Annotated in this window: 50 protein-coding genes; 30 read left to right on the top strand and 20 right to left on the bottom strand. The window is 70.9% G+C overall.

The features are described from left to right. Positions 1 to 109 precede the first annotated feature (109 nt). Positions 110 to 844 carry a methyltransferase domain-containing protein gene (locus ABZT74_RS12470; RefSeq protein ID WP_356434430.1) on the bottom strand — a complete coding sequence of 245 codons (735 nt, stop codon included), beginning with the start codon at positions 842 to 844 and terminating at the stop codon, positions 110 to 112. A 149-nt stretch (positions 845 to 993) separates the two neighbouring features. Here ABZT74_RS12470 and ABZT74_RS12465 point away from each other — a divergent pair, with 149 nt between their 5' ends. Then, the gene (locus ABZT74_RS12465; RefSeq protein WP_355865593.1) at positions 994 to 1,386 is read left to right on the top strand and encodes a VOC family protein; all 393 of its coding nucleotides are present in this window, start codon (positions 994 to 996) and stop codon (positions 1,384 to 1,386) included. On the opposite strand, the gene ABZT74_RS12460 is transcribed toward ABZT74_RS12465, so the two are convergent. Beyond that, positions 1,376 to 2,416 (bottom strand): amidohydrolase family protein, encoded by a 1,041-nt coding sequence (locus tag ABZT74_RS12460; protein WP_356434427.1) that lies wholly within the window; start codon positions 2,414 to 2,416, stop codon positions 1,376 to 1,378. The genes ABZT74_RS12465 and ABZT74_RS12460 overlap by 11 nt on opposite strands. Before the next feature lie 104 nt (positions 2,417 to 2,520). On the opposite strand from ABZT74_RS12460, the gene ABZT74_RS12455 reads away from it, so the two are divergent. Together ABZT74_RS12455 and ABZT74_RS12450 are read left to right on the top strand one after the other, a co-directional pair. Next, the gene (locus ABZT74_RS12455; RefSeq protein ID WP_355865127.1) at positions 2,521 to 3,039 is read left to right on the top strand and encodes a DinB family protein; all 519 of its coding nucleotides are present in this window, start codon (positions 2,521 to 2,523) and stop codon (positions 3,037 to 3,039) included. 3 nt (positions 3,040 to 3,042) lie between these two features. Continuing rightward, positions 3,043 to 3,435: a VOC family protein gene (locus tag ABZT74_RS12450; RefSeq protein WP_355865124.1), complete on the top strand. Its 393-nt coding sequence runs from the start codon at positions 3,043 to 3,045 to the stop codon at positions 3,433 to 3,435. Between the two features lie 168 nt (positions 3,436 to 3,603). On the opposite strand, the gene ABZT74_RS12445 is transcribed toward ABZT74_RS12450, so the two are convergent. The 5 genes from ABZT74_RS12445 to ABZT74_RS12425 form a co-directional block, all read right to left on the bottom strand. Beyond that, entirely contained in the window at positions 3,604 to 4,650 is a 1,047-nt protein-coding gene (locus tag ABZT74_RS12445; protein ID WP_356166200.1) for a dipeptide ABC transporter ATP-binding protein, read from the bottom strand. Positions 4,651 to 4,676: 26 nt separating this feature from the next. Beyond that, on the bottom strand, positions 4,677 to 5,714 hold the full coding sequence (locus ABZT74_RS12440; protein WP_356166197.1) for an ABC transporter ATP-binding protein: 1,038 nt from the start codon (positions 5,712 to 5,714) through the stop codon (positions 4,677 to 4,679). A gap of 58 nt (positions 5,715 to 5,772) precedes the next feature. After that, the gene (locus ABZT74_RS12435) at positions 5,773 to 6,753 is read right to left on the bottom strand and encodes an ABC transporter permease (RefSeq protein WP_267048449.1); all 981 of its coding nucleotides are present in this window, start codon (positions 6,751 to 6,753) and stop codon (positions 5,773 to 5,775) included. A 102-nt stretch (positions 6,754 to 6,855) separates the two neighbouring features. Beyond that, positions 6,856 to 8,613 (bottom strand): ABC transporter substrate-binding protein, encoded by a 1,758-nt coding sequence (locus ABZT74_RS12430; RefSeq protein WP_356166194.1) that lies wholly within the window; start codon positions 8,611 to 8,613, stop codon positions 6,856 to 6,858. 81 nt (positions 8,614 to 8,694) lie between these two features. Continuing rightward, positions 8,695 to 9,723, bottom strand: coding sequence for an ABC transporter permease (locus ABZT74_RS12425; protein ID WP_267048451.1), 1,029 nt, complete (start codon positions 9,721 to 9,723; stop codon positions 8,695 to 8,697). Positions 9,724 to 10,282: 559 nt separating this feature from the next. Between ABZT74_RS12425 and ABZT74_RS12420 the strand changes: the two genes are divergently transcribed. From ABZT74_RS12420 to ABZT74_RS12400, 5 genes are all read left to right on the top strand, one after another. Continuing rightward, positions 10,283 to 11,914 (top strand): ABC transporter substrate-binding protein, encoded by a 1,632-nt coding sequence (locus tag ABZT74_RS12420; protein ID WP_356166192.1) that lies wholly within the window; start codon positions 10,283 to 10,285, stop codon positions 11,912 to 11,914. A 54-nt stretch (positions 11,915 to 11,968) separates the two neighbouring features. Then, positions 11,969 to 12,892, top strand: a complete 924-nt coding sequence (locus ABZT74_RS12415; RefSeq protein WP_081219218.1) for an ABC transporter permease — start codon at positions 11,969 to 11,971, stop codon at positions 12,890 to 12,892. Positions 12,893 to 12,983: 91 nt separating this feature from the next. Next, positions 12,984 to 13,904, top strand: coding sequence for an ABC transporter permease (locus ABZT74_RS12410; protein WP_355865590.1), 921 nt, complete (start codon positions 12,984 to 12,986; stop codon positions 13,902 to 13,904). 5 nt (positions 13,905 to 13,909) lie between these two features. Then, entirely contained in the window at positions 13,910 to 14,896 is a 987-nt protein-coding gene (locus ABZT74_RS12405; RefSeq protein ID WP_356177548.1) for an ABC transporter ATP-binding protein, read from the top strand. Beyond that, positions 14,877 to 15,938, top strand: a complete 1,062-nt coding sequence (locus tag ABZT74_RS12400) for a dipeptide ABC transporter ATP-binding protein (RefSeq protein ID WP_355865102.1) — start codon at positions 14,877 to 14,879, stop codon at positions 15,936 to 15,938. Before ABZT74_RS12405 ends, ABZT74_RS12400 begins: the two co-directional genes overlap by 20 nt. Positions 15,939 to 16,102: 164 nt before the next feature. Here ABZT74_RS12400 and ABZT74_RS12395 read toward each other — a convergent pair whose 3' ends face one another. Next, positions 16,103 to 18,232, bottom strand: a complete 2,130-nt coding sequence (locus ABZT74_RS12395) for a prolyl oligopeptidase family serine peptidase (RefSeq protein WP_356434422.1) — start codon at positions 18,230 to 18,232, stop codon at positions 16,103 to 16,105. Positions 18,233 to 18,440: 208 nt separating this feature from the next. Between ABZT74_RS12395 and ABZT74_RS12390 the strand changes: the two genes are divergently transcribed. Continuing rightward, a complete protein-coding gene (locus ABZT74_RS12390; RefSeq protein WP_081219228.1) occupies positions 18,441 to 18,635 on the top strand; it encodes a hypothetical protein in 195 nt (64 codons plus the stop codon). Between the two features lie 4 nt (positions 18,636 to 18,639). Here ABZT74_RS12390 and ABZT74_RS12385 read toward each other — a convergent pair whose 3' ends face one another. Beyond that, positions 18,640 to 18,849, bottom strand: a complete 210-nt coding sequence (locus ABZT74_RS12385; RefSeq protein ID WP_356434419.1) for a DUF397 domain-containing protein — start codon at positions 18,847 to 18,849, stop codon at positions 18,640 to 18,642. Next, positions 18,846 to 19,721 carry a helix-turn-helix transcriptional regulator gene (locus ABZT74_RS12380; RefSeq protein ID WP_356434416.1) on the bottom strand — a complete coding sequence of 292 codons (876 nt, stop codon included), beginning with the start codon at positions 19,719 to 19,721 and terminating at the stop codon, positions 18,846 to 18,848. Before ABZT74_RS12380 ends, ABZT74_RS12385 begins: the two co-directional genes overlap by 4 nt. Positions 19,722 to 19,877: 156 nt before the next feature. Between ABZT74_RS12380 and ABZT74_RS12375 the strand changes: the two genes are divergently transcribed. The 9 genes from ABZT74_RS12375 (at position 19,878) to ABZT74_RS12335 (ending at position 29,122) form a co-directional block, all read left to right on the top strand. After that, a complete protein-coding gene (locus tag ABZT74_RS12375) occupies positions 19,878 to 20,363 on the top strand; it encodes an ATP-binding protein (protein WP_356434414.1) in 486 nt (161 codons plus the stop codon). A 200-nt stretch (positions 20,364 to 20,563) separates the two neighbouring features. Beyond that, positions 20,564 to 21,523 (top strand): helix-turn-helix domain-containing protein, encoded by a 960-nt coding sequence (locus tag ABZT74_RS12370; protein WP_356434410.1) that lies wholly within the window; start codon positions 20,564 to 20,566, stop codon positions 21,521 to 21,523. Between the two features lie 149 nt (positions 21,524 to 21,672). After that, positions 21,673 to 22,563 (top strand): N-acetyl-1-D-myo-inositol-2-amino-2-deoxy-alpha-D-glucopyranoside deacetylase, encoded by an 891-nt coding sequence (gene mshB / locus ABZT74_RS12365; RefSeq protein WP_356434408.1) that lies wholly within the window; start codon positions 21,673 to 21,675, stop codon positions 22,561 to 22,563. 46 nt (positions 22,564 to 22,609) lie between these two features. Further along, the gene (locus ABZT74_RS12360) at positions 22,610 to 23,035 is read left to right on the top strand and encodes a DUF6113 family protein (protein WP_356434405.1); all 426 of its coding nucleotides are present in this window, start codon (positions 22,610 to 22,612) and stop codon (positions 23,033 to 23,035) included. Between the two features lie 160 nt (positions 23,036 to 23,195). Next, the gene (locus tag ABZT74_RS12355; protein ID WP_356434403.1) at positions 23,196 to 25,442 is read left to right on the top strand and encodes a hypothetical protein; all 2,247 of its coding nucleotides are present in this window, start codon (positions 23,196 to 23,198) and stop codon (positions 25,440 to 25,442) included. Between the two features lie 149 nt (positions 25,443 to 25,591). Beyond that, positions 25,592 to 26,545 carry an ABC transporter ATP-binding protein gene (locus ABZT74_RS12350; protein ID WP_356434401.1) on the top strand — a complete coding sequence of 318 codons (954 nt, stop codon included), beginning with the start codon at positions 25,592 to 25,594 and terminating at the stop codon, positions 26,543 to 26,545. Then, positions 26,542 to 27,282: an ABC transporter permease gene (locus tag ABZT74_RS12345; RefSeq protein ID WP_355865071.1), complete on the top strand. Its 741-nt coding sequence runs from the start codon at positions 26,542 to 26,544 to the stop codon at positions 27,280 to 27,282. Before ABZT74_RS12350 ends, ABZT74_RS12345 begins: the two co-directional genes overlap by 4 nt. Positions 27,283 to 27,287: 5 nt before the next feature. Continuing rightward, positions 27,288 to 28,511 (top strand): sensor histidine kinase, encoded by a 1,224-nt coding sequence (locus ABZT74_RS12340; RefSeq protein WP_355865588.1) that lies wholly within the window; start codon positions 27,288 to 27,290, stop codon positions 28,509 to 28,511. Next, positions 28,508 to 29,122, top strand: a complete 615-nt coding sequence (locus ABZT74_RS12335; RefSeq protein WP_356177557.1) for a response regulator transcription factor — start codon at positions 28,508 to 28,510, stop codon at positions 29,120 to 29,122. Before ABZT74_RS12340 ends, ABZT74_RS12335 begins: the two co-directional genes overlap by 4 nt. A gap of 24 nt (positions 29,123 to 29,146) precedes the next feature. Here the strand turns inward: ABZT74_RS12335 and ABZT74_RS12330 are convergent, their stop codons facing one another. From ABZT74_RS12330 to ABZT74_RS12310, 5 genes are all read right to left on the bottom strand, one after another. Beyond that, positions 29,147 to 31,429, bottom strand: coding sequence for an ABC transporter permease (locus ABZT74_RS12330; RefSeq protein ID WP_356434399.1), 2,283 nt, complete (start codon positions 31,427 to 31,429; stop codon positions 29,147 to 29,149). After that, complete coding sequence (locus ABZT74_RS12325; RefSeq protein ID WP_356177559.1) at positions 31,426 to 32,133, bottom strand: ABC transporter ATP-binding protein; 708 nt, start codon at positions 32,131 to 32,133, stop codon at positions 31,426 to 31,428. The genes ABZT74_RS12330 and ABZT74_RS12325 overlap by 4 nt, the downstream gene beginning before the upstream one ends. A gap of 55 nt (positions 32,134 to 32,188) precedes the next feature. Beyond that, positions 32,189 to 32,599 carry a hypothetical protein gene (locus ABZT74_RS12320; protein ID WP_356177560.1) on the bottom strand — a complete coding sequence of 137 codons (411 nt, stop codon included), beginning with the start codon at positions 32,597 to 32,599 and terminating at the stop codon, positions 32,189 to 32,191. 236 nt (positions 32,600 to 32,835) lie between these two features. Further along, positions 32,836 to 33,687, bottom strand: coding sequence for a transglutaminase-like domain-containing protein (locus ABZT74_RS12315; protein ID WP_356177561.1), 852 nt, complete (start codon positions 33,685 to 33,687; stop codon positions 32,836 to 32,838). 17 nt (positions 33,688 to 33,704) lie between these two features. Continuing rightward, positions 33,705 to 34,820, bottom strand: a complete 1,116-nt coding sequence (locus ABZT74_RS12310; RefSeq protein WP_356177562.1) for a GNAT family N-acetyltransferase — start codon at positions 34,818 to 34,820, stop codon at positions 33,705 to 33,707. A 140-nt stretch (positions 34,821 to 34,960) separates the two neighbouring features. On the opposite strand from ABZT74_RS12310, the gene fdxA reads away from it, so the two are divergent. After that, positions 34,961 to 35,281, top strand: a complete 321-nt coding sequence (gene fdxA / locus ABZT74_RS12305) for a ferredoxin (protein WP_030573070.1) — start codon at positions 34,961 to 34,963, stop codon at positions 35,279 to 35,281. A gap of 213 nt (positions 35,282 to 35,494) precedes the next feature. Continuing rightward, on the top strand, positions 35,495 to 36,592 hold the full coding sequence (locus ABZT74_RS12300) for a bifunctional succinyldiaminopimelate transaminase/glutamate-prephenate aminotransferase (protein ID WP_356177563.1): 1,098 nt from the start codon (positions 35,495 to 35,497) through the stop codon (positions 36,590 to 36,592). Positions 36,593 to 36,698: 106 nt separating this feature from the next. Here ABZT74_RS12300 and ABZT74_RS12295 read toward each other — a convergent pair whose 3' ends face one another. Next, positions 36,699 to 37,142 (bottom strand): ATP-binding protein, encoded by a 444-nt coding sequence (locus ABZT74_RS12295; RefSeq protein WP_356177564.1) that lies wholly within the window; start codon positions 37,140 to 37,142, stop codon positions 36,699 to 36,701. Between the two features lie 332 nt (positions 37,143 to 37,474). Further along, positions 37,475 to 38,485 carry a heavy metal transporter gene (locus tag ABZT74_RS12290; RefSeq protein ID WP_356434396.1) on the bottom strand — a complete coding sequence of 337 codons (1,011 nt, stop codon included), beginning with the start codon at positions 38,483 to 38,485 and terminating at the stop codon, positions 37,475 to 37,477. Positions 38,486 to 38,623: 138 nt separating this feature from the next. Between ABZT74_RS12290 and dapE the strand changes: the two genes are divergently transcribed. Both dapE and ABZT74_RS12280 read left to right on the top strand, forming a co-directional pair. Beyond that, positions 38,624 to 39,703 (top strand): succinyl-diaminopimelate desuccinylase, encoded by a 1,080-nt coding sequence (gene dapE, locus ABZT74_RS12285; RefSeq protein ID WP_356434393.1) that lies wholly within the window; start codon positions 38,624 to 38,626, stop codon positions 39,701 to 39,703. A gap of 141 nt (positions 39,704 to 39,844) precedes the next feature. Further along, positions 39,845 to 40,603, top strand: a complete 759-nt coding sequence (locus tag ABZT74_RS12280; RefSeq protein ID WP_355865048.1) for a TIGR00730 family Rossman fold protein — start codon at positions 39,845 to 39,847, stop codon at positions 40,601 to 40,603. Between the two features lie 65 nt (positions 40,604 to 40,668). Here the strand turns inward: ABZT74_RS12280 and folP are convergent, their stop codons facing one another. Continuing rightward, on the bottom strand, positions 40,669 to 41,529 hold the full coding sequence (gene folP, locus ABZT74_RS12275) for a dihydropteroate synthase (RefSeq protein ID WP_355865046.1): 861 nt from the start codon (positions 41,527 to 41,529) through the stop codon (positions 40,669 to 40,671). Positions 41,530 to 41,735: 206 nt separating this feature from the next. Between folP and ABZT74_RS12270 the strand changes: the two genes are divergently transcribed. Continuing rightward, positions 41,736 to 42,086, top strand: a complete 351-nt coding sequence (locus ABZT74_RS12270; protein ID WP_356434391.1) for a DivIVA domain-containing protein — start codon at positions 41,736 to 41,738, stop codon at positions 42,084 to 42,086. Continuing rightward, entirely contained in the window at positions 42,083 to 42,664 is a 582-nt protein-coding gene (locus tag ABZT74_RS12265) for a DNA-3-methyladenine glycosylase I (protein ID WP_355865040.1), read from the top strand. Before ABZT74_RS12270 ends, ABZT74_RS12265 begins: the two co-directional genes overlap by 4 nt. A 106-nt stretch (positions 42,665 to 42,770) precedes the next feature. On the opposite strand, the gene ABZT74_RS12260 is transcribed toward ABZT74_RS12265, so the two are convergent. Next, positions 42,771 to 43,574 (bottom strand): enoyl-CoA hydratase-related protein, encoded by an 804-nt coding sequence (locus ABZT74_RS12260; RefSeq protein WP_356434388.1) that lies wholly within the window; start codon positions 43,572 to 43,574, stop codon positions 42,771 to 42,773. Between the two features lie 362 nt (positions 43,575 to 43,936). Here ABZT74_RS12260 and ABZT74_RS12255 point away from each other — a divergent pair, with 362 nt between their 5' ends. Further along, positions 43,937 to 44,104, top strand: a complete 168-nt coding sequence (locus ABZT74_RS12255) for a DUF3117 domain-containing protein (protein ID WP_003966491.1) — start codon at positions 43,937 to 43,939, stop codon at positions 44,102 to 44,104. A 178-nt stretch (positions 44,105 to 44,282) separates the two neighbouring features. On the opposite strand, the gene ABZT74_RS12250 is transcribed toward ABZT74_RS12255, so the two are convergent. After that, the gene (locus tag ABZT74_RS12250; protein WP_355865034.1) at positions 44,283 to 44,816 is read right to left on the bottom strand and encodes an O-methyltransferase; all 534 of its coding nucleotides are present in this window, start codon (positions 44,814 to 44,816) and stop codon (positions 44,283 to 44,285) included. 392 nt (positions 44,817 to 45,208) lie between these two features. Between ABZT74_RS12250 and sigE the strand changes: the two genes are divergently transcribed. From sigE to ABZT74_RS12225, 5 genes are all read left to right on the top strand, one after another. Further along, positions 45,209 to 45,907, top strand: coding sequence for an RNA polymerase sigma factor SigE (sigE, locus tag ABZT74_RS12245; RefSeq protein ID WP_266762435.1), 699 nt, complete (start codon positions 45,209 to 45,211; stop codon positions 45,905 to 45,907). Continuing rightward, positions 45,904 to 46,884 (top strand): anti-sigma factor, encoded by a 981-nt coding sequence (locus tag ABZT74_RS12240; RefSeq protein WP_356177567.1) that lies wholly within the window; start codon positions 45,904 to 45,906, stop codon positions 46,882 to 46,884. The genes sigE and ABZT74_RS12240 overlap by 4 nt, the downstream gene beginning before the upstream one ends. A 999-nt stretch (positions 46,885 to 47,883) precedes the next feature. Beyond that, positions 47,884 to 49,569 (top strand): trypsin-like peptidase domain-containing protein, encoded by a 1,686-nt coding sequence (locus ABZT74_RS12235; protein WP_356434470.1) that lies wholly within the window; start codon positions 47,884 to 47,886, stop codon positions 49,567 to 49,569. Positions 49,570 to 49,787: 218 nt separating this feature from the next. Continuing rightward, complete coding sequence (locus ABZT74_RS12230) at positions 49,788 to 50,225, top strand: sec-independent translocase (RefSeq protein ID WP_355865026.1); 438 nt, start codon at positions 49,788 to 49,790, stop codon at positions 50,223 to 50,225. 271 nt (positions 50,226 to 50,496) lie between these two features. Next, positions 50,497 to 51,153 carry a hypothetical protein gene (locus ABZT74_RS12225; protein WP_355865023.1) on the top strand — a complete coding sequence of 219 codons (657 nt, stop codon included), beginning with the start codon at positions 50,497 to 50,499 and terminating at the stop codon, positions 51,151 to 51,153. The last annotated feature ends 99 nt before the right edge of the window (positions 51,154 to 51,252 follow it).

Below are 51,252 nucleotides of genomic sequence, written 5' to 3'. Positions count from 1 at the left end.
GCCCGGCGCCGGTGCCATCTCGGCCGCGGCGAAGGCGGAGACGGCGGCGATCACCGAACGGGCCGCGAGCCGTCTGCTGCCGGGCGTGACCCTGCCCCCTTCCCTTGTCTCAGCCGGCGACGGCGACGGTGATGATCTCGGGGGAGTGGGGGGACAGCGGCTCCCGGCCCCAGTCCCCGTACTGCTCCCGCACGACGAACCCGGCGTCCCCGAGTAACCCGCGCAGCGCGTCCGCCCCGAGGAACCGCAGAGTGCTGCGACTGACCTGGGGCCGCTCCCAGTCCGGGTGCTCGAACGTCTCGCTGAACGTCACCCGGTCCCCGAGCACGGGCCCCTCCACCCGGTGGCTGACCCGTACGACGCCCCCGCGCGCGTCACTCACCTCGCGCGCCCGGTCGGGCGTCCACGTCTCCCACGCCCGCGCGGCCGGATTGCGCGTCTCGAACACGAACCGGCCCCCTTCACCGAGAGCCTGCCGCACGGCGGCCAGGGCGGTGCCCACCTCGTCGTCGCCGAGGAGCACCTGGAACGCGTGCCCCGTCATCACGACGAGGTCGAACTCCCGCTCCCAGCGCACCGATCCGAGATCCCCGAGCACCCACTCGGCGGCGGCCCGCCGGCGCGCCTGCACCAGCATCGCCGCGGCGGGGTCGAGCCCGCACAACCGCCCCCCGTGCCCGGCCTCCCGGGCTCTCGCCAACAGCCGCCCCGTCCCGCACCCGACATCGAGCACGGACCGCGCGGACAACATCAGGTCCAGATAGAAGTCGTCGCCGGCCCCCCATGGGTTGAGCTGGTCGTACAGGGCGGCGAGCGACACGTCACTGAACGAACGATCAGCCATCGCAGCAGTCTCTCAGCCAACGGGTCCGTCCGAAACAGTGATCACCAAGGAATCCAGCGATCAAGCAGGTGAAGATTTGGCAAGGCCGGAGGGGTGGCCGACGGCAGCACCGCAGAGACTCCGGCGCCGCACATGACGATCGGGAATTGATGCTGCATCACATCGAGTTGTGGGTACCCGACCTCGGGCGGGCGGTCCGCTCCTGGGGTTGGCTGCTGGAGCGGCTCGGGTACACCCCGTACCAGGACTGGCCGGACGGCCGCAGTTGGCGGTCGGGGGAGACGTACCTGGTGTTCGAGCAGTCGCCCGCGCTGACGGGGGACCGCCACGACCGGACGCGTCCGGGACTCAACCACCTTGCCCTGTGCGTAGCCGGCCGTGCGGAGCTCGACGTTCTGGTCGATGAGGCACCCGGCTTCGGATGGGTGGTGCTCTTTCCGGAGCGGTACCCGTATGCGGGCGGGGGCGGCCACTGTGCCGCGTACCTGGAGGACACCGACGGCTTCGAGGTCGAGCTGGTGGTGCGGGGGGTCAGCGGATGATCCGGCCGCGGAGCACGATGCGGGCGGGGTGGTGGAGCGTCAGCGGCGTCGTGCGGGGGTCCGCCGGGTAGACCGTGATGTCCGCCGGGGCGTTCTCGGCCAGGCCCGGGAGGCCGAGGAAGGCACGGGCGGTCCAACTGGCCGCGCCGACCGCGGTATCGGCCGGAAGGCCCGCCTCGATGAGATGCCCGACCTCGGAGGCGACGTTGCCGTGGGGCGCCGAGTCCGTGCCCGCGAGGACGGTGACGCCGGCGTCGTGCGCCTCACGGACCCGGCGGATCATCTTGCGGTGCCCCTCGTGCCAGAGCCGGCCCCGGGCGTTGTCCTTGATCCCGGTGGCACTGCGCGCGAAGGCGGTGAGCGTCGGGACGTAGGCGCTGCCGTGCCCGGCCATCAGCTCCACGCACTCCTCCGGCATCCCCATGCCGTGCTCGATCGAGTCGACCCCCGCGCGGGCCGCGCCCAGCACGCCCGCGGCGGACTGACAGTGCGCCGCGACCCGGCCACCGGCAGCGTGCACGCCCTCCACCACCGCCCGCAGCAGCTCGTACGGCACGGGCGGGGCCTCGAAGTCCCAGTCGCCCATCAGCTTGCACCAGCCGTCGTGCGCCTTCGCCTCGGCCACCGCCGCGGCGACCAGGTCGTCCGTCACCGTGTGGAACGCGGCGCTGCGGGAGAGCCCGGCCCAGGCCAGCCAGCGCCCCGCTGTGATCATCCGGGGTGAGCCGGGGTCCTCGCGCAGTCCGGCGGGGATCTCGCCCAGCAGGCCGGGGAAGCGCAGAGCCGTGACCCCCGCGTCCCGGTGCGCGGCGATCTGCTCGGCGAACACCTCGGGGTCGAAGCGCGTCTCGTCGGCGACGGAACCGCCGGGATGTGTGTGGACGTCGACGAGGCCCGGCAGCAGGAACCCCCCGTCGGCGACGGTCTCCGCGGGAACGGAGGGGCGCTGGAAGGTGATCCGGTCGCCGAGCGTCCAGAGGTCGCGTACGGCGCCCTCGGGCAGGACCGTTCCGCGCAGGTGGTAGGCCATGGCGCGACAGTCTGACCGGGGACGCCGGAGCCCGGCAAGTCCGCTTGTCCCGCGCCCGGTTAATCGGTCGACATCGTCCGGTCCGACCGGGATGCTTCACCCCGATGACTTCGACTTCGCAGACACGTACGGACACGCCCGCGGCCTGGGACGAGCGCACCCAGCTGACCACCTTCCTCGACTACGCCCGCGCCACCGCCCGCGCCAAGTGCGAGGGGCTCTCCGAGGAGGACGCCCGCAAGGCGCCGCTGCCCGGGTCCCCGCTGATGACCCTCAGCGGGGTCGTGAACCACCTGCGCTGGGTGGAGTACTCCTGGTTCCAGGTCGTCTTCCTCGGCGAGGAGGACAAGGGGCCCTGGACGGACGAGGACCCCGACCGCGAGATGAGCATGGCCGTCGGTATCCCGCTGGCCGAGATCCTCGACGCGTACGAGGAACAGAGCACGCGCTACCGCGAGTTGGTCGCCGCACACGACCTCGACGCGAAGGCCGAGCGGACGATCCGCGACGGCCGGCACGTCGACCTCCGCTGGATCCTGCTGCACCTCGTGGAGGAGACGTCCCGGCACAACGGCCACCTCGACATCCTGCGGGAACTGGCCGACGGCCGGACGGGGCACTAGATCATGGGAGAGACAGGGGCGTTGAACCCGACCATCCGGACCATCACCTTCGACTGCACCGGCGACCCGTACGATCTCGGGCTGTTCTGGAGCGAGTTGCTCGGCCGGCCGCTCGCCGACGACGACAAGCCGGGTGATCCCGAGGCGGTCATCACCGACGCGTCCGGCGGCCCGACCCTGCTGTTCGTCCACGTCGAGGAGGGCAAGACGGCCAAGAACCGCGTCCACCTGGATCTGGAGCCGCACGGCCGGACCCGTGCCGCGGAGGTCGAGCGCGCCGTCGCCCTCGGCGCCCTGCGGATCGCCGACCACACCCGCCCGGACGGCGGCGGCTGGGTCGTCCTCGCGGACCCGGAGGGGAACGAGTTCTGCGTGGAGCGGGGGGAGCTGGGCTGAGGTCCGCTCCCCGGCGCCGGGACACCCGCGGGGTCCCGGGCTGCGAAGAAGGCCCGCACCCTGGTGGGCGCGGGCCTTCGTTCCCCTGGAACTTGACGTTCGTGGGCTCGGGTCAATGGGCCGGTGAAGGTCGGTTCCGAAAGGGGGCGGCTGACGAATTGGGGTGTGTCAGACCGCCGCCTCGGGGTCCTTGGAGAAACGCGGGGCCGGAACGGACTCCGTCGTCTCCGGGTAGTGGCAGGCCGTCAGGTGATCGGCGTTGCTGCCCGAGATCTGCACCAGCGGCGGAGCCTCCGACGCGCACTTGTCCGTCGCCTTCCAGCAGCGGGTGCGGAACCGGCAGCCCGACGGCGGGTTGAGCGGCGAGGGCACGTCACCCTTGAGCAGGATGCGCTCGCGGGCCGGGACGTCGTCGGCGCTCGCCTCGGGCACGGCCGACATCAGCGCGCGGGTGTACGGGTGACGCGGGTTGTCGTACAGGTCCGCGCGGTTGGCGATCTCGACGATCTTGCCGAGGTACATGACCGCGACACGCTGCGAGAAGTGCCGCACGATCGCGAGGTCGTGGGCGATGAACAGGAACGCGATCCCCAGGTCCTTCTGCAGATCCTGCAGGAGGTTGACGACCTGCGCCTGGATGGAGACGTCGAGCGCGGAGACCGGCTCGTCCGCGACGATCAGCTTCGGCTCCAGGGCGAGCGCGCGGGCTACCCCGATGCGCTGGCGCTGGCCGCCGGAGAACTCGTGCGGGAAGCGGTTGTAGTGCTCGGGGTTGAGTCCGACCGTCTCCAGGAGTTCGCGGACGCGCTTCTCCTGGCCGCCCTTCGGGTTGATCCCGTTGATCTCCATCGGGCCCGAGATGATCTTGCCGACCGTCTGGCGCGGGTTCAGCGAGGCGTACGGGTCCTGGAAGATCATCTGGATCTCGGAGCGGACCGGCGCCAGCTGCTTGCGGTTGGCGTGCGTGATGTCCTGGCCGCGGTAGTTGATCCGGCCGGCGGTGGGTTCGAGGAGCCTGGTGATGAGCCGGCCGGTCGTCGACTTGCCGCAGCCGGACTCGCCGACGAGGCCGAGGCTCTCGCCCTCGGCCACCTGGAAGTCGAGACCGTCGACGGCCTGCACCGCGCCGATCTTCCGCTTGAAGGGGAAGCCTCCCATCACCGGGAAGTGCTTCGTCAGCCCGGTGACGTCCAGGAGGGGGTTCGTGTTGCTCATGATCGTGAAGTCCCGTCTCAGTTACGTCAGTGCGACCGGGTCGCGGCGAGGTCGGCGAAGTATTCCTGGCGCTGGTCCGCCGTGAGGTGGCAGGCGGCACCGCGCCCGTCCGTGACCTGGAGCAGCGGCTGCTCGGTGGAGCAGAGCGCGCCCTCGACCTTCTCCTTGAAGGTGCACCGCGGGTGGAAGCGGCAGCCGGACGGCGGGTTGAGCAGCGACGGCGGCGAACCGGGGATCGGCGACAGCGGTACGTCGACCGGTCCGTCCAGGCTCGGCATCGAGCCCAGCAGACCCCAGGTGTACGGGTGCTGCGGCGCCCGCAGCACCTCCTTCTTGGTCCCGCGCTCCACGCACCGGCCGCCGTACATCACGAGCACGTCGTCCGCGATGTCGGCGATGACACCGAGGTCGTGCGTGATGAAGATGATCGCGGTGCCGAACTCCTGCTGGAGGTCCTTCAGCAGGTCCATGATCTGCGCCTGCACGGTCACGTCGAGCGCGGTGGTCGGCTCGTCCGCGATGAGCAGCTCGGGGTCGCAGACCAGCGCCATGGCGATCATCGCGCGCTGGCGCATACCGCCGGAGAACTGGTGCGGGTAGTCGTCCACACGCATGTCCGGCTGCGGGATGCCCACGCGGCGCAGCATCTCGATCGCGCGGTCCCGGGCCTCCTTCTTGGAGGCACCGGTGTGCTTGCGGTACGTCTCGGCGATCTGCCTGCCGATGGTGTGGTACGGCGACAGCGAGGCCAGCGCGTCCTGGAAGATCATCGACATCTTGTTGCCGCGGAGCCGCTCCATCTCCCGCTCGGAGGCGGTCAGCAGCTCCTTGCCGTCGAGCAGGATCTCGCCGTCGATGGCGGTGCGGTCGCGGTCGTGCAGGCCGAGGATCGTCAGGTTCGTGACGGACTTGCCGGAGCCCGACTCGCCCACGATGCCGAGCGTCTTGCCCTTGGCCAGGTCGAAGGTGAGACCGTCGACGGCCTTGACGACGCCGTCTTCGGTGGAGAAGTGAACCTTCAGATCCCTGACGGACAGGAAGGGCTGCTGATCGGTGCTCGTCACGGGGACGCTCCTGAGGGGGGTGATGCCGGGGTTGCTGTCGGGGGCGGGGTGCCCGGGGTCAGGCGAGCCGGATCCGCGGGTCGATGAGGGCGTACACGGCGTCGACGATGATGTTGAAGAACACGATCGCGCCGGCGGACAGGACGGTGACACCGAGCAGCATGGGCAGGTCGCTCTTGCTCACGGAGTCCACCGCGAGGCGGCCGATTCCCTGGATGCTGAAGACCGACTCGGTGATGATCGCGCCACCGATCAGGGTGCCCAGGTCGATGCCGAAGACCGTGACGATGGGACCCATCGCACCGCGCCAGGCGAACCGGAAGAAGACGTTCGCACGGGAGAGGCCCTTGGCGCGGGCGGTGCGGACGTAGTCCTCACTGAGCTGCTCGACGAGCTGCGAGCGGGTCATACGGGTGTAGTTGGCGGTGAAGATGATCGCCAGGGTCAGCCACGGGAGCAGCATCCCGGAGAACCAGTCGACCGGGTTCTCGGTGAGCGGCGTGTACGAGGGCTGCGAGAACAGGTGCACCTTGGAGACCAGGAAGAACATCGCGACGTAGCCGACGAAGTAGATCTGGAGCGAGGAGCCGAAGAGCGAGGCGGAGCTGGCGAACTTGTCCAGGAACTTGCCCTGCTTGACGGCGGCCAGCATGCCCGCGCCGATACCGAAGATCAGGAAGACCACGGCCGCGCCGAACGCCAGGGAGAGGGTCGTCGGCAGGCGGTCCAGGATCGTGCCGAGGACCGGCTCGCGGTTGGCGAACGAGTAGCCGAGGCACGGGGCGTTGCAGTTGCCGAAGCTGCCGTAATCGCGACCCACGAACACGCCCTTGAGCCAGTCCCAGTACTGCACCGGGATCGGGTGGTCGATGCCCAGGTTGTGCCGGATCTGCGCGAGCATGTCGGGCGTGCAGTTCTTGCCGCAGGACATCATCGCCGGGTCACGCGGGATGGCGTAGAAGAGGCCGAAGGTGATGGCACTGATGATCAGCAGGATGACCAGTGCGCCGAGGACTCGGCGGATGAGAAAGCGGGACATGGGGGCGTGACTTTCCGGACGGGGCGCCGTCGCCGGGGGCATGAAGGGGGGTGGGCCTGAGGGGGCGGCCGGGCGAACGGCCGCCCCCCTGGGTCGTACGGCTTACTTCATCGCGTAGAGCTTGGTGAGCGCGATGCAGGTGTTGCCGCTGTCGTAGATGACGTTTCCGACCTTGGATCCGTACATCCAGTTGCGGATCGAGTGGTAGTCCGGGACCACGGCGGACGTCTCCATGATCTGGCGGTCCACGGCGCCCCAGGCCTTGTTCGCGGCCTCGGTGTCCGTGATCTTGGCGGCGGCGTCGATCGCCTTGTTGATGCTCGGGTCGTTCAGCTGCGCGTAGTTGCTGCGGCCGTCGCCGATGTTCTTGCCGCTCCAGCAGGGGTAGAAGACGGAGTAGCCGTTCGGCCAGTCCGGGCTCCAGCCGGCGGCGAACAGGTCGAAGTCGTTGTCGATCTTGCCGATCTGGGTGTAGAAGGTCGACTTGTCGATCTGCTTGTTGACGACCTGGAAGCCGGCGGCCTCCAGAGCGTTCTTGATCGCGACGGCCTGCTTCTGGGCGTTGTCCGACTGCTGGTAGGCGATGACCAGCTTCTGGCCGACCTTGCCGGCCTCCTTCAGGAGCGCCTTGGCCTTGGCCGGGTCGCCACCGGGCTTCTTGGTCACGCCGTACAGGTCGAACTTCGCGTAACCCGGGGTCACGGGCGAGAGGACCGTGGTGGCCAGCTCGCTGGTGGAGGCGCCACCGCGGATCGTCTGCAGCTGCTGGTGCGGCCAGGCCCAGTTGATGGCCTGACGGACCTTGACGTCCTTGACGCGGGTCATGTTGATCGGCCAGTAGTACGTGACCGTGTCGACCTCGGTGAGGACGCGCTTCTTCAGCTTGGCGTTGGTGAGCACCTGGGCGATGCGCTCGGCCGCGACCTCGTTGAAGATGGCCATCGCGTGCTGGTCCTTGCCGGAGTCCGCGATGAAGCGGTCCGTGGCGGCCAGCGGCTGGAAGCCGAACTGGAAGACGAACTCGTTCGGGTAGTTGTTGCGGATCGAGTCCGTCGCCGGGTCCCAGTGCTCGTTGCGCACGTAGGTGAGCGACTTGCCGATGCTGCGGCTGCCGATCTTGTACGGGCCGGAGGAGAAGGGACGCTTGTCGTACTTCTCCTTCGTGTCGTTCTTCTTGCTCACCAGGCCGTAGCCGGGCATGGCGAGCGTGAAGTTGAAGTCGGCACGGGCCTCGTTCAGGTGGAACGTGATCGTCTTGCCGTCGACCTCGATGGAGGCGAGCTTCTTGCCGCTGTAGGGGCCCTTGTACTTGTCGCCGCCGACCAGCCACTGCTGGACGTAGCGGGGACCCTCGGTGACGAAGGAGGCGAAGAGGCGCTCGAAGGTGTGGCGGAGGTCATCGCCCGTGATGTCCGAGCCGTCCTCCCACTTCAGGCCGTCCTTCAGCGTGAAGGTCCAGGTCTTGCCGCCGTCCTTCGTGGTGCCGGCGTCCGTGGCCGCGTCACCGACGAGGGTGGCGCCGCCCTTGTTGTCGATCTTGTAGCCGGTGAGGCCGCGCAGGATCGGCCGGGTGATGGCGCCCTCGGTCGACACGTATATCTGGGCCGGGTCCATGTGGTCCATGTCGAACTGGTCGAGCGAGTAGATCGTCCCGCCCTTGACCGCTCCCGGGACCTCCGGCGCGGGGCCGGTGGAGTCGGCCTTCGTGCCGACCAGGATCGCCTTGGTCTTGGAGCCGCTGACCGTGGGGACCTTGCGGCTCGACTTGTTGTCGCTGCCGCCGCCACAGGCGGTCAGCACGGACGACGAGGCCGCGACCACGCCGGTGGCGATCAGGAAGTTTCTACGGGAGAAAGACATGGAGAATCCTGCCTTATAGGGACGATCGAGACGGATGATCCGGCCGCACGACACTGAACCGGCCGGGTGGAGCTGTGGTGGCTACCGCTTGGACTTCGGGTCGAGCGCGTCGCGCACCGAATCGCCGAGCAGGTTGAAGGCGAGGACGAAGATCACCATGGACACGCCCGGGAAGAGCATGAAGGTGAGGTCCTCGGTGTAGAACTGGGCGCCGCGCTGGATCATGACGCCCCAGTCCGGGGTCGGGTCGATGATGCCGACGCCGAGGAAGGCCAGGCCCGCCTCCGCGGTCACGTACGCCGGGAGCATCAGGGTGGACTGGATGATGATCGGAGTCCACAGGTTGGGCAGCAGTTCCTTGAACACGATCCGCCGCGAGGAGGCGCCGGTGACCTTGGCGGCCTCGATGTACTCGCGCTCACGGAGGCCGAGGACCTGACCGCGCAGCAGACGCGCGATGGAGGCCCAGCCGAAGCCGGAGAGGACCACGATCAGGGAGATGGCCCGCAGCGAGGTGGGGATGTTGTCGTCGGGGGCGACGAACAGTCCGTAGACCACCGGCATGAAGGCGATGAAGAACAGGGTCGAGGGGAACGACAGCAGGATGTCGATGACCCGGCCGACGAAGTAGTCGGTGCGGCCGCCGAGGTAGCCCGCGGTGACACCGACGATCACGCCGACGATCGTGGTCACCAGCGTCGCCGCGACGGCGATGCCCAGGGAGGTGCGGATGCCGTAGAGCAGGAAGGTGAAGACGTCCCGGCCGAGCTGCGGCTCGATGCCGAACCAGAACTCCGAGCTCATCCCGCCGTTGGCACCGGCCGGGTAGGAGAAGGCGTCGAGGAGTTCAGGGCGCTCGCTCGCGTAGGTCGTGTACGGGTTCTTCCCGTACAGCTTGGCTATGAGCGGGGCCAGAATCGCGATCGCAAAGAAAAAGATCACGATGTACGCGGATATGACACCGGTGCGGTCACGCTTGAACCGCTTCCAGGCGAGTCGCCCGGGGGAGCGACTCTCCGAGCCCTTGGGGTTCAGCGACGTATCCGGGATCGATCCGATCTCGTCGGTCACCTCAAGCGATGCGGCCGCGGAAGGAGTGGGGAGTGTCATGGTGCTCCATGCCCGATGGGGTCAACGGCATCCGCAGGGCGCTCCCTACGGGCTACGCCGGACTTTTTCAACGCAATTCATGCAAGGTCAATAAAATCTCGGTCGCCTTGGGTTTCTCTTTACTTTCTTTACCTCCGCATGACCCAAGCGTAACTACGCGTGTAGCGCACTGTGGCCGTACTGTGTCCAGATTCGGACCAACTGCGCGAAACGGTCAATGAGTTCGATAACCGGACGGTGGAGTCTCGGAATGCGTACATGTGGTGCGCGCAAATGAACGGTTCCGCATCGAACCGTGCAGATCCATTGCGTGGATCGTCAAGATCCTTTGGTCAGATCTTCAAGATCCTTTACGAGATCCTCTGACGCGCCGTCCGGTGCGCCCCCTCCCGGATCGACGCCCTGCGATCCATCTGGACGACTTCGCCACCCGGAAGGGTGGAGTGAATGTGCGATACGGCTCATATGGACAGATATTGGGCCGTAAAGGCACGACGCACCGGAGCCGAACGCCCGACCCCGGCGCCGGCGGCACAGCGCACTCTTGAGGAGGCACTCCATGCGTGGAGCCACGCACGCCAGATGGGCCGCATGTGCGGTGGCGGTAGCCCTCGCGGCGACCGCCTGCGGGGGCGGAGGGAGTGACAGCGGCGGCGGCGACGGCTCCGGCACGGTCAGTGCCTCCTGGGGCGACCCGCAGAACCCGCTGGAACCCGCCAACACCAACGAGGTGCAGGGCGGCAAGGTCCTCGACATGATCTTCCGCGGGCTGAAGCGGTACAACGCCAAGACCGGCGCCGCCGAGGACATGCTCGCCGACAAGATCGACACCTCGGATTCGCAGAACTTCACGATCACGATCAAGGACGGCTGGAAGTTCAGCAACGGAGAGGCCGTCACCGCGCAGTCCTTCGTGGACGCCTGGAACTACGGCGCCAGCCTGAAGAACAACCAGAAGAACGCGTACTTCTTCGGGTACATCGACGGCTACGACAAGGTCCACCCCGACTCGGGCAGCCAGAGCGCCGACACCCTCTCCGGGCTGAAGGTCACCGGCACGAACACCTTCACCGTCAAGCTCAACCAGAAGTTCTCGACCTTCCCGGACACCCTCGGCTACGCGGCCTTCTCGCCGCTGCCCAAGTCGTTCTTCGACGACCACGCGGCCTGGGTGCAGAAGCCGGTCGGAAACGGCCCGTACACCATCAACTCGTACACCAAGGGCTCGCAGATGTCCCTGGTGAAGTGGGACGACTACTCCGGTGACGACAAGGCGAAGAACGGCGGCGTGACCCTCAAGGTCTACACCGACAACAACACCGCCTACAACGACCTGCTGGCCGGCAACCTCGACCTGGTCGACGACGTGCCCGCCGCCCAGCTCAAGAACGCCAAGAACGACCTCGGCGGCCGGTACATCAACACCCCGGCAGGCATCATCCAGACGCTCGCCTTCCCCTTCTACGACGCGAAGTGGAACACCAGCGGCGCGAAGAAGGTCCGTCAGGGACTGTCCATGGCGATCAACCGCCAGCAGATCACCGACACGATCTTCCAGAAGACCCGCACCCCCGCCAGCGACTGGACCTCGCCGGTGCTCGGCGAGAAGGGCGGCTTCCAGAAGGGCCTGTGCGGCGACTCCTGCGACTACAACCCGACCCAGGCCAAGAAGCTGGTCCAGGAGGGCGGCGGCCTGCCCGGCGGCCAGGTCAAGATCAGCTACAACGCGGACACCGGCTCCCACAAGGAGTGGGTCGACGCCGTCTGCAACTCCATCAACAACGCCCTCGGCAACAACAAGGCGTGCGTCGGCAACCCGATCGGCACCTTCGCCGACTTCCGCAACCAGATCGGGCAGCACAAGATGCCCGGTCCGTTCCGGGCCGGCTGGCAGATGGACTACCCGCTGATCCAGAACTTCCTGCAGCCGCTGTACTACACGAACGCCTCGTCCAACGACGGCCAGTGGACCAACAAGGACTTCGACAAGCTCGTCAACCAGGCGAACGCGGAGACCGACACCGGCAAGGCCATCAAGCTCTTCCAGCAGGCCGAGGGCGTCGTGCGGGACAACATGGCCGCCATCCCGCTCTGGTACCAGAACGGCAGCGCCGGCTACTCGGACAAGGTCTCGAACGTGGCGCTCAACCAGTTCAGCGTCCCGGTCTACAACGAGATCACCGTCAACTGAGCCGCCCGGGGCGGGCCCGCCGCGCGGGCCCGCCCCACTACCTCCGGAGCACTCATGGGACGGTATGTCATCCGGCGTCTGCTGCAGATGATCCCGGTCTTCATCGGCGCCACACTGCTCATCTTCCTGATGGTCAACGTGATGGGCGACCCCATCGCGGGCCTGTGCGGCGACCGGCAGTGCGACCCCGCCACGGCCGCCCAGCTGCGCACGGAGTTCGGCCTCGACAAGCCCCTGTGGCAGCAGTACCTGACCTACCTGGGCAACATCTTCACCGGCGACTTCGGCACCGCGTTCAACGGACAGCCGGTCACCGAGCTGATGAAGTCGGCCTTCCCGGTCACCATCCGGCTGACGATCGTCGCGATCCTCTTCGAGATCATCATCGGCATCACGCTCGGCGTCATCACCGGCCTGCGCCGCGGCCGGCCCGTCGACACCGGCGTCCTGCTGCTGACCCTCGTCGTCATCTCCGTGCCGACCTTCGTCACCGGCCTGCTGCTCCAGCTGCTCCTCGGCGTCGAATGGGGCTGGATCAAACCGTCGGTCTCCCCGGAGGCCACCTTCGGCGAGCTGATCGTGCCGGGCCTGGTGCTCGCGTCGGTGTCCCTCGCCTACGTGACCCGGCTGACGCGGACCTCCATCGCGGAGAACAGACGGTCCGACTACGTCCGCACGGCGGTCGCCAAGGGCCTGCCCCGGCGCCGGGTCACCATCCGGCACCTGCTGCGCAACTCGCTTATCCCCGTGGTCACCTTCATCGGCACCGACATCGGCGCGCTGATGGGCGGCGCGATCGTCACCGAGCGCATCTTCAACATCCACGGTGTCGGCTACCAGCTCTACCAGGGGATCGTCCGTCAGAGCACCCAGACCGTCGTCGGCTTCGTGACCGTCCTCGTCCTCGTCTTCCTGGTCGCCAACCTCCTCGTCGACCTCCTGTACGCCGTACTCGACCCGAGGATCCGCTATGCCTGAGCAGCCGCCGTACGAGGAACAGCCGCACCACGGCCCCGAGGGCCCTCCGAAGGAGGACCTCGCCATCGCCGGGACGGGCTTCGGCGGCCCGATGGATCTGGGGTCGAGCGAGGCCGAGACGCTGGAGCGGACCCCCGGCGGCCCCGAGGGGACCGGGCCGGCGGAGAAGCCGCGCTCCCTGTGGTCGGACGCCTGGCGGGACCTGCGCCGCAACCCCGTCTTCATCGTCTCCGGGCTCGTCATCCTCTTCCTGGTCGTCATCTCCATCTGGCCCGGACTGATCACCTCCCAGAGCCCGCTCCAGTGCGACCTCGCCAAGGCCCAGGAGGGCTCCCAGCCCGGACACCCCTTCGGCTTCGACGGCCAGGGCTGCGACGTCTACACCCGGACGGTCTACGGCACCCGGATCTCCATCAGCGTCGGTGTGCTCGCCACGCTCGGGGTCGCGCTCCTCGGCTCGCTGCTCGGCGGACTCGCCGGCTTCTACGGCGGGGTCAGCGACTCGCTGCTCTCCCGGCTCACCGACATCTTCTTCGCCATCCCCGTCGTCCTCGGCGGCCTGGTCCTGCTGTCGGTGGTGACCAGCAACACGATCTGGCCGGTCGTCGGGTTCATGGTGCTGCTCGGCTGGCCGCAGATCTCCCGTATCGCCCGCGGCTCCGTCATCACCACCAAGCAGAACGACTACGTCCAGGCGGCCCGCGCCCTCGGCGCCTCCAACTCCCGGCTGATGCTGCGGCACATCACCCCGAACGCGGTCGCCCCCGTCATCGTCGTGGCGACCATCGCGCTCGGTACGTACATCTCCCTGGAGGCGACCCTGTCCTACCTGGGCGTCGGTCTGAAGCCCCCCACGGTCAGCTGGGGGATCGACATCTCCTCCGCCTCCGCGTACATCCGCCAGGCCCCGCACATGCTGCTGTGGCCGGCCGGCGCGCTCGCGATCACCGTGCTCGCGTTCATCATGCTCGGCGACGCGGTGCGCGACGCCCTCGACCCGAAGCTGAGGTGACCGACGTGCTGCTCGAAGTGCGCGACCTGCACGTGGAGTTCCGGACCCGGGACGGAGTCGCCAAGGCCGTCAACGGGGTCGACTACAGCGTCGACGAGGGCGAGACGCTCGCCGTCCTCGGCGAGTCCGGCTCCGGCAAGTCGGTGACCGCCCAGGCCATCATGGGCATCCTCGACACACCGCCCGGGAAGATCACCGGCGGCGAGATCCTCTTCCAGGGCCGCGACCTGCTGAAGCTCAAGGAGGAGGAGCGGCGCAAGGTGCGGGGCGCCGAGATGGCGATGATCTTCCAGGACGCGCTGTCGTCCCTGAACCCCGTGCTCAGCGTCGGTGAACAGCTCGGCGAGATGTTCACCGTGCACCGCGGGATGTCCCGCAAGCAGGCCCGCTCCAAGGCGATCGAGCTGATGGAGCGGGTGCGCATCCCGGCCGCCGCCGAGCGCGTGCGCGACTATCCGCACCAGTTCTCCGGCGGTATGCGCCAGCGCATCATGATCGCCATGGCGCTGGCCCTGGAGCCCGCCCTGATCATCGCGGACGAGCCGACCACCGCGCTCGACGTCACCGTGCAGGCCCAGGTGATGGACCTGCTCGCGGAGCTCCAGCGCGAACTCGGCATGGGACTCATCCTCATCACCCACGACCTCGGGGTGGTCGCGGACGTCGCCGACCGGATCGCGGTGATGTACGCCGGACGGATCGTCGAGACCGCACCGGTCCACGACATCTACAAGGCGCCCGCCCACCCCTACACGAAGGGGCTGCTGGACTCGATCCCGCGCCTCGACCAGAAGGGGTCCGAGCTCTACGCGATCAAGGGGCTGCCGCCCAACCTGATGCACATCCCGCCGGGCTGCGCCTTCAACCCGCGCTGTCCGATGGCCCAGGACATCTGCCGCACCGAGGTGCCGCCGCTCGCGGAGGTCGACGCGGACCGCGGGAGCGCCTGCTTCTTCTGGAGGGAATGCCTCGATGGCACAGACAGCCACTGAACCCCTGCTGGAGGTCAGCGGGCTGGTCAAGCACTACCCGCTCACCCAGGGAATCCTGTTCAGGAAGCAGGTCGGCGCGGTCAAGGCCGTGGACGGGGTGGACTTCGCCCTCGGACGCGGCGAGACCCTCGGCATCGTCGGCGAGTCCGGCTGCGGCAAGTCGACGGTCGCCAAGATGCTGGTCAACCTGGAGAAGCCGACCGACGGGACGATCAAGTACAAGGGCGAGGACATCACCCGGCTGTCCGGCCGGGCGCTCAAGGCCGTACGCCGCAACATCCAGATGGTCTTCCAGGACCCGTACACCTCGCTCAACCCCCGGATGACCGTCGGCGACATCATCGGGGAGCCCTACGAGATCCATCCCGAGGTGGCTCCGAAGGGCGACCGCAGGAAGCGGGTCCAGGACCTGCTGGACGTGGTCGGGCTCAACCCCGAGTACATCAACCGCTATCCGCACCAGTTCTCCGGCGGCCAGCGCCAGCGCATCGGCATCGCCCGCGGCCTCGCGCTGCGGCCCGAGATCATCGTCGCCGACGAACCCGTCTCCGCGCTCGACGTCTCCGTGCAGGCCCAGGTCATCAACCTGCTGGAGAAACTCCAGGACGAGTTCGACCTCAGCTACGTCTTCATCGCGCACGACCTGTCGATCGTGCGGCACATCTCCGACCGGGTCGGGGTGATGTACCTCGGGCGCATCGTCGAGACCGGCAGGGACGCCGAGATCTACGACCACCCGACGCACCCCTACACCCAGGCGCTGCTCTCCGCCGTGCCGCTGCCGGACCCCGAGGCCCGGGAGCACCGGGAGCGGATCATCCTCTCCGGGGACGTGCCCTCGCCCGCGAACATCCCCTCGGGCTGCCGGTTCCGCACCCGCTGCTGGAAGGCGCAGGAGCGCTGCTCGCTGGAGGTGCCGCTGCTCGCGGTGCCGGCCGTGTTCCGGATCGGCGACAGTCCGGCCGCCCACGACTCCGCCTGTCACTTCGCCGAGGAGAAGCAGGTCGTCCCGCCGGAAGAGCCTCCGGGCGGGGTGGCATAACCGCACAAATGTGAGCGAACGTCGTTAACACACAGGCAACTTGACGGAAGCGGTACCGATATACGGACACGCCAAGGTGAACACCGTACGGCCGTGCGGGTGCCGTAAACGAGCCGGGGTGCGCCATGTCACCCCGGCTCGTTGCCGTTCTCGGCGCGTTCGGCTCAGGTCAGGGCGAGGGCGCGCTTCAGGAAGTCCACCTGGAGAAGGAGCAGGTTCTCCGCCACCGTCTCCTGCGGGGTCATGTGGGTGACGCCCGACAGGGGCAGCACCTCGTGCGGGCGGCCGGCGGCCAGCAGGGCGGAGGACAGCCGCAGGGTGTGCGCCGCCACCACGTTGTCGTCCGCGAGCCCGTGCACGATCATCAGCGGCCGGTGCGGCTCGGCGGGCGCGGACAGCCCCTCGTCGGTCACGAGTGAACTCCCCGCGTAGGCGGCGGCGTTCGTGGCCGGATCGCCGAGGTACCGCTCGGTGTAGTGGGTGTCGTACAGCCGCCAGTCCGTGACGGGCGCGCCCGCGATGCCCGCGTGGAAGACGTCCGGGCGGCGCAGCACGGCGAGCCCCGCGAGCCAGCCGCCGTACGACCAGCCGCGGATCGCGACCCGCGACAGGTCCAGCGGGAACCGCTCCGCGAGCGAGTGCAGCGCCTCGACCTGGTCGTCGAGCGTGACCGTGAAGTCGTCGCGGATCGCCTTCTCCCAGGCGGGGGAGCGGCCCGGGGTGCCGCGGCCGTCCGCGACGACCACCGCGAACCCCTGGTCGGCGAACCACTGCGAGGTGAGGTACGCGTTGTGCGCGGCCAGCACCCGGGGGCCGTGCGGACCGCCGTACGGATCCAGCAGAACGGGCAGGGGATTGTCGCCGTCGTAGTCGGTCGGCATAAGCACGGCGCATGAGATTTTCTGTGCGCCCCCCTGAGTGAGGGTCACGCGCGGGGACAAACCGGGATGTTCGGCGTACGAGGTGACGGTCGTCGCCTTCTTGCCGCCGCGCAGCACCTGTACCTGGGCGCCCGGCCGGTCGAGCACCGACGACACGAGCACGGTCACGCCCCCGGCGCGAACGGCCGAGTGCACGCCGGGCTCCTGCGACAGGCGCTCCACGCCCAGCTCGTTCACCCGGTACACGTGCACCTCGCCGGTTTCCGGCAGGGCCGCCGCCTCGCCCGCCGACGCCGCGACCAGCACGTCGTCGGCCGACACGTCGAGCACCGCGCGGACGTGCAACTGCGCGCCCGTCAGCGGCCGTTCGCCGAACGCCAGGACCCGTGCGCCTCCCTCGTCGACGATCCGGACGAGCTGTCCGCCGGGGCTCCAGCACGGCACCCCGGGGAAAAGATCAAGCCAAGTTGGATCTTCGTCGGCGTGCACCATCCGGGTCGAACCGGAGTCCGGATCCACGGCCAGGAACAGCTGGCTGCGCTGGTCCCGCGCCTGGACGAGGATCAACGGCGCACCTGCCGCTGACCAGTGCGCATGCGCCAGATACGGGTACCGGGCCCGGTCCCAGGAGACCTCCGTGCGGGCCCCGTCCAGGCCGGCCACGAACAGCCGCACCTCCGCGTTGGCGCTGCCCGCCGACGGGTACGCGACCCGCTGCGGTTCGCTCTCCGGACGCGCCGGATCGGAGATCCACCAGCGCTGCACGGGCGAGTCGTCGACCCGCGCGACCAGCAGCCGATCGCTTTCGGGCGACCACCAGAAACCGCGCGAACGCCCCATCTCCTCGGCCGCGATGAACTCCGCCAGACCGTAGGAAACCGACCCCGATCCCTCCCCGGGATCCGGCTCCGCGAGCGCCCGGTCGTCCTCGCCCCCGGCCCCGACGACCCGCAGGGCGCCCCCGGCGACGTAGGCCACGAGCCGCCCGTCGGGTGACGGCCGCGGGTCGATCACCGGCCCCGGGACCCGGAGTTCCCGTGCCGTCCCGGCCCGCAGTTCGGCGGTGAACAGCCGCCCCGAAAGGGTGAAAGAGGCCAGCTCGACGGCCATGTCCGTGGCATATCCGACGATGCCCGCACCGCCCTCGCGGCTGCGTTCCCGGCGCGCCCGCTCCGCCGCGGAGAGCCGCTCCGTGGCACCCCGGAGGAGCACCGCGGGGTCGGCGGCCGGCCGCTCCCGGCCCTCCGCCACGTCGAGAACCCACAGTTGGTTCGCCCGGTCCGTACCGGACGAGGACCGCAGGAACACCACACGGGAACCGTCCGGCGCCACGGTGAACGCCCGTGGTGCTCCGGAGGTGAACCGCTGCGTCCGGGCGGACCGGCGCGGGAAGGACAGAGGCTCGTTCGTCATCCCCCGACCATATTGGCCATGCGCCCCCTTGTGCGGCCGTGCGCCGATCGATGCGCGCGTACGGATAGTTATGATCACTAGCGCTGCGTGGGTAAGAACCTGCTGGCTGCTGGAACGACGTACCCGACCCCGTACGAGCCTCGTACGGGGATCTGTATGTCACCCGTACAACCCCCCTGGTCCCTGGGAACTTTGGAGGTGAGCCGCCGTGGCACTTTCGATTTCGGCGGTGGTGCTGCTGGCGATCATCGTCTTCATCCTGGTGAAGAAGTCAGGACTGAAGGCCGTTCACGCCTTGGTGTGTGTCCTGCTCGGGTTCTACCTCGCCTCGTCGACGATCGCTCCGACGATCAACGACCTGACGACCAACATCGCGGGGATGATCGGAAGCATCAAGTTCTGACCCGTCAGTCCTCGGACGCGTACGAGACGAAGTCGGCCCAGGCTCCCGGCGTCAGGGTGAGCCGGGGGCCGGCGGCGTCCTTGGAGTCACGAACGTGGACGACGCGGGGGGTGGTGGCCACCTCGACGCAGGACTCGCCGCTGGTGCCGCCGCTGTAGCTGCTTTTGAACCACGCCGGTTCAGAGCCGTCCGGGGCCGAGTTGGTGCGGATCATGTTTCTCCCAGCAGTTGTTCGATGAAGGCCAGAGATTCCCGTGGCGGGAGAGCTTGAGCCCGGATGGTGCTGAACCACAGGTCAAGGATCCGGAGTTGCTTCAGTTCGGAGACCGGCCTGCCACTGAACACGCCATCGGCACGCCCCACAGCGGCTCCGTCCCCGAACTTCAGCAGTTCGATCCTGCCGTCCAGCCCGGGATGGGCGTCGCTCTTCGTCGGCATCACCTGAAGCGTGACGTGACGCACTCGCCCCACCTTCCGGAGACGTTCGAGCTGCTGCTTCCACGCCATTGTGCCCCCGACTTCCCGGCGAAGTGCGGCCTCTTCCAGCACGAAGTTGATCGACGGTGACGGCTCTCGCTCGAAAACCGACTGCCGGGCCAGGCGAGCCGCCACCATGCGCTCCACATCGTCCGGGGAGTACGGCGGCTGCGCAGCTTCGATCAACGCCCGTGCGTGGTCGGGGGTCTGCAACAGGCCGGGGAGGGTGTTGCACTCGTACACCCCGATCTCAACGGCTTTGGCCTCCATCGCCGCCAGGTCCCGCACCTTTTTGGGGTAGCTGACCTTCTTCACGTCCTCCTGCATGGCCGAGAGCAACCCGCCTGCCGACAGCACCTCGTCGGCCCTGTCCAGGTATTCGGGGCGGGGGATCCGCTTGCCCGCCTCGATCTTGTACACCATGTCCTCGCCGTACCCCACGGCCTCACCGAACTCCGCTGCCCGCATCCCCACCGCCTCGCGTCGCAGCTTCAGCTGGCGTCCGACGGTCGCGACCACCGCGATGCCCCAGTCGTCGTCCGGGTCCACCTCCCACCCCGGCTCGTCCGCCTCGCTCTTGAGCCGCCTCACGCTGTCGTCCACCGACATCCCGCACCCCTCCGCCGTACCGCCGAACCCGCAACGCGACCTACCCGTACGACGGTTCCGGACAGCCCGGACACCACCGGACAACCTCCGGACAGTCACCGTACGTACCGGCGTCGTCACTGTTCACGGTAGGTGCGCACCGCCACGCTGAGTGACGTGAATCAAGAAATCGCCGACCCCGAGGCCCGGCTCACGGCGCCCATCAGGAACTCCAGCGTCCTTCTGTCGCCGACACCGCGGGGAGCCCGCCTCGCCCGGCTGCTGGCCACGGAGCAACTCCGGTCCTGGGGAATCCCCTTGGACAGGGCGCCGCACGTCGTCGCCGAGCTGGCGGCCAACGCGGCGACGCACGGCAGGGTCCCGGGCCGCGACTTCCGGCTCACCCTGTACGTCGTCGGCGGCACCCTGCGGATCGAGGTCGCCGACACCCGGGGCGACCGTGTCCCGCGCATCCAGGATCCGGTGGGCGAGGCGGAGTCCGGCCGTGGGCTGGTCCTCGTCGACGCCCTGGCCGACCGCTGGGGTGCCGTGACGGGGCCGCCCCCGCGCAAGACGGTGTGGGCGGAGATCGACCTGCCACCGGGACCCGGCCGCCTGTGCTGCGGTGCCGGGGACGGTCTTTCCCAAGGAACTCACGAGTGAAAGGACCCGGCCAAGCCCCACCCCTCCCGCCCCCGGCGCAAACTCACTCGCGCGAGTGAACATCACCGACTCGGCTGGATCCGGGGCCCGTTGGCTGCCCTACGCTCGGCGCGACACCACCGCAGACATGCGACGGCCCTCGCCGGGGAGTGCAATCCCGAGGCGAGGGCCTGACCACCGAGGAAGTTAGGCCCTTCCTGATGGACACCAAAAACCTTAGCGCGCCCCCGCACGCCCAGTCCCGTGTTGCCGCCAACAAGCACACGAACCGACGTCCCGAGCGGGCCGGTGGCGTCATCCACGACAACACCCGCCACACCGACCGTTTCACGGTGATCGGCAACCACCTCACACAGCACCCGAACCTGTCCGGGCTCGCGATCGGACTGGGCGCCCACATCCAGTCGCTCCCGGCCGGTCACCCCGTCGACATCAGGTCCCTCACCCGCCGCTTCCCCGAGGGCGCGACGCGTATCGCGGCCGCGCTGCGCGAACTCGAAGCCCACGGCTACCTCCGACGCACCCGCGAACGCGTCCCCGGCGGCCGGATCGTCACCCGCACGGTCTCCTGCAACCAGCCGGGACGAGGGGGTGCGGCCGGGGCCGTGACCCGGAGCGAGGCGGGGGCCGTGCACGAGGGTGACGGTGAGCCCGGACAACGCCCCGCCCCTCCGGGCCCGGCGGCGACCGCGGGCCCGCCCGAGCGGCGAGAACGGCCGGAGCCGACCGAACAGCGCCCGCCCGGCAAGGCGCTCCCCGAGGTGCCCCGGCCGGCCTGGCCCGCCCCCGCGCTCCTCCGGGCGGCCACCGACCTGCTCGCCGGCCTCCACCGCCACGAACCCCGCCTCCTGCTCTCCGCCCGTGACACGGCGCACCTCGCCCCGGGCGTAGCCGCCTGGCTGGAGCGCGATGTCAGCCCCGGTGCCGTGGGGCTGGCGCTGACCCGGGACCTGCCGTCCGAAGGGCTCAGGCGCCCGGCCGCGCTCCTGGCACACCGGCTCACGGTCCAGTTGCCCCCGCTCCCGCCGTTCCGCACCCCCGCACCTCCACCGGACGTCCGGCATCCCCTCCGGACCTGCGACGGCTGCGAGCGGGCGTTCCGGGCGCCGGAACCGGGCCGCTGCCGCGACTGCCGACCGGTCCCCCGAGGGGCCGCCTGATGCCCGGCAGTGGCCTCGCCGTCCCGATGCTCCGCGTGCCGCTCTCGCCGTCGCGCGTGAGCTGACGGGTCACCCCGGTCACCCCGGTCGGCATTTCGCCCCCGGGCCTGCCCGAGCCCGGCCGGGCCGTCGCCTCGTAGGCTGGCCCCATGACGGAACTGCCCGACCGGCGTCTGCTCCTGGTGCACGCGCACCCGGACGACGAGTCGATCAACAATGGCGCGACCATGGCCCGCTACGCGGCCGAGGGCGCCCATGTGACGCTGGTGACCTGCACCCTCGGCGAGGAGGGCGAGGTCATCCCGCCCGGACTCGCCCATCTCGCCGCCGACCGCGAGGGCGGACTCGGCCCGTTCCGCACGGGTGAGCTGAGCGCCGCCATGAAGCAGCTCGGCGTCCACGACCACCGCTTCCTCGGCGCCCCCGGGCGGTTCCGCGACTCCGGGATGATGGGCGTCGAGCAGAACGACCGCCCCGGCGCCTTCTGGTCCGCCGACCTGGACGAGGCCGCCGACAGTCTCGTGGAGGTCGTCCGCGAGGTGCGCCCCCAGGTGCTGGTCACCTACGACCCGGACGGGGGATACGGGCACCCCGACCACATCCAGGCCCACCGCGTCGCCACCCGCGCCGCCGAACTGGCCGCCGACCCCGCCCACCGCCCCGACCTCGGCGACGCCTGGCGGATCACCAAGACCTACTGGAACCGCATGCCGCGACCGGTCGTCGAAGAGGCCTTCGCCCGGCTGCGCGCGGCGCTCCCCGAGCTGCCGTTCGAGCGGGCCGCCGCCGTCGACGACGTACCGGGTGTGGTCGACGAGGCGACCGTCACCACCGAGATCGACGGAACCGCGTTCGCCGCCGCCAAGATGGCCGCGATGCGGGCGCACACCACCCAGATCACCGTGGACGGCCCCTGGTTCGCCCTCTCGAACGACCTGGCCCAGCCCCTCTTCACCACCGAGTACTACGAGTTGGTGAACGCGCCGCGCCCCGCCGCTCGGGAGACGGACCTCTTCGAGGGCATCGAGGGGCGCCGGTGAGGGACGTACGAGAGACGAGCACGACCGGGCGAGGGACGGAACTGTGATGAGTACGACGGGACAGCGCGGCGGCGGAAGCATGCTCGCGCAGCCAATGACACGGCCCTCGGGCGGGCGCGTCGCCGCCTACCTGGGGCTCTTCCTGCTCGGCGCGGTCGTCGGGGCCGCCGGGGCGCTGGTACAGCCCGGCTGGTTCCCGCTCGGGCTGCTGCTCGCGCTGGCGGGCGCCGCCGGGCTCTTCCTCGGCGGATCCCGGGCCACCGGAACCCGGGCGGGGGCCGTCGCGCCCGCGGCCGGCTGGGTGCTCGCCGTCGTCCTGCTCACCGCCAGTCGCCCGGAAGGGGACTTCCTCTTCGGCGCCGGGATCGGTTCCTACCTCTTCCTCCTCGGAGGGATGGCCGTCGCTGTGATGTGCGCCACCCTGGGTCAGGGGCGGCAACCGGGCGGCTCCGGCGCCCGACTTGGCAAGTGACGTACTACTTCGCCGTATCGGTCAGGTGCGGGTCCCGTGCGAGTTTCCTCATCGGGCGAGGTTTGCGCGCCGTACACGGCCAGTATGGTGGTGCGCGCCGCCGAGCTGCCCGAGATGAGGTCGAGGAAACGGGCGGCGGAGCCAACCGGGAGAACCTGCCTTGAGTCGTGAAACTGACAGTTCGTCCTCCGGGCCCAACGGGCGCGGTGGAGCCGCGTACCCGTCGGGGACGCCGCCGTACGGGACCCCCGCGGCTTCCGAGAGCGGTGCCGACGCGGGCCGTTCGGCCGCCGGCAAGCCGCCGGAGGAGCGCAAGACCGAGACCACCCTGACGACCCGGATCCGGATCAACATCCCCGGATCGCGGCCCATCCCGCCCGTGGTCGTCCGCACACCCGTCGCGGACTCCGACGCGCCCGCCCAGGGCGGCGACGGCGCGAACACCGGTGCGGCACAGCCGTCCCGCGGCGTGAGCGCGCCCACGGGCACCTCCGCGGCGGCCACCACCACCGCGGCCCCGTCCGTGCCGGCCCCCGCGGCGGCACAGCCCGGGGACCAGCCCGGCGGGCCCGACGAGAAGACCAGCGACTGGTTCGCCCCCCGCAAGTCCGGCGCCCCCAAGGGCGGCCAGGGCGGCGGGTCGACCAACGGGGCGGGACTGCCCGGCGCTTCCGCTCCCTCCGGGCCCGCAGGCGCTGCCGGCCCCGCGGGCCAGGGCGGACCCGCCGGCAACCGGCCCGGCACCGGACGCCCGGCGCCGTCCGGCGGCGCCGGACCGCTGGGCATCACCGGCGGGGTCCGCCCCGGCGGCCCGAACGGCGGCGGCACCAACGGCGCCGGCCTGCCCGGTGCCACCGGTGCCGGACCCGTCGCGCCCGGCCACGGCGGCGGTACGGGGTCCTTCGACGTCTCCGGCGCCCTGCGGGACACGGGCTCGTTCCCGGCCATCGGTTCGCACGGTGGACCCGGCGGCCCGGGTGGTTCCGGCGAACCGCGCCGCGACGACCTGCCCTACTTCTCCGAGGGCGGCCAGGGCGGCCCGTCCGGTGCGACCGGCGGTCCGGTCACCGGTGACGGCCCGCTGCTGCCTCCGGCCGGCCCGGGCGTCGCTCCCGGCAGCCTGGCCGCGGCTCCGGGCCACGGCTCCGGTCCCGGCAACCCGAACCCGGGTGCGGGCCAGGGCTATCCGGGCGGCGGCCTGAGCGGCGGTATCAGCGACGACACCGCGATCCTCACCCCGCAGAAGCCGGCACCCGACCCGGGCCCCGGCGGCTACGGCGCCCCGGTGGACAACGTCTCCGGGCACACCCTGACCAGCGGCATCCCCGTCATCAACCCCGGCCAGAACTCGCCGTTCGGGCCCGGTTCGCACCCCGACGGGCCGCTTCCGCACACCCCGCCGAAGCTCCCCGAGCCGGTCCAGCAGCCGCCCGCCGCGGCGAAGCAGACGAAGAAGAAAAAGGGCCGCAACAAGCCGGCGCTCCTCGGCGCCCTCGTCGTGGTCCTGGCCGGCGGCGCCTACGGCGCGGGCCTGCTCATGAACCACTCGGACGTGCCCAAGGGCACCACCGTGCTCGGCGTCGACATCGGTGGCGGCACCCGCGACGACGCGGTCAGGAAGCTCGACGACGCGTTCGGCGACCGTACGAACAAGGCGCTCAAGCTGTCCGTCGACGGGGACACGGTCTCCCTCAAGCCCGACCAGGCCGGACTCCAGCTCGACGCCCAGGCCACCGTCCGCGCCGCCGCGGGCAGCGACTACAACCCGATGTCCGTGATCGGCTCGCTGTTCGGCCGCCAGCGGGTGGTGGAGCCGGTCATGCCGGTCGACGAGGAGAAGCTCCAGGCCGCCCTGGAACGTGCCGCGAGCGGCTCCGGCTCGGCGAGCGACGGCACGATCAAGTTCCAGCCCGGCAAGGCCGTTCCCGTCTACGGCAAGGTCGGCAAGGGCATCGACATCACGCCCTCGATACAGGCCGTCGAGGACGCCTACCGCGCCCAGGTGGAGACCGACTCGGCCACTCCGGTGAAGGTGGCCACGACGACCCGTCAGCCGACGGTGTCCAAGGACGCGGTGGACCAGAAGATGGCGTCGTTCGCGACGCCGGCGATGTCGGCGAACATCACCGTCCGCACGGACGCCGCCCACACCATCTCCTTCAGCCCGCAGAACTCCATCTGGAAGTTCCTGAGCGTCCAGCCGGTCGACGGCAAGCTCGTCGAGCGCTACGACCTCAAGGTGCTCAAGTCGCTGTACGGCGGCGCCTTCGACGGCGTCACGGTCACCAAGGGCGACGGCAGCAAGAAGGCCATCAGCCCCCAGGAGGTGGCCTCGGCCGTCGGCCGGGCACTGCTCGGGAAGACGGCCGCGGACCGCGTCGTGACCATCCCCACCGACCCCAGTTAGCGTCGGCCGCGGGCCGCATCAGGCGCAAAGAGGGCATCCTGCCGGGTTCGTACCGGCAGGGTGCCCTCTCGTCGTATGACATCTGTCATCCGGGACCGAGGACACTCCGCACTGCCGCCGCGACCCCCTCCGCCGCGACGATGGATCACATGACAACCACTGCGACTGCGGCGGCCACGACCTCGGTGGTCGGGTTCGAATCGGTGACCAAGAGCTACGGCGACGTCCGGGCCGTGGACGCCCTTACGCTCGACCTGCACCCCGGCGAGACGGTCGCCCTGCTCGGTCCGAACGGCGCGGGCAAGTCGACCACGCTGGACCTGCTGCTCGGCCTGAAGAACGCCGACAGCGGCACGGTCCGGGTGTTCGGCACCAGCCCGCGCGAGGCGATCGTCGCCGGCCGCGTGGGCGCCATGCTGCAGAGCGGCGGCCTGATGGACGAGGTCACGGTCGGCGAACTGGTCAAGCTCGCCTGCGACCTGCACCCCCGGCCCTACCGCGTCACCGACGTCCTCGCCCGCGCCGGCATCACCCAGATCGCCGACCGCAAGGTCAACAAGCTCTCGGGCGGCCAGGAGCAGCGCGTCCGCTTCGCCCTCGCCACGGCCGGCGACAGCGACCTGATCGTCCTGGACGAGCCGACCACCGGCATGGACGTCACCGCCCGCCAGGCCTTCTGGGCCACCATGCGCGAGCAGGCCGACCAGGGCCGCACGGTCCTCTTCGCCACGCACTACCTGGAAGAGGCCGACGCCATCGCGGACCGCGTCCTCGTGCTCCACCGGGGACGGCTGCTGGCCGACGGCACCGCCGCCGAGATCAAGGCCAGGGCGGGCGCCCGCCGGGTCGCCTTCGACCTGGAGGGCCCCATCGACGAGACGCCGCTGCGCTCGCTGCCCTTCCTCACCTCGATCGACGTGTCCGGACAGACCGTCCGCATCCAGTCCGCCGACGCCGACGCGACCGTCCACGCGCTGTACGGACTCGGCGTCTACCCCCGCAACCTCGAAGTCGCCGGGCTCGGTCTCGAGCAGGCATTCGTCGCCATCACCGCCGCCGAAGAGGCCAACCGCACCGCCGCCGAGGAGGCGACCTCCAAGTGAACAGCCTGATCAAGCTGGAGATCACCCGCGCCCTGCGCAACCGCAAGTTCCTGTTCTTCTCGGTCATCTACCCCTCGGCCCTGTTCCTGCTGATCGCGGGCAACGCCGACAGCACGACCAAGGTGGCCGGCACCGGCCTGACCCTGCCGACCTTCTTCATGGTCTCCATGGCCTCCTTCGGCGCTCTGACCGCCGTCCTCATGGGCAACAGCGAACGCATCGCCAAGGAGCGCGAGAGCGGCTGGGTGCGGCAGTTGAGGCTCACCACGCTGCCCGGCCGCGGCTACGTCCTCGCCAAGACGGCGAGCGCCGCCGTGATCAGCCTGCCGTCGATCGTCATCGTCTTCGTGGTCGCCGCCGCGGTGAAGGACGTACGCCTGGACGCCTGGCAGTGGCTCGCGCTCACCGGCGTGATCTGGGCCGGCAGCTTCGTGTTCGCCGCGCTCGGCGTGGCCATCGGATACCTGGCCAGCGGTGACGCGGTCCGCCCCATCACGATGATCGTCTACTTCGGCCTGTCGATGCTCGGCGGCCTGTGGATCCCCTCGACGACCTTCCCGGACTGGCTGCAGAACATCGCGAAGTGGCTGCCCACGCACGCGTACGCTGCCCTGGGGCAGGCCATCGAACTCGGTGACGCCCCGCACGCGAAGGACATCGCCATCCTCGTCGTCTTCTTCGCCCTCTTCGCGGGCGGCGCGGCGTGGCTGTACCGGAAGGACACGCTGAAGGCGTGAGTGCCATGACGGAAGACTCGCTGCCGGACCAGGCCCGAACGGACCGGCTGGTGCGGATGGGGCAGTCCCCCCGCGACCTCCGCGAGGCGCTGCGCAAGTCGGTCTGGATCGTCATCTGGCTGGTGTTCCTCAGCTCACCGGTCCACGACCTCGTGTCCGGCGACCACACCACACCGGCGGTCGTGGCCGGCTGGGTGGGCCTGGCCGGCTTCGTCGCCATCTACCTGACCCTGGTCTTCCGGAACATGGGCAAGGCCTCGGCCGGCACCCTGAGCGTGGCGCTCATGATCCTCACCCTCGGCGCGCTCGCCACCGTCCTCTGCCTCACCCTCGGCCCGCCGTGGCTCGGCCTGTTCGTGTACGTCTCGGTGGCCTGCGGGACGGCGTTCCCGCTCCGCGTCTCGTACTGGACGATCCCGCTCACCGCCGTGGTGATGCTCCTCGTCGGCCTGCACGGCGGCGAGGAGGACGCGCGCAACCTCGTCCTCCTGGTGGTCCTGATCGGCTACGCGATGACGGGCGTACGCCAGCTGGTGCGCACCACGGTGGAGCTGCGCCGGGCGCGGGCCACCGTCGCCCAACTCGCCGCGAACGAGGAGCGCCTGCGGCTCGCCCGGGACCTGCACGACCTCCTCGGCCACTCACTGTCGCTGATCACGCTGAAGAGCGAACTGGCCGGGCGCATGCTGCCCGACCACCCCGACAAGGCGGCCCAGCAGGTCGCGGACATCGAGCAGGTGAGCCGCCAGGCCCTCGTCGACGTCCGTGAGGCGGTCACCGGCTACCGGCGGCCCCGGCTCGCCGGTGAACTCGCCGGAGCACAGGTCGCGTTGACGGCCGCGGGTGTCGTCGCCGACCTGCCGGCCGAGCCCGACCTGCACGATGTGTCCGCGGAGAGCGAGTCCGCGCTCGCCTGGACGCTGCGCGAGGCGGTCACCAACGTCGTACGGCACAGCGGCGCCCGGCGCTGCACGGTGGAGCTCGTCCGCCGCCAGACCCTGGACGGCGCCGTCCTCGAACTGTCCGTCGAGGACGACGGCTCGGGCGGATCCGCGGGCGGCACCCCAGGCAACGGCCTGACGGGGCTGACCGAACGCCTGGAGAAGGAGGCGGGATCGCTGGAGGCGGGCCGCACCCGGCGCGGGTTCCGGCTGGTCGCCCGCGTCCCCCTCACCGGCGATCGGGCCCCTGTGGGCCCGGCGGACGACACCGTAGGATCCGGTGCATGAGCCGCACGATCAAGGTCCTGCTCGCCGAGGACCAGTCGATGGTCCGCGAGGCGCTGGCCGCCCTGCTGGGACTGGAGCCGGACATCGAGGTGGTCGCCCAGGTGGCCCGCGGTGACGAGGTGCTGGCGGCCGCCCGCGCCCACGACGTGGACGTGGCGCTCCTCGACATCGAGATGCCGGGCATGACGGGCATCGAGGCGGCGGCGCAGGTCCACCGGGAACTCCCCGGTATCAAGCTGCTCATCCTCACGACCTTCGGCCGTCCCGGCTATCTCCGCAGCGCCATGGAGTCCGGCGCCGACGCCTTCCTCGTCAAGGACGCCCCGGCCGCCCAACTCGCCGCGGCCGTACGCAAGGTGCTCGCCGGAGAGCGCGTCATCGACCCCACCCTGGCCGCCGCCGCACTCGCCGGCGGCGCCAACCCGCTCACCGACCGCGAACGCGAGATCCTCCGCGCCGCGGCCGACGGCTCCACCAACGCCGAACTCGCCACCGCCCTCCACCTCTCCCAGGGCACGGTCCGCAACTACCTCTCCACGGCCATCCAGAAACTGGCGGTCCGCAACCGCGCGGAAGCGGTGAGGACGGCTCGGGAGAAGGGGTGGCTGTGAGGGGCGACGGTCTGCCGACCCCCGTCAATCGCGTCTGATCAGCTCCGGGTTGATGTCCCGGCCCACGAGGGGCAGCGTCCCCACGGCCGCGGCCCCCACCACACCGAGTGCGGCGATCCCCAGCAGCGGCAGCCCGGCCGTGTCCCAGAAGACCTCGCCTCCGCCGGTGACGAGATAACTCGACTCCGCGAGCCTGCCCGCGACGAGCGCCAGGACGAGCCCGATCGCGAGCGGCAGGACGACCTGGGCACACTGAACGGCCCGCAGCGTTCTGGCCCGTGCTCCGATCAGGGTCAGGGCCGTGACGTGCGCCCGGCGTTCGACGGCACGGTCGGTGACGGAGACGAGGAACGCGGCGAGGCCGATGACCAGACCCATGACCATGCCGAGGCCGAGCAGGCTCTCGATGACGCCGATCTGCTGGAGTCCGTCGATGTTGACGCCGATGGGGTCGACATCGGCGGTCGGGGCGGCCGCGCCGATCCCGTCGAGCACCCGGCGGACGGCATCCGGATCGGAGCTGCCCGTGAGGACGTAGCGGGCCGACTCCGGGCGCGCCCCGGCGGGCAGTTCCGAGGGCGGGACCAGCACGGCGGCGCCACCGACCGCCGAGGGGTCGTGGGCGCCGTAGACGACGCGGTCGGACGGCAGCGTGAGGGACAGCGTGGTGCGCCGTCCGTCCCTCCGGATCCTGAAGGGGAACACGGCGCCGGGGTGCACGCCCGGGTCGGCGGCGGTGTTCGGGTCGACGAGCCGCAGGACCCTGCCGTCCACGCAGCCCTCGGAGTGCTCGACGAACTGCCGTAGTTGTGCGCAGGTGGCGACGAGCGCGGTGACCCGCGGTTCCACCTGCGAGCCACCCTTGAGCGACACCCACGAGTCCATCGTCAGGGCGTGGGCCCGGACGCCCGGCACGTCCGCGAGGTCGCTCTGCCGGCGGGAGGTGAGCCCCGACAGGGCGATGGAGTAGTCCTGGGCGGGGCTGTCGGGCCGGGTGACCTGGTTCTCCTCGATCAGGATGCCCTGGGCCAGCGAGGCGGCGTACACGAGGAGGACGAGTCCCGTGACCACGCGCATGGCGCTGCCCGGTTCCACCTCGTTGCGGCGCATCGCCAGGTTCAGGGTGAGCGACTGCGTGGCGCCGGCGACCTTCCGGGCCAGCGTGTACGAGAGCAACGGCAGCGTCAGGACCAGGCCTGCGCCGGTCAGCAGCACACCGGCCGGGACGAGGAGTGCGGCCGGGCCGTCGCTCGAAGCCGGGTGGGTCGTCAAGCCGGTCGCGCAGTAGCCGGTCACGATGCCGAGGCCCGTGATCAGCAGAAGACCGCCCCATCGCGAAGGTGCTCCGGGCAGCGCGGTACGGCGCACGGCGAGCGGGTTGGTCGCCGCGCTCCGGGCGCTCGCGCGTCCGACGAACCAGGCGAGCGCCGGACAGCCGATCAGGCAGACGCCGACGGTCGTCGGTGAGAGGCCGCCGTCCGCCGGGTACCACCGAAGGCCCGGCAGCCCGGTGCGGGACATCACCTGGTTGAGGACCGTGTACTCGCCCAGGCCCAGCACGGCGCCGAGCAGCGAGGCGACGACCGTCTCGGCGGCGTTCACCCGCTGTGTGCCCTTGACGCTCAGGCCGAGCAGGCGCAGAGCGGCCAGGCGCCGGGTGCGGCTGGCCGCGGAGAGCCGCGCGCAGACCGAGAGGAAGACGCCCAGGGGAAGCAGGACGATGGTGGCGAGGGCGAAGCGCAGGATGGTCAGGGTGGAGGGATCGACGGCGGGGATCGGCGCGTAGCCGTAGCCGAATCCCGTCAGGACGCGGGCCTTGCCGCCGAGTTGGGCGCGGGTCGTACCGACGTACGCGTACAGCTCGTCCGGGTTGGTCAGGCCGGCGGCGCCGATCAGGCCCTTCTCGTCGCCCGGCAGCAGCCCCTTGAGGGCGGGCTCCTCCCGCAGCAGGGCGTGAACCCGGGGGGAGACGAACACCTCGCCCGGACCCGGGAGTCCGCGCAGGCCGGGCGGGACGGCGGAGGCGTCCGTGCCGCGGGCGACGAAGACGCGGGTGAAGGCCTTCGAACCGTGCGGGTCCGAGCGCTCCAGGACCAGACTCGACCGCGCGGAAGGGGCGTGGGAGGACGTGGTGGGTTCCCTGGCGGCGGCCCGCCCGTCGTGCGCGTCCAGGATCGCCGGGATGGTCAGGACCAGCGCGAGACAGCACACCCCGAGGGAGCCGCCCGCGGCCATCAGCAGGAAGCGGACCCGGTTGCCGCGTCCGGCACCGAGCAGCAGACGCAGCCCGAGCAGGAACTCCTTCACAGCGGCTCCCCCGGGGACAGCACTCCGTCGGTCATCGAGTAGCGCCGGTCGGCCTGCGCCGCCACCGCCGGATCGTGGGTGACGAGGACGACCGCGGTGCCCTGCGAGCGGGCCAGACCGAGGAACTCCTCCAGCACGGCGGAGGCGTTGGCGCTGTCGAGCGAGCCGGTGGGTTCGTCGGCGAAGACGACGGCCGGCCGGTGGACGAGGGCCCGGGCCACGGCGACGCGCTGGCTCTGGCCCCCGGACACCTGCGACGGCCGGCGCTCGCGCAGTCCGCCGAGTCCGAGGCGGCCGAGGACCTCGCCCGCGGCGGCGAGGGCGGGGCCCTTGCGCCGGCCCGCCAGCCTCAGGGGCAGGGCGGTGTTCTCCTCGATGGTCAGCTCGGGGAGCAACTCGCCGTACTGGAAGACGAATCCGAAGCGTTCGCGGCGCAGCGTGCTCATCTCGTCGTCGCTCAGCCCGCCGAGCGTCCGCCCCTCGAACCGCACCTGGCCCCGGGCGACGGGCAGCACGCCCGCCAGGCAGTACAGAAGCGAGGACTTCCCCGAACCGCTCTGCCCGGTGATGGCGGCGACCTCCCCGCGCGCCACCGAGAGATGCGCGTCCCGCACGGCGGGCTGAGCACCGTAGGAGAGGTCGACTCCCGTGGCCGAGAGGATCTCCGGGGCATGGATGTCCGAACTGCTGATGGCTTCCCCCAAGAAGCGAACGGGCCCAGGCACACACCCCTGGGCCCTCGGCCGTGCGGCTTGCTGCCTACCGTCGGTAGTGCTTGGTCACGGAGCAGTTGTCGGGGTGCAGAGAGCCCCGGTCACGGCAGACACGTATGTACGCGTCGGACGTGTAGCGCTCGTCGCCGCTCCAGTTCAGGTAGTCCTGCGGGACGGTCTTCTTCTGCTTGCCGTTGTACCGGCTCCAGCTGTAGCCCTCGACGCGGACCTGCGTGTACACGTTGTGCCCGTCGCCGTTGTCGGCGTCCTTGAGGTTGCCCTTCCACTCGAACGCGCCGTGGTTCGTGCCGGCGGGCCAGAACGTGTACTGGCCGGAGTTGAGTTCCGCGCCACCAGTGGTGAGCTTCGGAATGGCGTGCCACGAGCTGGCGAACGCGGTTCCGGCACCGGCCGCGAACAGGCCGGCCGCCAGGATCCCTACTGCGAACTTCCGCACTTGATTCTCCCGTTGTTTGACGGCCCTGGTGGTCATGTTGCGTTCAGGGCCGTGGCGGAGAGTAACAAGGAGTCGCGGGGCGAAAACATCGCATACGTGCGGCTGTTGGTGATTTGGTGGGGGTGTTCTGTTCGGGGGGCGGGATTGCTTTTCTGGGAACTTGCCCGGGCTTGACCGGAAGATGTTCATGGGGGAGGCAACCGGAGGTGGGGATCTTTCGTCGCCTCTGGGGGGTGTCAGTTGAGCATCGCCCTTGCTGCCAGGGCCTGTTGGCGGACCCGGGTGGCTGCGGGTTCGTCGACTGCCGACACCACGTCGGCGTAGGCGTCGAGTTCGGCCGCGCCCGTCAGGAAGTCGCCTCGCTGCACGAGGAGTTGGGCACGCTCGTAGCGCAGTCGGGCCGGGTGGGACGGGAGTAGCAGGGAGAGTTCGACCGCCCAGAGGGCCACGTCGGAGCGTTCCGGGCGGGCGGTGGCCCAGGCGCGGACGTTGTTGAGGATGCGCAGGACCACGTCGAGCGGGTCGGCGGGGGAGAGCATCGACGGGTCCAGCGGAGCGCCGGTCGCGCCCGCGACGAGGAGTTCCGCGTCGGCCCCGGCCAGGACCCGCCCGCCGTCGAAGGGGTCCGCGAGCACCTGGTCCTCGGCCGGTCCGAAGCCCACCACGAAGTGGCCGGGCAGCGCGACCCCGTAGACCGGCGCGCCGGCCCGGCGGGCGACCTCCATCCACACCACGGAGAGCAGGATGGGCAGCCCGCGGCGCCGTCGCAGCACCGTGTGCAGCAGGGACGACTCCAGCCGCTGGTAGTCGGCCGGCGATCCGCGGAAACCGCAGCGCCCGCCGAGCAGTTCGGCCAGCGCGGTCGCCCAGGAGCGGGGGCCGCCCGGGCGGAACGGCAACCTCCCCGCCAGCTCGTCCAGTTCGATCTGCGCCGCGTCGATCCCCGCCTCGTCGAGCGTGCCGTCGGCGGAGGCTCCCACGAGCAGGCAGAGCAGGGCGAGATCGGGACGCCCGGCCCGCGCCTCCTCGGCGAACCGCCGCCGCACCTCGTCGGCTCGCTCGTTCTCCGGGGGCTGCGGGGAAGACATAGCGGGTTCGTGCCCCTTCACGCCGATCGATACGTCTCGGCACCGCCGGACGTCTCCGGCGCCGTGGCGGCCGCGCCCTCGGACGCGTCCCGCTCCGCTCCCGCCGGCCCCGTGGGTCCCGCGCCCTCCGCGGCTTCCTCGCCCGGCGTCCACCGGTAGTGGTGGTACGCGTGGTGGGCGGCGAACCTCAGGCCGGCGTACAGGGTGCGGGCCGCCGTGTTGTCCGTCTCCACCTGGAGCCAGGCCGCCGACGCGCCCTCGGCCAGGGCGCGGTCGGCCAGGGCGGCCATCACGGCGGTGGCGAGACCCCGGCGCCGGTGTGCCGGGTCCACTTCCACGGCCGCGAAACCGGCCCAGCGGCCGTCCACCACGCACCGCCCGATCGCGGCCGGCGGCTCACCCTCCGCCCCCGGAACCGTCGCGAACCACACCGAGGGCCCGCTGCCCAGCACCCGCAGGGCCACCTCGCCGACCCCCTTGCGCTGGTAGCGGCCGAGCCACGACGCGTCCGCCGTCCGGGAGAGCGTCACCTCGGGGGCCTCACGGTCGGCGAGCGGCGCGAGGGCGCCGATCCACAGTTCGGCGGTCACCTCGTTCGACCAGCCGCGCGCCTCCAGGTGCGCGCACAGCAGCTCCTCCGTGCCCTCGGCGCCGGTGCTGGTCTGGATGTAGGCCGGGAGGCCACGGGCGCCGTACCAGTCCCGGACCAGGGTCAGCGCGTCGTCCAGCGGCACGCCGGGGTCGCCCAGCGGCAGCACGGAGTTGGCGCGCCGGGTGAACCCGCCGGCGGCGCGCAGCTCCCAGCCGCCGAGCCGCTCGCTCTCCACGGGACGCCAGGCCCGGGCGGCGACCCGCGCGAGCTCCTCGTACGACGCCGCGGGACCGCGCCGCCGCGCCGGAGCGGCCGGGACGACCTTGCCCGCGACCAGCGTCGACTCCGCGATCCGGACCCGCTCACCGGTCCGTCGTGTGATCAGCAGCACACCGTCGTCCCATGATGTGAGAACACCGACCGTATCGGTGAACTTCTCCACCGTGTCTCCATCGTCGGTCAATCGTCGAACTGAGACGCGTTTTCCCACGTCAGCAGCGGTGATACGGACCTCGAGTCGGCCGGAAGCAGAGATTTCCACGGGTCGGTCCACCCCTCCTGTTCGGATCATGCCCAAGAACGGAGATACTAGGGGCGGGCATCGACGACGCCGCGCTCCCGCGCGCCAGGCGGCGGAGCCTACGCAGGCCCGCCAGCGCCCTATCGAGGAGGAACGACAGCGTGACCTACGTCATCGCGCAGCCTTGTGTCGACGTCAAGGACAAGGCGTGCATCGAGGAGTGCCCGGTCGACTGCATCTACGAGGGCTCCCGGTCCTTGTACATCCACCCGGACGAATGCGTCGACTGCGGAGCCTGTGAGCCGGTGTGCCCGGTCGAGGCGATCTTCTACGAGGACGACACTCCGGAGGAGTGGAAGGACTACTACAAGGCGAACGTCGAGTTCTTCGACGAGCTCGGCTCGCCCGGCGGCGCCAGCAAGCTCGGCCTGATCGAGCGCGACCACGCCTTCATCGCAGCCCTTCCGCCGCAGAACCAGTAGCACCGGTGAGCGGACCGCCGGGGCTTCCCCGGCGGTAGCTCCAGGAGCGCCGCCTCGGTCCCGTACGGCCCCGATCGCTCCGATCGCCGTACGGGACCGAGGCATTTGCCGTTCCGGCCCGTGCGGCGGCCCGTGCCGTCCGAACGGGCCGTGGGCGGGGCCGCCAGCACGACAACGTACGGGCCGTACGTACGAGAAAGTGAGCCCGATCCCGTGTCCGCAGTCTCCGACCGGCTTCCCACCTTCCCCTGGGACAAGCTGGAGCCCTACAAGGCGACCGCCGCAGCTCACCCGGGCGGCATCGTCGACCTGTCCGTCGGCACACCGGTCGACCCGGTGCCCGAGCTGATCCAGAAAGCTCTGGTCGCCGCCGCGGACTCGCCCGGCTATCCCACGGTGTGGGGCACGCCCGAGCTGCGGAACGCGCTCACGGGCTGGGTGGAGCGACGGCTCGGCGCACGGGACGTCACCCACCGCCACGTCCTGCCGATCGTCGGCTCCAAGGAACTCGTCGCCTGGCTGCCCACCCAGCTGGGCCTCGGTCCGGGGGACAAGGTCGCCTACCCGCGCCTCGCGTACCCGACGTACGAGGTCGGCGCGCGGCTCGCCCGGGCCGACTACGTGGCCTACGACGACCCGACCGAGCTGGACCCGACGGACCTGAAGCTCCTGTGGCTGAACTCCCCGTCGAACCCGACCGGCAAGGTCCTCTCCGCGGCCGAGCTGACCCGGATCGTCGCCTGGGCGCGCGAGCACGGCATCCTCGTCTTCTCCGACGAGTGCTACATCGAGCTGGGCTGGGAGGCCGAGCCGGTCTCCGTCCTGCACCCGGACGTCTGCGGCGGCTCCTACGAGGGGATCGTCTCGGTCCACTCGCTGTCCAAGCGCTCCAACCTGGCCGGCTACCGCGCCGCGTTCCTCGCGGGCGACCCCGCCGTCCTCGGCGAGCTGCTGGAGATCCGCAAGCACGGCGGCATGATGACCTCCGCGCCGACCCAGGCCGCCGTGGTCGCCGCCCTCGGGGACGACAGCCACGTCCGTGAACAGCGCGAGCGCTACGCCGCCCGCCGCGCGGCCCTGCGCGACGCGCTGGTGGACCACGGCTTCCGTATCGAGCACAGCGAGGCGAGCCTCTACCTCTGGGCCACCCGCGACGAGTCCTGCTGGTCGACGGTGGCGCACCTGGCCGAACTGGGCATCCTGGTGGCCCCGGGCGACTTCTACGGCGAGGCCGGCGAGACGTTCGTCCGCGTGGCCCTGACCGCCTCGGACGAACGCGTGGCCGCCGCGGTGGAACGCCTCACCTCCTGAACCCGCGCCTGGCGGGGCGGGACGACGCGAGGCGGGCGGACACAGCGAAACGGGGGTCCGGGGAAGCGAGTTCCCCGGACCCCCGTCGTCGTACGGCCTGGACGGACTAGCCGAGCGGCAGACCCTTGAGCGGCAGCTGGTCGGTCGGCAGGCCGCCCTTGGCCACGCCGTCCGTCGGCAGGCCGCCGCCGGTCGCGGTCTTCGCGGTGTCACCCAGGAGGCCGCCGGCCTGGCCGGCCGTCTCCCCGGCCACCTTCTGCGCGGCGGGCGTCACGGTCTTCGCGACCTTGCCGCCGGTCCTGCCCGCGGCGGGCACCGCCTTCTTGACCGTGTCGCCACCGGACTTGCCGGCCGTCCCGGTGACGTTCTGCGTCGCTCCGTCGAGGGTGTTGCCGACGCTCGCCCCGTCCAGGGCGGTCAGACCGCCGAGGTCGGGGGTGGCCGGCAGTGCGGCCGCGCTGGCGGAGCCGGCCGCACCGACCACGGGCGCCGCTCCCGCTGCGATGAGCAGCGCGACACGGGCGATCCGGCGGGTCAGGGGGAGGGACATGGTGCTCCTTAGACGGGAGAAAACGGTGAACTGTCCGACCGGACCGGCGTACCGGATGCTGGTGTGCCTCCGGTGATCGTTCCGGGCTGGACGCAGTGACTACCGCTCGAAGTCCTCGAAGGTTGCGGTGACCCGACGTAAAGAGTTGGTAATGCGTCGCATAATCAGTTGTGGATAAAAACGGGCAAACGTAGTCCGTCGGGAAAGTCTGACGAATCCTTACGGCCCTTTGTTCTCAAGGGATTTCGCGAGCCTTCGCGTGAGCGGCCGGCAGTCCGTAAAGAACGCGGGCCCGTCGCGGGCGGGGTAATCCGCACGAGTGAGGGCCCGCACTACTGCCCGGTGACGATCCGGACCTCGGACGCGGCCTTCCCCGTGGGGGAGGCGCTCTTCGCGTCGGTCGTGTGCCACGACCCCTCGGACCGTCCGGCGGTCCACTCGCGCCCCGCGTACGACACCCGTTCGATGTGCAGCGCCGAGGAGTTGGCCACCGCCCAGTGGGCCAGCTCCCAGCCGCGCCGGAGCGTCCCGGTCCCGGAGGTGGCGCCCTCGCGCACCGGCACGGTCACGGTGCCGCCGGTCGACGCGGCGGACGACGAGGCCGAGGCACCGGAGGAGACGGAGGCGGTGGGTTCCGGTGACGCCGAGCCGTCCCCGGCGCCGACGGTCGCGCCCGCCTCCTGGAGGACGTCCCGCCCGAAGTCCTTGGCGAGTGCGGCGCGCACCGCGTCCGCACCCCCCGCCGGTGTCGCGTCCGGGCGTCCCTGGCAGGTCAGCGTGGCGGCGGCACGACCGGTGAGCGCGGCGGCCAGCAGCGTCGCGTCCGGCTCGTGCTTGGCGTACGCCTGCGGGAAACCGCTGCGCTGCACCCGCTGCGCCGCGACGGTGAGCGGCAGCCGCGAGTAACCGGGGACCTTCGCCAGATGCTCGTAGAAGACGCCCGAGGCGTACGCCGGGTCCATGATCTGTCGCGGTGTGCCCCAGCCCTGTGAGGGCCGCTGCTGGAACAGGCCGAGGGAGTCACGGTCGCCGTGCTGGATGTTGCGCAGCCCCGACTCCTGGAGCGCCGTCGCGAGAGCGATGGCCACCGCCCGCTCGGGCATCCCCCGGGAGGTGCCGACCGCGGAGATCGTCGCCGCGTTCACCGCCTGCTCGGGGCTGAACTCGTACGACGCGCCGTCGCCCTTGCCGGAGACGACGCTGCACCGGGGCGCGCCCGTGCCGCCCGTGAGGTACTGCACCGCGAGATAGCCCGCGAGCGCGAGCAGGACCACGGCGGCCCCTCCGAAGCGGAGGAGCCGGCGGCGCGGGCGCCGGACGGGGGCGGGGGGCGGCTCTGACACGCGTACAAGGTACTGGAGGTCGCTGTCGGCACCCCCTGGGGCTGTGGACAACCGCCGGGCCGGCCGGGACGTACCACCGCTTCCGGCCCCTTCCGGACCCTTTCGGGGGTGCCGGCCCGGCGCGCTAGGGTCGACGCCATGGCCGACACCTCCCTAGACCTCACCCTGGACGCAGCCGAGCTCACCGCGCAGCTCGTCGACTTCCCCTCGGAGAGCGGCGACGAGAAGCCGCTCGCGGACGCCGTCGAGGCCGCCCTGCGCGCCCTGCCGCACCTGACGGTCGACCGGTACGGCAACAACGTCGTGGCACGCACGCGCCTCGGCCGCGCCGAGCGGGTCGTCCTGGCCGGTCACATCGACACGGTGCCGATCGCGGACAACGTGCCCTCCCGGCTCGACGAGGACGGCGTGCTCTGGGGCTGCGGCACCTGCGACATGAAGTCGGGCGTCGCGGTCCAGCTCCGGATCGCGGCCACGGTCCCCGAGCCCAACCGCGACCTCACCTTCGTCTTCTACGACAACGAAGAGGTGGCGGCCCACCTGAACGGGCTGAAGCATGTCGCCGAGGCCCATCCGGACTGGCTGGAGGGCGACTTCGCGGTCCTCCTCGAACCCTCGGACGGACAGGTCGAGGGCGGCTGCCAGGGCACGCTGCGGGTGCTGCTGAAGACCCGGGGCGAGCGGGCCCACTCGGCCCGCAGCTGGATGGGCTCGAACGCGATCCACGCGGCCTCCCCGATCCTCGCCGCGCTCGCCGCGTACGAGCCGCGCTACCCGGTGATCGACGGCCTGGAGTACCGCGAGGGACTCAACGCGGTGGGCATCTCCGGCGGGGTCGCCGGCAACGTCATCCCCGACGAGTGCGTCGTCACCGTCAACTTCCGCTACGCGCCCGACCGCACCGAGGAAGAGGCGATCGAGCACGTCCGCGCGGTCTTCGCCGACTGCGGCGTGGACGAGTTCGTCGTCGACGACCACAGTGGCGCCGCCCTGCCCGGCCTCTCCCACCCGGCTGCCGCCGCGTTCATCGAGGCCGTCGGGGGCACCCCGATGCCCAAGTACGGCTGGACCGACGTCTCCCGCTTCAGCAGCCTCGGCGTTCCGGCGGTCAACTACGGCCCCGGCAACCCCCACTTGGCGCACAAGAGGGACGAGCGGGTGGAGACGGCCAAGATCCTCGCGGGCGAGGAGCGGCTGCGCTCCTGGCTCACCGCCTGAGACGTACCGACGGCTGTTCGTGGCGGACATGCCCACGTCCCCCCGCCGTAACCAGCGGAGATCTACGCTGGGGCGGAACGACCTTCCCCAGGACCCGGCTCCGGCCGGGGCGGGGGAGACCCGTACGCGGAGGGAGTGGACATGGCTACTGGCAACCCGGAGGGCAAGAAGCGGCCACCGGAGGAGCAGCGGCTGGGCCCGGTGCTGCGCAGGCGGGACCAGGTGCAGGCGAGCACCACGGACCAGCGGCTGCTGGACGCGGGAGGCCCGTCGGACTGGGTGCACACCGACCCCTGGCGGGTGCTGCGCATCCAGTCGGAGTTCATCGAGGGCTTCGGGACGCTGGCCGAACTGCCGCCCGCGATCAGTGTGTTCGGGTCCGCCCGGACGCCGGCCGACTCGTCGGAGTACCAGGCGGGCGTCGCCCTCGGGCGTGGTCTCGTCGAGGCCGGGTTCGCCGTGATCACCGGCGGTGGCCCCGGTGCCATGGAGGCCGCGAACAAGGGTGCCTGCGAGGCCAAGGGCATCTCCGTCGGCCTGGGCATCGAGCTTCCCTTCGAGCAGGGGCTCAACCAGTACGTCGACATCGGCCTGAACTTCCGGTACTTCTTCGTCCGGAAGATGATGTTCGTCAAGTACGCGCAGGGCTTCGTGGTCCTGCCGGGCGGGCTCGGCACCCTTGACGAGCTGTTCGAGGCGCTCACCCTGGTCCAGACGCAGAAGGTCACCCGGTTCCCGATCGTGCTGTTCGGCACGGAGTACTGGGGCGGCCTCGTCGACTGGCTCAAGAACACGCTCATCGCCCAGGGCAAGGCCTCCGAGAAGGACCTGCTCCTGTTCCACCTGACCGACGACGTGGACGAAGCGGTGGCCCTGGTGTCCAAGGAGGCCGGCCGCTAGCGAGCGACCGGGGGCCCGGGAGGGACCGCGGGTTCAGCCCCTCCCGAGCCCCGTGGCACCGGCGCCTACGCCAGCCCGCGCCGGGCCACCGCCGGCGGCCGGTGGCCCGCGATCGACGCCACCATGTCCAGCACCTGCCGGGTCTCGGCGACCTCGTGGACGCGGTAGACCTGCGCCCCCAGCCACGCGGAGACGGCGGTCGTCGCGAGAGTTCCGACGACCCGCTCCTTGACGGGCTTGTCGAGCGTCTCGCCCACGAAGTCCTTGTTGGAGAGGGAGACGAGCACCGGCCACCCGGTCTCGACCATCTCTCCGAGCCGCCGGGTCGCCTCCAGGCTGTGCCGGGTGTTCTTCCCGAAGTCGTGCCCGGGATCGATGAGCACCGACTCGCGGGGCACCCCCAGGGAGACCGCGCGCTCCGCCAGACCGACCGTCACGCGCAGGATGTCGGCCATCACGTCGTCGTACGCGGCCCGGTGCGGGCGGGTCCGCGGCTCCGTCTCCCCGGCGTGCGTGCACACCAGGCCCACCCCGTACCGGGCGGCCACCTCCGCCAGCCGCGGGTCCACCCCGCCCCAGGCGTCGTTCAGCAGATCGGCGCCCGCCTCGCAGACCGCCTCGCCCACCTCGTGCCGCCAGGTGTCGACGCTGATGATCACGTCGGGGAAGGTGCGGCGCACCTCGGCGACGAAACCGACCGTACGGCGCGCCTCCTCCTCGGCGGTGACCTCGTCGCCGGGGCCGGCCTTGACCCCGCCGATGTCGATGATGGCGGCGCCCTCGGACACCGCCTGCTCCACGCGCGCGAGGGCGGGCTCGTCCCGGAAGGTGGCCCCCTGGTCGTAGAACGAGTCCGGGGTCCGGTTCACGATCGCCATGATCACCGGCTCCCGCGGGTCGAATTCACGCCTGCCCAGCCTGAGCATCCCCTATGACCTCTCCCAGTGGTTACCGCCGATGAACCGCCTGCGACCTTAACTGTCAGACTCGCATGGCACGATCGGAGCCTGACACTTCCGGCGTCAGACTGCTTTCCCGTCAGTATCAGCACCTCCGGCACCCGTACGCGCCGGCATCCGTACTTCGCGTCGGCGCGCTCCGCGCCGGCACCAGAGCGTGGGGACCTCCAGCGATGTTCATGTTCTTGTTCCTCGTCGTCGCGCTCGTCGTCGTGGTCGCCGCGGTCACCGTCTCCGTGGTGGGCGGCGGCGAGAGCACCCCGCTTCCCGACGCCGAGCCCGAGCGGCTGCACGACCCGCTGCCGTACGACCGTCCCGTGCACCGGGGTGACGTGGACGCGGTGCGCTTCCCGGTCGCCGTGCGCGGCTACCGCATGGCGGACGTGGACGACGTCCTCGGGCGTCTCAGCGCCGAGATCGGTGAGCGGGACGCGCGGATCGCCGACCTGGAGTCCGCGCTCGCGGGGGCCCGCGCGGCGAGCGCCCCCACCTCGCTGCGCAAGCACCCGCAGGACGAGCGGTGAGCGACGCGCTGGCCGGTCCCGACGGGGTGCTGCGCTGCCCCTGGGCGCTGTCGACCGAGGACTACGTGGCGTACCACGACGAGGAGTGGGGCCGCCCGGTCCACGGCGACCAGGCGCTGTACGAGCGGCTGTGCCTGGAGGCCTTCCAGTCCGGCCTGTCCTGGATCACCATCCTGCGGCGCCGCCCCGGCTTCCGCGCCGCGTTCGCGGGCTTCGGGATTCCTGAGGTCGCGGCGTTCACGGACGCCGACAAGGAGCGCCTGCTCGCCGACCCGGGCATCATCCGCAACCGCGCCAAGATCGAGGCGACGGTCTCCAACGCGCGCGTGCTGGCCGACTGGGCCCCGGGCGAGCTGGACGAACTGATCTGGTCCTTCGCCCCCGACCCGGCGACCCGCCCGGCCCCGCACAGGCTTTCCGACGTCCCCGCCGTCACCGACGAGTCGACCGCCCTGTCCAAGACGCTCAAGAAGCGCGGCATCCGCTTCGTGGGTCCCACGACCGCGTACGCCCTGATGCAGGCGTGCGGACTGGTGAACGACCACCTGGCGGACTGCGGGGCGCGCGACGCCGTCTGACGGGCGCCGGGGACGGCGACCGGCGTGCGGCCGAGACATCGAACGGGAAGGGGCGCCACGGGCCGTTCACGGCCCGTGGCGCCCCTTCCCGTCAACCGCCGGACGGTCAGCGTCCGAGGTACTTGGGCTTCTCCTTGTCGACGAACGCCTGGACCGCGATGGTGTGGTCCTCGGAGGCACCGGCCCGCGACTGGAGTTCGTCCTCCTTCTCCAGGGTCTCGTCGAGCGAGTGGGTCAGCCCGAACGTGAGGGACTCCTTCAGCGCCGCGTAGGCGAGCGTCGGCCCCGCGGCCAGCGCCCGCGCCACCTTCTCCGCCTCAGCACGCAGATCCGCGGCCGGAACGAGCCTGTTCGCGATACCCAGTTCGTAGGCCTCCTGCGCGCTGATGCTGCGCGGGAAGAGCAGCAGGTCGGCGGCGCGGCTCGGGCCGACCACCCGGGGCAGCGTCCAGGACACCCCGGAGTCGGCGGTCAGCGCGACCCCGGCGAACGAGGTGTTGAAGGCGGCCGTGTCGGCGACCACGCGGTAGTCCGCGGCGAGCACGAACCCGAAGCCGGCACCCGCCGCGACGCCGTTGACGCCGGCCACCACGGGCTTCGCCGCACCCGTCAGGGCCCGCACGATGGGGTTGTAGTGCTCGCGCACGGTGCTCATGGTCCGGCCCGCCCCGGACTGCCGGTCGGCGGCCAGCAGCCCGATGTGCTCCTTCAGGTCCTGCCCGACGCAGAACGCCCGGTCGCCCGCGGCGGTCAGCAGGATCGCCCGCACGCCCTCGTCGGCCGCCGCCTCCTGTGCCGCGTCACGGAGGGCGACCTTGGTCCCGGTGTTCATCGCGTTCATCGCCTCGGGGCGGTTCAGCGTGATCGTCGCGAGTCCGTCGCTCACCTCGTAGAGCACGGTGTCGGCCATGGTGGGTCCCCTCCGGTGTCGCGGCTCCGTCGTACCGTCCGGTACGTCCTGTCCGATGACAGCATGGCGGAGATCACCGGCGGTGGAGCCGGCCGGTCATGTGACCTGCGTCAAAGAATTCCGTGCCCTGGAAGTCCATGCGGCGGCGCAGTATCGCAGTCACATCGCCGAATTGAGTGGTTTTGCTCAAGCGCGTTGCGCAAGCGATGCCGACTGATGTTGGTCATCGGGTCCTGAGATGCGGGATAATGGCCTGGAAGCAATGTGTTCGATGCCGGTGACGTGTGTCCTATGAGAGGACACGCGTGCCCTCCGAGGGGGCCGTCGGCGACGATGAGCTGGTTTCAGGAAGGGGAACGAGCATGGCGGCCATGAAGCCGCGGACGGGCGATGGCCCGCTCGAGGTGACCAAGGAGGGGCGGGGCATCGTCATGCGCGTTCCGCTCGAAGGCGGCGGTCGGCTCGTCGTCGAGCTGACCCCTGACGAGGCCGACGCGCTCGGCGACGCTCTCAAGAAGGTCGTCGGCTGACGCGGAACGCGACCCTACCTCTTCAGCTTCCCCGGCACCGTACCTGGTGTCGGGGAAGCTGTCTTTTCGGGCGGAGAACACTGCCCCGCCGCCCCGGCCGGAGCCCGCAGTTTCGGTGTATGGCCTGGTCAGAGGTGTGCGACGGGGTGTGCGGTGGGGGAGGGGAGGGCGCGGCAGATCAGCGCTTGACCGCGCACAGCAGGCCATCGCCCACCGGCAGCAGCGACGGCACCAGCTCCTGGCTCTCGCGCACCGCGCGCAGCAGTTCGCGCAGGCGGCTCACCTCGGCCGGCTGGGGTCCCGAGTCCACCGTGCGGCCGTCCGCGAAGACGCCCTCGAAGACGACGAGCCCGCCCACGCGCAACAGGCGCAACGATTCAGCGAGGTAGTCGAGGCACTCCAGACGGTCGCCGTCACAGAAGACGAGGTCGTATCCGGCGTCCGCGAGGCGGGGCAGGACGTCCAGCGCGCGGCCCGGGATGAAGCGCGCGCGGTTGGTGGCGAAACCGGCGGCACGGAAGGCCTGGCGGGCGAACTGCTGGCGCTCCGGCTCCGGATCCACGGTGGTCAGTACCCCGTCCGGCCGCATCCCGTGCAGCAGATGGATCCCGGAGACGCCGGTCCCGGTCCCGATCTCCGCGACCGCCTTCGCGTCCACGGTGGCGGCGAGCATCCGCAGCGCCGCACCCGTGCCGGGAGACACCGAGCGCATGCCTGCCTCGCGGGCCCGGTCCCGGGCCCAGCGCAGCGTCTCGTCCTCGGCGACAAAGGCGTCGGCGAACGCCCAGCTCGTCTGCCGGTTGCCGGTAATGACCCTCTCCTGTCCCCGTGGTTGCCTGGGCGTGACTGTATCCGTTGGTGCCGGGAACCTGCTGATGGGACCGGGCGTTTAGAGGGGTGGGGAAACAGAGCGGGGGAAAGACGATGGACCAGCGCACGGAGCGAGGTGACGGGCAGGTGCTGACGCACCCATATGAGCCCGTATCAAATTCTCGTAAAACCGCTTATCCGGAGCTAACGGGCGAGGTGGCTATGGTAGGGGCTCCACTGGACACCACCAGAGCCGACAGGGGAGGTGCGGCTGCGCCTGTGGATCGAGGCGGAGTGCTCCGGCGCCTGCTCAGATCAGCGGGTGAGCCGAAATCCGTGACCGACAACGCTGACCAGTCCCATGCTGCTGCCCCTGTGCAGACCGCGACGTTCACCACCGACGCGGAGTCGCAGCCGTGGACTCCGCCCACGTGGGAGGAGATCGTCAGCACCCACAGCGGCCGCGTCTACCGCCTCGCCTACCGCCTCACGGGCAACCAGCACGACGCCGAGGATCTCACGCAAGAGGTCTTCGTCCGCGTCTTCCGCTCGCTGTCCACGTACACGCCCGGGACTTTCGAGGGCTGGCTGCACCGCATCACCACGAACCTCTTCCTGGACATGGTGCGCCGCAAGCAGCGCATCCGTTTCGACGCCCTCGGCGACGACGCGGCCGAGCGCCTGCCCAGCAGAGAACCCTCCCCGCAGCAGGTCTTCAACGACGCGCACTTCGACGCCGACGTCCAGCAGGCGCTGGACACCCTCGCGCCCGAGTTCCGCGCCGCCGTCGTCCTCTGCGACATCGAAGGACTGTCGTACGAGGAGATCGCCGCGACCCTGGGCGTCAAGCTCGGCACGGTCCGTTCCCGGATCCACCGCGGCCGCTCCCAGCTGCGCAAGGCCCTGGCACACCGGTCCCCCGAGGCACGCGCCGAGCGACGCTCGTTCGCGGCCCGCGTGCCCGTGCTGGGGGGAGGGGGCGCGACCGCGTGAGTGGAACCCGTCCCACCCCTGCCGAGCAGCATCTTGGGGACCGACTTTCCGCCCTGGTGGACGGAGAGCTCGGTCATGAGTCGCGCGACCGTGTCCTCGCCCACCTCGCGACCTGCGCGAAGTGCAAGGCCGAGGCCGACGCCCAGCGACGCCTGAAGAACGTCTTCGCCGAAATGGCCCCGCCGCCCCCGTCCGAAAGCTTCCTGGCCCGTCTTCAGGGACTGCCCGGCGGAGGTGACTCCGACAGCGGTTCGCCGTTCGGCGGAGGTGCGTTCGGAGGAAGACTTCCCGGCGGCTCCGCGGGCCCGGGCATGCCCGGCGTCTTCGGAGTTCGGGGTGAGCCCTTCGGCTACGTGCCCGCGGGACCGCACGCCGACGTGCTGCCTCCTTCCTCCGGGCGCGGCTTCCACATCCATGACGTCGGCCGTCACGAAGCCGAGCGGTCGGCCTCACGCGGGCTGCGCTTCGCGGCCGCCGCGGCCGGCGCGGTGTCCTTGGCCGCCGTCGCGCTCGGCGGAGTCTCGACCGGCATCGCCGGGGACACCGTGGACGCGCGCGGAGGCTCCGGTCTCGGAAGCAACGTGACGCCCGCCCGGACCCAGGGCACCGGTACGCCCACGACCCCCGAGGCACAGCGCCGCCGGTCGGTCGGACCGCTGCTCGCCCAGGGCGAGCGCTCTCTCGGCAACGCTCCGGTCGCCCCGACCGAAGTGTCCGCCCCGCTGCTGCCCGGAGTCCCCGCTCCGGCGAACCGCGGTGCGGATGCCGTGCACACGCTGACGACCCCGGTCGTCGCCGGTGCCGCCGCCATGTCCCCGCTGATACGCCCGCTCTCCAGCGCCCAGCCGGTCGCGCTGAACACGTGGTCCGCCGCCTCGGAGACCACGGCCCCAGGGCTGCTCGCCGCCCCCGCCGCCACACCGTCCCCCTCTTCCTCCACGTCCCCCACCTCCCCCTCCGCCCGTAGCCTTCGCTGACCCTGCCCTCTGCGCGGCGGCCCGTGAACCTGGTTGAATCCGGGGTGGGCCGCGCCCGCGGGAGGGATTCGGGCGTGGCGTCGACCGGTCTGTGGTGACCGTCGGCGAGTGGTGCCGCGGGCCAGGTGTGGGGAGAGCATGAACGAGGGGAAGCCCACGAAGGCGAAGTGGTGGAGCAGGCCCCGGCCGCACGGTCCGGGCCCCGACACCCCACCGGCTCCTCTCACGAGCCCGGCAGCCGAAGGCCCAGCCACCGAACCGGCGGCCGAGCCGGCCGGCTCGGCCGGGCGCCCCGGTCCCTCCGAGCCCGCTCCCGCGCGGCCGGGCATTCCTGAACCCCGGGCGCAGGTGCCGGGGGCCCGAGAGGGCGCTGCACGGGACGCACACCTGCCGGAGGTTCCAGGGGCCGACACCGGTGACTCGCCGGTGCCTGGGCCACATGAGGCCGATGCCGATGCCGGTGACGCGCCGGTGCTCGGGCCACGTGAAGCCGACACCGGTGACTCGCCGGTGCCTGAGCCACGGGAAGCCGATGCCGGTGATGCGGACCTGGCCGGGGCCGATGGCGACTCGCGTCTCACGGAAGACCGTGTGACCGGGACCGGTGAGCCGCGCCTGCCGGAGAACCGTGAGCACGACGCCGACGCCGCTGCCTATTTCGACGCCGACACCGATGCCGGCCGTGTGTACGTGGCCGGAGCCGGCGAGGGTGCCGACGGCGATCTGTCGCTGCCGGGAGCCCGTGAGGGCGACACCGGTGACTCGCCGGTGCCTGAGCCACGGGAAGCCGATGCCGGTGATGCGGACCTGGTCGGGGCCGATGGCGACTCGCGTCTCACGGAAGACCGTGTGACCGGGACCGGTGAGCCGCGCCTGCCGGAGAACCGTGAGCCCGACGCCGACGCCGACGCCGACGCCGCTGCCTATGTCGACGCCGACGCCGATGCCGGCCGTGTGTACGTGGCCGGAGCCGGCGAGGGTGCCGACGGCGACCTGTCGCTGCCGGGAGCCCGTGAGGCCGACACCGGTGACTACGAGCTGGCGCGGCCTGCCGCGAACACCGGCCCGGCGCGAGAGGCGGGCTCCGCACACCCCGGCGTCGGGCTCGGCCCGGTCTCCGACTCCGACGGGCCGTCCGGGGCCGTCGAGGTCGTCCCCGAGCAAGCGTCCGGCGCCGCACCCACCGGGCCGCACGGCCCCGGCGCACCTTCCCTGACCGGCGACGGCACGGGCCCCGGTGACGACGGGGACTACGAGCTGGCGCGGCCCGCTGTGGCGCGTCCGGAGCCCCTGCACGCCTCCGACCCCTACAGCACCCCTCCCTACGGCCACCCCGGCCCCTGGGCCCCCGCTCCGCCCGTCCAGCACCCCACCACCCCCCACGCCGAGGGCTCCGGCCTGTCCGCGGCGATTCCGGCGCAGGCCCGGGCACCCCTCGACCCCGCGCCCCAGGACGTCCCGCTCCCGATCCCCGAGGACGCGGCCCCGGACCCCTGGCGCAACTACGACCCCTGGGCAGCACCGGCACCGCTCCAGCAGAACGGGGGCGCCGTGCCCACCGTGACGCAGCGCCGCGGGCGGACGCGGAAGACCCTCGTGTTCGCGGCCGTCGTGCTCGCGCTGCTGTCCGGCGGGGTCGGCGGGGTCGTGGGCGCGTATCTGCAGCGCAACGAGGGGATGACGAGGGTCGAGCTGCCGCAGGCCGCCAAGGAGGCCCCCGGGCGGTCCCCGGACAGCGTGGCCGGCATCGCGGCACGCGCGCTCCCCGGCGTCGTCACCCTGCATGTGCGGGGAAGCGAGGAGGAGGGCACCGGCACGGGGTTCGTCCTCGACGGCCGGGGACACATCCTCACCAACAACCACGTGATCGAACCCGCCGGCGACAGCGGTGAGATATCGGTGACGTTCAGCGGCGGCGAAACCGCGAAGGCGAAGATCGTCGGGCACGACAGCGGCTACGACCTCGCCGTCGTGAAGGTCTCCGGCGTCTCGGGACTCGCCCCCATGCCGCTCGGGAACTCCGACAGCGTCCAGGTCGGCGACCCCGTCGTCGCCATCGGCGCGCCCTTCGACCTCGCCAACACCGTCACCTCCGGGATCATCAGCGCCAAGGAGCGGCCCATCACGGCGGGCGGTGAGAAGGGCGACGGCAGCGACGTCTCGTATGTGGACGCCCTGCAGACCGACGCCCCGATCAACCCGGGCAACTCGGGCGGCCCGCTCCTCGACTCGCGGGCCCGGGTCATCGGCATCAACAGCGCCATCCGCTCCGCCGACAACGGCTCCGACCTGGAGAGCGGTCAGGCCGGCTCCATCGGCCTGGGCTTCGCCATCCCCGTGAACCAGGCCAGGCGGGTCGCCGAGGAACTCATCAACACCGGTCGGGCCACGCACCCGGTGATCGGTGTCACGCTCGACATGAACTACTCGGGTGACGGCGCGCGGGTCGGCACGAAGACCGCCGACGGCGGCCCGCCGGTCAGCTCGGGCGGACCCGGCGCCGAGGCGGGCATCAAGGCGGGCGACGTCATCACCGAGGTCGACGGCACGCGGGTGCACTCCGGTGAGGAACTCATCGTGAAGACCCGCGCCCACCGGCCCGGGGACCGCCTCCGGCTCACCGTTCACCGGGGCGGCGCGGACCGCACGCTGACCCTCGTCCTCGGATCCGCCGACGGCGACTGAGACCCCGCGAGCCCCGGCCCGGGAATGACACGAACCTCACAACGGAGGACGACACCGCAGCTCCGGACGGCAAACATCACGGAAAACCAGAGGCACACAGCAAGTCGGAAGCCCCTGGACAGTTCCGGACGGACGGGATGGCCGGGTACCGTTGGCCACGGCCCGGACCACGGAACACTCCCGAGGGCCGAGGCCCGGACATCGCAAGGAGCTACCAGGTGTTCAATGACATAGGACCACTTGAGCTGGTGACGCTCGTCGTCCTCGCCGTGCTCGTGTTCGGTCCGGACAAGCTCCCGAAGATGATTCAGGACGTCACCCGCACCATCCGCAAGATCCGTGAGTTCTCGGAGAGCGCCAAGGCGGACATCCGTGACGAGCTCGGCCCCGAGTTCAAGGACTTCGAGTTCGAGGACCTGAACCCCAAGACGTTCCTGCGCAAGCAGCTGGACAACGACGAGCTGGGGCTCAAGGAGATCCGTAACGGCTTCGACCTGAAGAAGGAGATGGCCGAGGTCACGGACGCGGTGCACAGCCGGGAGTCCGACTCCTCCGCCTCTTCGAAGGGCTCGGCCGGCGGTTCCGTCGACATGACGAAGAAGCCCGAGAAGGCCGACCCGGACGAGCGCCCGCCCTACGACGCCGACGCCACCTGATCCACGGCGCCCGGCCGCCACCGAGCCGGAACGCCAAGCAGGAACGCCATAGCGCGACGCGGAGCCGCGAGACCGGCTCCCCGTGACGGCGTGCCGGGGCCGGAAACATGCCCCGACCGGCCCGTTTGTGCCGTGCACACGCCCCACGCGCCGGGCGCTTTCGCCGCTGCTCGCGGCGGTGTCGCTATGCTGCCCAGTTGTTGTGCGGACCGAAGGACGCCCGAGGGGGGCGGGCCACCCGGTCCGCCGAGAACGAGGAGGCGTCCGGCAGATGGAGACGACAAGTCGGGTAGGCGCGCAGGCGCCGGTCGCGGTTGAGGGACAGCAGGTCTCCACCGCCCGGCGTACGGTCGACGGCTACCTGCTGGCGCCCTTCCCCTGGTACGGCCTCGACGAGGCCTTCACGGGGCCGCGCTGGCTGATGCAGGTGGGTATGTCGGCGGAAGGCGTCGTCGAGCACGGTTCGATCGGCCACGGCGACGAGCCGGTGGTGCGCCCCGAGCCGGCCGACGACAAGGAGCGGTTCGCGGTGGTCGTCACCGTCGCCGCCAACCCCGACCGGCGCAGCGCCGACGGCACGGGCCTGCTGGAGGCCACCTCGGTCTCCTCGGCCGCCTGGCTGGCCGGTGTGGGGCTGCTGTCCTTCACCTGGCCCGGCCAGATGGACCACACGCTGCGCGACGACTGGCTGGACCAGCAGACCGAGACCGCCTGGGTGCTGGCGGACGACCTGGACGGCTCGGACTGGTCCACGCTGTCCCTCCCCGTGGACGGGGTCCCCACGACCTTCCACTACCGCGAGTCCGAGTTCGGCTGGGTGCTCGCCGGCTCCACCCAGGAGGGCGTCCACGTGGGCGCGTACGGGCGGGGCATGAGCGCGTACGGGCTCGGCTTCGCGATGATCAAGGACATCGGCGCGTACGCCTAGGACGACCGGCCGCGGCCGGTACGAAGGAGGGGGGGGCGGCCCCCCCCGCGGGGGCCCCCCCGAGCGAGCAGGGAGGAGAGGGGGGGGCCGGGAGATGAT

Source organism: Streptomyces sp. NPDC005302, from assembly GCF_040607345.1.
Taxonomy (GTDB): Bacteria; Actinomycetota; Actinomycetes; order Streptomycetales; family Streptomycetaceae; genus Streptomyces.
The sequence above is the reverse complement of the archived record's forward strand: the minus strand, read 5'-3'. Positions and strand labels throughout refer to the sequence as shown.

Coding starts and splice junctions, on each gene's coding strand:
- ABZT74_RS12470 (WP_356434430.1), bottom strand. CDS start 844: ATGGCTGATCGTTCGTTCAGTGACGTGTCGCTCGCCGCCCTGTACGAC.
- ABZT74_RS12465 (WP_355865593.1), top strand. CDS start 994: ATGCTGCATCACATCGAGTTGTGGGTACCCGACCTCGGGCGGGCGGTC.
- ABZT74_RS12460 (WP_356434427.1), bottom strand. CDS start 2,416: ATGGCCTACCACCTGCGCGGAACGGTCCTGCCCGAGGGCGCCGTACGC.
- ABZT74_RS12455 (WP_355865127.1), top strand. CDS start 2,521: ATGACTTCGACTTCGCAGACACGTACGGACACGCCCGCGGCCTGGGAC.
- ABZT74_RS12450 (WP_355865124.1), top strand. CDS start 3,043: ATGGGAGAGACAGGGGCGTTGAACCCGACCATCCGGACCATCACCTTC.
- ABZT74_RS12445 (WP_356166200.1), bottom strand. CDS start 4,650: ATGAGCAACACGAACCCCCTCCTGGACGTCACCGGGCTGACGAAGCAC.
- ABZT74_RS12435 (WP_267048449.1), bottom strand. CDS start 6,753: ATGTCCCGCTTTCTCATCCGCCGAGTCCTCGGCGCACTGGTCATCCTG.
- ABZT74_RS12430 (WP_356166194.1), bottom strand. CDS start 8,613: ATGTCTTTCTCCCGTAGAAACTTCCTGATCGCCACCGGCGTGGTCGCG.
- ABZT74_RS12425 (WP_267048451.1), bottom strand. CDS start 9,723: ATGACACTCCCCACTCCTTCCGCGGCCGCATCGCTTGAGGTGACCGAC.
- ABZT74_RS12420 (WP_356166192.1), top strand. CDS start 10,283: ATGCGTGGAGCCACGCACGCCAGATGGGCCGCATGTGCGGTGGCGGTA.
- ABZT74_RS12415 (WP_081219218.1), top strand. CDS start 11,969: ATGGGACGGTATGTCATCCGGCGTCTGCTGCAGATGATCCCGGTCTTC.
- ABZT74_RS12410 (WP_355865590.1), top strand. CDS start 12,984: ATGGATCTGGGGTCGAGCGAGGCCGAGACGCTGGAGCGGACCCCCGGC.
- ABZT74_RS12400 (WP_355865102.1), top strand. CDS start 14,877: ATGGCACAGACAGCCACTGAACCCCTGCTGGAGGTCAGCGGGCTGGTC.
- ABZT74_RS12395 (WP_356434422.1), bottom strand. CDS start 18,232: ATGACGAACGAGCCTCTGTCCTTCCCGCGCCGGTCCGCCCGGACGCAG.
- ABZT74_RS12385 (WP_356434419.1), bottom strand. CDS start 18,849: ATGATCCGCACCAACTCGGCCCCGGACGGCTCTGAACCGGCGTGGTTC.
- ABZT74_RS12380 (WP_356434416.1), bottom strand. CDS start 19,721: ATGTCGGTGGACGACAGCGTGAGGCGGCTCAAGAGCGAGGCGGACGAG.
- ABZT74_RS12370 (WP_356434410.1), top strand. CDS start 20,564: ATGGACACCAAAAACCTTAGCGCGCCCCCGCACGCCCAGTCCCGTGTT.
- mshB (WP_356434408.1), top strand. CDS start 21,673: ATGACGGAACTGCCCGACCGGCGTCTGCTCCTGGTGCACGCGCACCCG.
- ABZT74_RS12360 (WP_356434405.1), top strand. CDS start 22,610: ATGAGTACGACGGGACAGCGCGGCGGCGGAAGCATGCTCGCGCAGCCA.
- ABZT74_RS12350 (WP_356434401.1), top strand. CDS start 25,592: ATGACAACCACTGCGACTGCGGCGGCCACGACCTCGGTGGTCGGGTTC.
- ABZT74_RS12340 (WP_355865588.1), top strand. CDS start 27,288: ATGACGGAAGACTCGCTGCCGGACCAGGCCCGAACGGACCGGCTGGTG.
- ABZT74_RS12335 (WP_356177557.1), top strand. CDS start 28,508: ATGAGCCGCACGATCAAGGTCCTGCTCGCCGAGGACCAGTCGATGGTC.
- ABZT74_RS12315 (WP_356177561.1), bottom strand. CDS start 33,687: ATGTCTTCCCCGCAGCCCCCGGAGAACGAGCGAGCCGACGAGGTGCGG.
- ABZT74_RS12295 (WP_356177564.1), bottom strand. CDS start 37,142: ATGTCCCTCCCCCTGACCCGCCGGATCGCCCGTGTCGCGCTGCTCATC.
- dapE (WP_356434393.1), top strand. CDS start 38,624: ATGGCCGACACCTCCCTAGACCTCACCCTGGACGCAGCCGAGCTCACC.
- ABZT74_RS12280 (WP_355865048.1), top strand. CDS start 39,845: ATGGCTACTGGCAACCCGGAGGGCAAGAAGCGGCCACCGGAGGAGCAG.
- folP (WP_355865046.1), bottom strand. CDS start 41,529: ATGCTCAGGCTGGGCAGGCGTGAATTCGACCCGCGGGAGCCGGTGATC.
- ABZT74_RS12270 (WP_356434391.1), top strand. CDS start 41,736: ATGTTCATGTTCTTGTTCCTCGTCGTCGCGCTCGTCGTCGTGGTCGCC.
- ABZT74_RS12260 (WP_356434388.1), bottom strand. CDS start 43,574: ATGGCCGACACCGTGCTCTACGAGGTGAGCGACGGACTCGCGACGATC.
- ABZT74_RS12255 (WP_003966491.1), top strand. CDS start 43,937: ATGGCGGCCATGAAGCCGCGGACGGGCGATGGCCCGCTCGAGGTGACC.
- ABZT74_RS12250 (WP_355865034.1), bottom strand. CDS start 44,816: ATGCGCTCGGTGTCTCCCGGCACGGGTGCGGCGCTGCGGATGCTCGCC.
- ABZT74_RS12225 (WP_355865023.1), top strand. CDS start 50,497: ATGGAGACGACAAGTCGGGTAGGCGCGCAGGCGCCGGTCGCGGTTGAG.